The sequence below is a fragment of the Bacillus sp. EKM501B genome, assembly GCF_011800505.1.
GTDB classification, from domain to species: Bacteria; Bacillota; Bacilli; order Bacillales; family Bacillaceae_G; genus Bacillus_A; species Bacillus_A cereus.
Genome location: NZ_JAALFZ010000025.1, coordinates 1 through 57,671 on the forward strand (window position 1 = coordinate 1; position 57,671 = coordinate 57,671).

The following is a 57,671-nucleotide window of genomic DNA, read 5'->3' on the forward strand; positions in this document are numbered from 1 at the left end:
ATGACGAGACATTATCTCAAAAAGTAACTCGTCGATTACGATTAGAACAGGATTTACCAAATGCAATTGAAAATAATAAGTTGTTTTTATTGTATCAACCACAAATTGATAGTAAGGCAGGTAAGGTTATTGGTGCAGAGGCTTTAATACGTTGGCAACATCCAGAGCTTGGGCTGATTTCTCCTTTTGAGTTTATACCTATCGCAGAAGAAACGGCGCAGATTATTTCAATTGGGAAGTGGACGTCACAGAAAGCGTGTCAACAACTGAAAGAATGGCATTCTGCGGGCTTTTCAAATCTAAAGATGGGGATAAATTTATCAGCTATAGAGTTTGAACAGAAAGATTTTGTTCAAACCATTATATCTACCATAGAAGAGATAGGGGTACCTGCTAATTCGATTGATTTGGAATTAACAGAGCGAATAGCAATGGTAGATGAAAAAGAAACCTTATCGAAGTTAAAAGCATTAAAATCATATGGTGTACATTTATCAATTGATGATTTTGGTACAGGTTATTCTTCATTAGCATATCTGCCTCTGTACCCAATTGATACCTTGAAAATTCCAAGAGAATTTGTTAATAGGATCGGAACTTCTACGGATGGAAATGAAATTATACAAACCATTATTTCACTAGCACATACTTTAAACATGAAAGTGATCGCAGAAGGAGTAGAAACGAAGGAACAATTAACAGTATTACAGCGTAATGCATGTTATCTAATTCAAGGCTATTATTACAGTAAACCTGTAAATAAAGATGAATTTATCGATTTTTTAATTGTAATGCAAAATGAATAAGTGAAAAATTGATATATGTATGAAGTAAAGTGAAAAGACGTTCTATCCATTTGGAGTAGAACGTCTATTTTATGTTTATTTTCAGTAGTTATGCAGTTATGTTTATGTTTCAGCCTTTGAGAGTAAAATAAGTATCTATATTCCTTGTGTTAGGGATGATTTTAAAAATATTTTATTTATTCCATCCCTATTTGAGTTTTACTTACTGCTAACTTTTGACCATCTTTTTCAATGAAACTAACGGTGAAATTAGCTCCTGTGCCACCTTTTGCATTTTTACTCCAACTAGCAGTATACGTTTTTATATTTTTACTTGTAGAATCAGATTTGATGTCAGGCTCGCCATATTTAGCAACTAGATCCTCGTATTTATCTCCGCCTTCACCAGTTACAGGATCACCAGTTTTAATAGTATCCACATCGGCTACCGTTATCTTCTTTTTATCGTCCTTTTTCGTTTCTTGTTTTTGGTCTTGTTTTGCTTCTTTCTTAGCCTCTTGTTTTGGTTCATCTTTTTTTTCTGTAGAAGCTTTGTTTGACGAATCATCACAAGCAACTAGACTCATCGCTAAAGCACTTCCTAATGCAATGGTACTCAACTTTTTGAACATGTTTAATTCCTCCATTTTGAAAATTGTAAAATTCCACAGATGATTATACCAAATTAAGGTAAATGGTGATGTCGTATTCTGTCGAGATAAGAAAAAAACAATAACGCAAGTTCTACCGTTCACTCTAATTGGTAACGAATCGTTATTTGAAGTGTATTGGAAATGTTACTATATATCGTTTTTTCTAAATGTTACAATAGAGAAAAAGGAGGTTTTCACATGGGAGATGTAATCGGTGATGTATTAGGAGGACTCTTTATGTCCATCCCTTCAAAAAGGGAAAAAGTCATTCGTAAAAATTTTAAGCTTTTGGAAAAAGAAGTGTGGTTTAAAGAAATAGAGTATAGATATGGTAGGTTAATGGTTTTTAACCATTCTATTAGAGATTTTGTAGCAAATGAGAACCTAGAGGATATCTTAAAGGATGTTGAGAAAACTCATACATTTCTTCATGAATTAGAAAAACTACTGCAGCAAGAAAAGATTTAATTGCCGTAGCAGTGAAGGAATGTTTGATTCGTAAAGGATACTTCGAGCGTAGAAGTCTAAGGATATAGGTCTAGATGAAACCAGAAATCAATTATATGAAAAATTGCTTTATTGAGTGATATATTCAGCTCTTGGAGAATTATTTCTTGTTTAGTGGATAGAATGATTCAATTTGCATGAACAGCGTCAAATAGAGCAAATCAAAAAAGGGAAATTGTTTTGTGAAGCTTGGTACTGATCCATACAAAGAAAAGACACCAAAGGCGCCTTTCTCCGTATGGAACCATCTTAAGTTGAATGTTATGGATATGATTTCTAACCAAAATGATTGTTGCAATTTAATATATTATGAATACATGGATGAGTGCATTCTTATGACAAATAGATTATGCACTATCATACAAGTTAGTATTTTATTAGTAATCATTTTCATCTGAGTTACTATTATAACTAGAATTATAAGAAGGACTATCATATCTAGAGGAATCTTCATTTTTGTAACTAGAAGTGTTGTTATAATTGGAGTTACTATATGAACTTTCAGAACTTGAACTATTAGAAGAGCTATAATAGCTAGGGGAACTGTAGTCGTCATAATAGTCGTTAAAATCATCTTCATCATCCAAATCAGAATTTACAACTTTATTTGTATTTGCTTTCTTTCCAACTGATTGAACTCTATAAGACGCATTCCTTTTTTTATTTTGTTTTCTTTTTCCATTTCCTTTAGATTGCAACGAAGGTGTATACGTTATAGGTATTACTCTAGATAATCCCCCTACAAATAATCGAACAATACATACTAAAATCCACATGCAAATAATAAATACAAAGACATAAAGAGCAATGTTGTAAATTATATTGTTTATTGTATCTATCATCGCACCCTTTGAAATATTAAACATAAAATCAATCACCGCCATTTTTCTATAAGTTTTATATTAAAAACGTAATATTAATCTAAATAGAATTATAAAATATTTTTTCCACTTTTTATATAAAAAATATGAATTTGTTACCGCAGATTAGAATTAAGAAAAAGACAACCTGAGGTGCCTTTCAATGACTTTAGTATCATTTTTTAGTGTGAAAAGGCAAATTGTATACAGTTTGATACTCTCGCTGGATTATTTCATTTGTATATAAATTATTTTAAACTTTTTTTCATTTTTATGCATTTGAAATTTAATAGTGAGGGATACGACTACATGCCCATCAGCTTAAGAAAAATTAATGTCCCAAAAACGATAAAAAGAGCAAATTAATTTGCTCCTTTCTTACTTGAATTCCACATGAAATTTAGTATCAATGATTCCAAAAGCAACTTTACAGGGGAACGGATTTTTTCCTGTTGAAGCAGCACGCATACATGAAAGCACCCAATAATCCAATTCTAAGGGTAAACGGAATACTTGGATACTACTATCATCGTTTTTTACTGTTACGATTGGTGTATTTACCCTAGTTGTAGTGAAACCGTCCGTTGTTATTATTGCTACTGCATCATTATTATGAAAACCCGTGCTTAAAACCTCGTAAGTTATTCCACTGTTCTCATTAATAATCATAGGTATATTTAAATAGGGATAGTTATTTATATTGTTATGAATAACTGTTCTTGGTGTATTCTTTCTTATCTGATTCCCTTGCATTTTATACGCTCCTTTATAACAATCCAAACGTTTAAATCTATTCTATTTTACATCCAGTATATCCGAAAATTGTAGTGTTAACTTATTGTAGAAAGCATCCGTACATATGATAGCGCTATTTAACGGATCTATATCAATGATGGTCATATAGTTAGTAAGTAAATAGCCGCCTTCATAATATGTAATTAGTATTTCTTCTTCGGATAATAAGGAACATAAAAGCATGTTCTCAATCAGTTCTTTTTCTTTAGAGGTTAAAATGGGACGTGCTATTTTATTTTTCTCTTTAATTATTTCACGTATTCCGGCGAATTGTTCTGGCATTGCTGCGAACGGAGACCATTTGACCATTCCTCTTCCTTTTGGCATATTGGCGTTACTCATGATTTATGTCCTCCTATTAGTGTGTTTCTGTGTCTAGCTGTAGCGCTATGCGTGTAGGAAATCCCTCGTAAAATACTGTTTTTCCCAAACTTTGTGCGTATTTCATCCATTACTTTTGTCAACTTCACTTCTTGTTCTCGTTTTGTGACATCATCAAAAAGAGAAATTTGTTCTTCCCCTTCTTGAATTAGGTTTGTTAAGGATATGTTTATGCTACGAATGGGTTCACCAGTATATTGCTGATGTAAAAAGTATGTACAGATATGATAAATATCCATTGTTAAATTTGTAGGACGGCTTAAACTATGTGTTTTTCTAATGCCACCTGCATTATCCTTGCTATAACCAACAGAGAAATGAACGGTTCGAGCAAGTTTGTTTTGTTGTCTTAATCGATAGCAAACTTCTTCGGTATGTTCCAGTAGGATAATTGGAAATTCTTCTATTGTATAATCACGCATTAAAATTTGGCTTTTTCCTATAGAAGTTGTAACCGGAACATATTTCTCTGAAATTCGACTAAAATCAATCCCATTACTATGTAAGTGTAATTCTTCTCCAATCACACCGAAGCTTTGTTTTAAATATTTAAGAGGATAATTAGCTAAATCTCCAATAGAATGTATTCCTTTTTGATTTAATTTTGTTTCTGTTTTATGCGAAATACCCCAAAACTTACTAAGCGGCCGTATGCTCCATAATTTTGTAGGTATATCTTCGTATGTCCAATAAGCGACTCCGTCTTTATTTTTCTTTGCTTCAATATCTAAAGCTACCTTACTCATCAATAGGTTAGGTGCAATCCCGATTGTGCATTCAATTCGTGTGTGTTCATATATTTCACGTTTAAACTGTAATGCAAATTCATTTGGATTTCGGGCAAATAGATGGATGCTATCGGTAATATCCATAAAAAATTCATCGATGCTGTATTGATGAAAGTCTTCAATAGGAACATATTGTAGAGCTAACTTCGTTATGTAATTGGAGCACTTAATATAGGTTCCCATAATTGGATTCACAATAAGGATATCTTTTTGCCTAGGAATCTCGTATAGCCTTGTCAACTTCTTTACTCCCATTGCTTTTAAAGGTGGAGTTGCGGCTAAAATAATGGACCCATTCCTATTCACATCACTGACTACAGCTAATTTTGTATGAAGTGGGTCTAATCCCATTTTGATGCAACTAACAGAAGCATAAAAGCTACGAAGATCAACACATAAAATGATTCTATTCGGTAAAATTGAATAGTCGTACACTATAACTCCTCCTAATAATAACGAGAACATTCGTTCTTGTTATTATTATACACGAACCTATGTTCTTTGATGAAGTGGTTTTTGAAAAAATATTTAATTATATGTAGTAGAAATATGTTGAACGACAGAGAGAAGTAACAGCCTAATGTTTTTGAGGTTTCTAGGATATAAATGTTTTTATCTATATTAGAAAGTACAGGAAGAAAAGAAGTATCAAGATCAAGCAAGTCAATTTTGGAAGGACCTCGCTTTGGAACTAAAAGATCACCCCGCGGTGGTTGGTTATAATATTATAAATGAACCACATCCAGAAACAGCTAAAAATAATAGATATAATGATTTTTGGACGGAAGATTACGAGAAATGGTATGCAAAAGTGGAGGGAACGACAGCGGATTTAAACAGATTTTATCAAAAGGTAATCAATTCCATTCGTGAAGTAGACCAAGAAACACCGGTTATTTTAGATTCAGGTTTATATGCTACTCCATGGGCCTTTAAATACTTAAAGCCAGTAAAGGATAAAAAAACGCTTTACGCATTTCATATGTATGAACCATATGAATTAACGAGTCAAGGTGAAAAGAAAAATAAAGAATATCAATATCCAGGATTAGTAAAAGTAGGAGACTTAGAGAAACCTGTAATGTGGAATAAGCAGGGATTAGAGAAGTTTTTGAAGCCAATTCAATAATGGTCTAAGAAAAATCATGTACCATCTAATCGAATTATTGCAGAGGAGTTTGGAATTAACCGTACTGTTCCAGGTGCTACCCAATACATGCAAGATATTATTTCTATCTTTAACCAAAAAGGATGGCATAAATCATTCTATGCATTCCGTGAAGACACATGGACAGGGATGAATTATGAATTGGGAACAGAAAAAATAAAATGGGATGAAGAGGGTAAACCGATGCGTCAAGATAATTCAATCTGGGATGTAATAAAAAAAGATTTACAAACGCGTAAATAGTTTAGAATATTAGGCTTAAGGACTAAATGTAAGCATCTAATTCAAATAGAATTAGATGCTTTTTATTTTGAAAAAAGGTGGAATTGAATTAAAGATTCCATCTTTTCTTTTGCATAAAGAGTACCAATCAGGTTTATTTACAACGAAAAATAAGATTTTTAGAGAATAGCTTAGAAAAAAATTATAGAGGTTCAAACAAATGTGGTCACAATTGTTTAAACTTTTAAAGTAAAAAAGTTTTATGAATTTTTCGTGAGATTCCAACCCTTAAATGTTGAAATTTATTTACTTATTTCTCCATTTGGATATATTTCTCCAATTGGATGGAAGTTTAGAATACAGAATCAAAACATAATAGGCTGTTATCGATGAGTTTATCGTAAAGTTGTTATTTAATGTGTCATCAAATAACATTTATATACAATAATACATAAAGAAAAGGAGATATTTATAAAAAAATATAGAGTAATAGATACAACTTAAATAGTATGAATAGTTTAGATTGTAAAAACATGAAGAAGAAAACAAAAAATCCTTAAGAGTACTAAGGAAAAATGAGGGAGATAATATGGGGAATAATTCAAAACATAAAACTAGAAAAATACTTGCAGCTACTGCTACAGTAACTATGCTTGCGACTGGAATGATTTCTTCATCAGATGTCTTTGCGGAGCAAAAAGAGCAGCAAAAAAATTTATCGACATCACCGCAAAGTGAAAAGTCAGTTAAATCAGAAAATAGAACATTTACAGTCCCAGGAAAAGGAGATGTTGAGGTACTAAAACAACAGGAAAGAAAAAGTATGGCATTTAGTCCATATGAACCAACTGGTTTATATGCAAAGCCAAATGAACAAATAACGATTAATGTAGAAGGTAATCAAGATATTCAGGTATATATTGGAACGTATTCGTATGATGCTTCTTGGAGAGAAGATTCTAAGATAAAATCATTTACATTAAAACCTGGTGTAAACACAATCCAATCTCCAAATGGGGGGCTGATTTATTTTTATAATAAACAGCAAGGAGGTAGCATTCGAACAACAATTACAACAGGTGGAACGACTACGCCTTTCTTTGAACTAGGAAAGCATACGAAACAAGATTTAATAAACATGCTGGACCAATATCCTAATGCACATGCAGTGGAGTTAAAAGGCGAACGTGTATTAATTACGGCCAGCCCTGCACGTGTTAAGAAATATTTGTTGGGTTCTAATACAGATCCTGTACAACTCTTAAAAAAGATGGATGAAGCTACTCGAATTCAAGACAAAGTAGCTGGATTATCTGAAGAACAAGTAGATAAACATTATGTTCATTACGTAGAAGAAAATCATTCTCCTGATTATTATATGTATGCAACTTCTTATCGAACAGCATATGTAGGAGATGCAATCCAATACGTGTTAGATATTAATAAATTTATAACAGATGGCTGGGGCCCTTGGCATGAGGCAGGCCATTTGAGACAACAATCGCCCTGGAAGTTTTATAATATGACAGAAGTACAAAATAATATATACAGCCTTTCTGTAGAAAAAGCATTTAATCAACCATCCAACTTAGAGAAAAGTGGAATTTATCCAAAAGCATTTCAATATCTAGAACAAGTGAATAAAAATTATGATGAAATTAGCGATGTTTTTGTAAAGCTTGTTATGCTTTGGCAACTACAGTTAGCGTATGGAGAGGATTTCTATCCTAAATTGCATCAATTGTATAGAGACATGCCTTCAAGTGAACTTCCACAAACTGATGAAAATAAAAAACAATTATTTATGATTTCAGCATCAAAAGTAGCCAAACAAAATTTGATTCCTTTCTTTGAGAAGTGGGGATTACGTCCAAATAACGATACCATTCAAAAAGTAGCTGCATTAGGATATCCAATTTTAACAGCAGAGATTTGGAAGGGGACGGATTCTAATCCAATTAAACCAGATATGCCTAATGTAAATAATATTTTAGAAGGAAACCAGTTTGCATGGTCACTAAAAGGAATTAGTGATTTCGAGTTTGCTAAAATTAATTTCAATAAATCGACAGAAGAAATGCAAGTAGACTTAAAAGCAGGCGTACCGCATCATTATTTTAATGAAACATATGCGAGTATTAAAGTACAAAATGCATCAGGGAAAGTAGTATACAATAAAGACATTTATGGAAATAAACAACAAAATGCTGAATCGCGAAAAGTTTCAGTCAAAGTAGGAGATTATATTGAGTTAACACATCTAGAAGGTGTGCATAGAGCTACTCTCACAAATGTAGATAATAGTAAACAAGAGAGCTTTGGAAAAAAAGCCATGTACGAAGTTACAAAGGAAGGTCTGAAGAAAGTAAATCAAATTGTTAATCCGAAACCGGACACAGAAGCTCCAACACAGCCACAAGGATTATATGCAAGCAACCTTACTTCTAACAGTGTAGAGCTAAAATGGAATCCTTCTACAGATAATGTAGGTGTAAAAGAATATCAGGTATTACGCGATGGACAATTGATTCAAACGGTACAAGGAACGATGTTTACTGATCAAAACTTAACAGTTAATAAGGAATATAAATATGCAGTGAAGGCTGTAGATGCAGCTGGAAATACATCAATCCAAAGTGAAATTCTTCTTGTAAAAACCAAAGATCAAAATGTATCTTATGAAAAATGGGATCCAAAGAAGGCATATACAAAGGGCGATAAAGTAGAACATCAAGGGACAGTGTATGAAGCTGTTCAAAATCATCAAGGAAATGGTGACCCGAATTGGATATTTGCACTATCGTTATGGAAAGCAATTACAATCAATTAATATGTAAGAATCAGATGTAAAGATAGAACAACATCCAGTATTTTAAAGAATTACTGGATGTTGTTTGAATTTTGATAGATTTCTCTACTACGTTAGTATTCAATAATAAAAATTAGAAAAGGATGTATATTAGTGATTAGTCAGAAAACAAAGCAAAGATTTAATAAAGTTATTATAATTACCGCAGCATGTAGCATGTTTTCTATGTTTGGAACGTCTATTTTGCACACTAAAGCTGCAACACATTCAGCTGCTCCAGCAGTTTATGTGAGTCCCCAAAATATACCTGCCTCAGATATTATTAGTATAGACTGGTCACCAGTTCAGACACCACCTTATACGTACTGGGCTGTACACAACTGGAATGCAGGTGGTGAAGCTGGAGGATATGCTGGTTTTCAACAACAAAGTGGGTTTGATGAAAATGGAAAACGTACTTTACATTTTGCCTTATGGGATCCAATTTCCTCTAAAGAAGCAATAAAGGCCGAATACTTATCTTCGAATTCGCAAGCTGGACCCTTTGGAGGAGAAGGAACAGGAATGAAGGTTCAAACAACTTATGGTTGGAAAGACTACAATTGGTACACGATGACAATGCGTTCATGGCAAGAAAATGGTCATACTAAATTTGGACAATGGATGAAAGATGTAACAAAGAATAAATGGCATCAAATTGCAATTATGGACTTTCCGGTTGCTAATGTTGCATTTAATCATGGTTTAGGAATGTTTCAAGAAGACTGGGCTGATAGTGGACAGAATGTTCGAGAAGCGCGCTTGAAAAATGGTTATAGCCGAAAATTAGTTGATAAACAATGGAGTTCTTGGAATAATCAAAGTATTTCTGGAACGCATGATAATACTTATCAATATGATGGAGGATCTACTTCAGAATATGTATGGGTCAAAGCAGGAGGTAATACGCAGTCTACTATTGGGGCAGGAAAAATATTCACGCTAAATCAACCTACTCAACCTGAAATAGGAAAACTAGATTTTGATATCCAATCTATATATTATGAAAATGAAAAATTAAATGTATCTTGGAAACTAAAAGAAAATAGTACACCGCAATTTAAGGGGAAAATTGAAATTTATAACAATGAAAATATGACGGGCCAACCTATTAACGTAATTAATGATATTAAATCTTATCAAAATGGAATCAGTCAATCTATATCATTACCAACAAATGCTTATGCAAAAATTGTATTAACGGATATATTTGATCAAACTGTTGAGAAAAAGGTACAAATCAAAAATGAATCTCCAAACATTTTTGAAGGTAATGAATTTGCATGGTCGCTGAAAGGGATTGGAGATTTTGAATTTGCGAAAGTAAATTTAAATAAACCAACAGAAGAAATGCAAATCGATCTAAAAGCAGGTGTACCACATGACTACTTTGATAGTACATATGCAAGTATTAAAGTGCAAAACACATCAGGTAAAGTGGTCTATAACAAAGAGATTTATGGAAACAAACAGCAAAATGCAGAATCGCAGAAAGTTCCAGTCAAAGTAGGCGATTATATAGAGTTAACACATCTAGAAGGTGTACATAGAGCTACTCTTACAAATGTAGATAATAGTAAACAAGAGAGCTTTGGAAAAAAAGCCCTATACGAAGTTACAAAGGAAGGCCTGAAGAAAGTAGAAAAAATGCCAGAAACAACGGTTTTAGATGGAAATCATTTTGGGTGGTCTTTAAAAGGATATAGCGATAGAGAAATCGCAAAAGTTAATTATAATAGGACAACAGAGAAAATGCAGGTGAATTTAGAAGCAGGCGTACCACATTCTTACTTTAATAATACGTATGCAAGTATTACAGTAAAGAATTCAACCGGTAGTGTTGTGTATAATAAGGAAATAGTGGGAAACAGACAACAAACTGCTGAATTCCAAATGGTGCCCGTAAAAACGGGAGATTACATTGAGTTTACCCATATAGAAGGGGAAGCAGTAAAGGAAAAGACACGTGCTACACTTATTAACCTTGAGAATAATAAACAAGAATATATAGGCAAAAAAAGAACCTATCAAGTTACTTCAACGGGATTAAACAAAATAGATTAACATGAAGAACCTTCTAATTATTCGTTAGATGCAAATAGTCGTTCATTATGAACGGCTATTTGGCTTTTATTTAAAGAAAAGTGAAATGAAAATACTCTCTCTTTTGTCTATACTCTCGTTGCTATCAACTGCTACATTTTTTTATTACGAGAAAATAATTTAAAAAATGTGCTTGAGAATTGATACATGTTTAAGTGCTATAGATTTGAGAAAAAAGAAACAGAATAGTAAGGTATTTATTGATAAACTCTCTAGTATTACAATATTTTACATATTTGGTATGATGTATATGAGTTCTATGTATATTGAGGGAGGAATGGGAATGAAGAGGTTCATAACACGTGCAAGTGGTAATACAATCTCAAAAAAGTTAGTTTTAATGATGTTGCCGATGGTTTTAATGATATTGATGATTACACCATCGAATGATGTATCGGCAGCAAATCTATCAAAAGCAGGTTCACTAAAAGGCGTGAATTTATTTAATGGAAGTTGGACAGTTGCTATACAGGCAGCAAATTTACAATATGTTTCTGCTGAGCCTTTGGGAAATGTAACAGCAAATCGTAATGTAGTTAATGAATGGGAGAAATTTGAATTAATTCCGACTGGAGAATTATATATGTACGCTTTAAAAGCCAAAAGTAATGGGAAGTATGTTTCGTTTGAGCCAAATGGTAGAGTAGTAGCAGATCGTACATCAATTGGGACATGGGAAAAGTTTATCTTATATAATGGTGGAGACAATAGGATATATGTATTACAAGCACTCAGTAATGGTAGGTATATATCAGCAAATGGTGGTAGAGAATTAACGGCTACTAGTTATGTAGCTGGAAGCTGGGAAAGATTTGTTATTGTATACTTCTAAACTTTGAAGTGTAAAGGGCTGCAGGTAATTAGCAGTCCTTTTTACATGCTAAATAAGGACTTACTGAGGTTATAATGAAAAGAATACGTGACATTGTATGCGTTTTTTTCTCTTTGTGTAGTTTATCAACAAAAAAGAGCGCTTTTAAAGGCGTCCAATGATCAAGATTTATGTAAAAAAGGTGCACAAGATATGGTATGTATGCTTCTTAATCTTGGTGCAGATTTAATACAAAATCCTTATTTGAAAACAAGAAGCCTTAGAGTTAGGGCTCTAGGGCTTCTTGTTTTGGTATTCTCACATGGTTTTTCAAAAAGAATAGAACATATTGAAGATAACATGTGAATGTTTCATAAATGTATCAAAAAAGTGAACAAAATTGCTATTGCAGAAGAAGCAGAAATGAAGTTTCTAATACGTAAGTACGTGAAAGGTATTATTTCCAGTGGATAAAATGCGCATGGGACACCTAATCATTATTTTATCGGGGGAAAAGAATATGTTATGAACTTGGTGGAATGAAAAAATGAAAATTTTACTTTTAGAGTGAAACTAAACAAAAATGCTATTTTGTAGAGCTTTAATTCCATGAGAAAAGAGCACTTCGTAAAAGTGCTCTTTTGACCAAAATCCATTTTGTAAAAGAGAGGAATACGTAATATCATATGAATTTATTTTTAAATGTGTTTAAAATCGTATAAAAACTTCTTTTTGCAAAACAAAGCAGCCAGCCAGCTTAATTAACTAACTGCTTGTTGTACAAAAGAAAATTAGGCCCTACAAGTAAAAGATATGTAACTTTAAGTTACAACTATATTATAAGCAGAATTAAACATGTTATGCGGTAGTAAAAATAAGCTTAATCAAACTTTCATTTTGTATTAAGTTGGAGTATAAAAAGAGCACTTAGTAAAGTGCTCTCGTGACGAGTCTCATTTTATAACGACTATTTTATAAAGAAAGGAACTCAGGATATTATATGTGCGCCAGTCAATTGAGTACCTTGTACAAATAAAGAGCAGCTAACAAAAGTTAACTGCTCAAGTTGTATTATGAGTAGTATTGTTAGAATATCGAATTTTATCCGTTTAATAAAAAAAGCAGCTAGCAAAAGCTAGCTACTTAGCCCCAAGGAAGGGAGAGGAGCAATCAATTAGGTCTAAGTTTGGAATAAGGTTTTTAGATTTTAAGATCTAACCTAAGTATAGTATCGATTTTATTTGAGTTATTAGGCATATAAATGGTTCCTCTTAAATTATTGCCTTTTTAAGAGAACGGAAAGAGTTTTTCGAGTTAGCATCTTTTGCATAATAATTATTAAAGAGGGAAAACCCACTTAGAAAAACTTTTAAGCAGAAAAATAGACTAGTCTATTTTAATTTCTAATGGTCCCAGTATCTTTTATTTTGACGTGTGTCTTTACATTTATTTTAGCCTCTGCTAACGCTTGCGACCAATCTCCTTTTACTTTTTTCCACTCTTTATATTGAAATGCTCTAGCATATAGGGATAATCCGATTGGATCAATTTTATTCTGCTGTATTTCATACAACATATTTTGTAAATTATTATTAATTTCTTTTTGAATAGCACTTTTTAAATTATTTATATTTTTTTTATTATTATAGTACCCCTTAATTAACTTCGGATTAGTTTTTTCTATTAAAGCTACATTAGCATATATATCGAGATTAAATACAAACTTCCCGTTTTGAAAAGTTACATCTACCTTCCTTGTCGCGTTCTGTACGAAGATAGAAGTATTTGTTTTTTTGTTGGAATTTTTAGGAGGAAGTGCAAGGTGTAGTATCATTCGCCCGTTACTTTTTGGCTTATTTATAAGATTGAAAAATTTAACATCTTTTTTAGGGATATGAGTCAAATATTTCCCTTTTCGATTTAAAAATGCAATTCCTACTGTGTCGATTTCATCCTTTGTTTTTTTGATAATTGGAACAGTTTGCGTCATTCCTTCTTCATTTTGTTCTCTCATTAATTGTTGAATTGTAGAAGAGACTGATTGGTTATTTTGAATTGACGATTCAATTACACCATTTATATAAGATGAAAGTGATGGTTTACTAGGCTTATGAATTTTAAAAATTTCTTCTGCAGGTCCATCTACAAGTACTACTTTAGCATTAATGGTAGCGTAAGGATCACGGTAAGAAGAATCAAGCTCCTGCAACCAGTTTGCTTCTTGCGCTAATTTTTTCCCAATTAAAATGATTTGAGCTTTGGAAGCTGTCAGATATCCCGTTAACTTCGTATCTATCTTACTGAATCCATTATATACAGTTGATGCTTGTGTCCAATGCTCTATAGTACTTTTTTGCTGCTTATGATGAAAGAGTGGTATGCTTGTTCCAACTTTTATGTCTCCATTAGAGGTTCTATCCAAGCCAATTAAAAGGATTAATGAAACCTTCTCAAGAGGAACTCTCTGACTACAACCAATTATATACACACAACAAATTACAATCCATATCCATTTTCGAATCAAAGTTGTTTCCTCCTAGTAACCCAAGTAAAAAGAATACTGTAAGCGAAAAATAAGATTGGTAAAAGAATAAAGAAAATGACATTTAAGATATCCATAAGAGAATATATAAACAAATATTGATCCACATCGGGATTTAGGAAAATAAATAGCCCAACTATAAATAACATAAAAGCAAGCAGCGCCCAATTTCGGGCGTTTTTTTGAAGTGATATGGTCATAGATTCAAAACTGAAAAATAAATACGGATATAAAGTAGTGGAGAATACAATTAAATAGTAAGCGATATAAATAATTTCTAATCGTTCCATGAAAGAAAAACGAACCCCTTGTAACAAATGAAATACGGGCCAAATTACGTCTTTTATCCCCTCGGGGCTAAAGTATATATAAGAAAGAATAGTCACGTATAGATAGAAAATCATGGTTCCAGTATTAGCTATTAGTAGTCCTCTTATGGCCTTTTGTTTTTTTTGTAAGAACGGATATATATAATATGCAATTTCTAAGCCAGCATAAGGAGTAATAGTTTCTTTTGTTCCCTTTAAAATAGGGTATAATCCCTCTTTAAAAATAGGTAGTAGGTGTAAAGGGGTGTAGTTACTCTTTAGTGAAAAAAGAAGAAATAGTGGCATCCAAGTAGTGAAGAAGAAAACAAGCATAGAATAACTAGTAAGAGCCCTTAACCCACTCAGAGCTAAAATAATAAAAGGTAATAGTAATAATATGGTGATTTGATAAGCAGGAGTGGAAGGGAATATCCAAACTTTTACAATATCAGTTGCCTTTAGTAAAGTATTAAAGCCAGCAAAAAATAGATAACAGGCATATAAAAGAAAAAGAATCGTCCCTAGCCATTTACCAAAGTATGTTTTTAAGATTTGCGAGAAATTTTTGTTGGGATTTTTTTGTAACATTAATATAATAAATACACCGATTATAGAAGTAACCATCCATCCAAGAATGATTGAAATCCAACCATCTGTGCCAGCAGTAGTAGCAAGTGGGCTTGGCATAATTAACATACCAGATGCAAGTTGCAGCGAATGGATGAAAATAATAAATTCGAATAAAGTTATATTTTTGAATTTAAGATTCCCCATGTTAACCACCTTCTTTTTTCTTTCTTTGTTTCGGCTGCCCTGTACTCGAACGACTGGTAAGCATAGAAATAGGAAATCTTACAAAAGAATCTTTTAACTCTTGGAGACGAAATGGCGCAATTGGCAATCCATATGGTGAACCATATGAAGTTAGTGAAACAAAATGAGCAAATAAGAGCATTAATCCACTAACAATACCTACAATGCCATAAAAGTAAGCCAATAACATCATTGGAAAACGAATAAGGCGTATAGAACTTGATAAATCATAATTAGAAACAATAAATGAAGCAATGGCTGTAATAGATACGATAATAACCATAACGTTACTAACAAGACCAGCTTGAACAGCCGCCTGTCCAATTACAATCCCTCCAACTATTCCAATGGTTTGTCCAATTGGTTGTGGTAAGCGAATACCAGCTTCACGTAGCATTTCTAGTGTGATTTCCATTATAAAAGCTTCCAATAAGGGAGAGAAAGGGACTTTGACTCTTGACGTTGCAATAGAAGTGTATAAATCTATAGGAATGATTTCAAAGTGAAAAGAGACTATAGCTATATAAAATGCTGGTAAAAAAATAGCTATAATAAATCCTGCAAATCGTAATAAGCGAAAAAATGAAGCAATGAGCCAATGAATATTATAATCATCTGGAGTTTGAAAGAATCCAATTAAATTCATTGGAACAATCATTGCGCCAGGGGATCTATCCATTAACACCGCTACTTTTCCATCAAGTATATGGTTTGAAATAGCATCTGGGCGTTCGCTTAAATAAGCCTGTGGAAAAGGAGACCAATTTTGATCCTTTGTAAAATTAGATAGTTCACCAATGCTTAATACCGCATCCGTTTTAATTCTACAGATTCTGTTTTCTATTTCTTGAACTACATCTGCATTCGCAACGTCACCTAAATAAATTAAATAAACAACAGAAGTTGCTCGTTCTCCAATCGTCAGCTTTTTGATTTTTAACTCTGCAGAAGGAAGATATCGACGAATTAAGCCTATATTTTTTGTGGCATTCTCAATAAATCCATCATGCGATCCTTTAATAGTAACTTCTGAAATTGGTTCTTGAATTGCTCTCTCTGCCCAGCCTTTTGTATTTATTAGAAGTGAACGATTTTCTCCTTCCATAAATAGTACACATTGACCTTCAAGTAATCCTTCTTTAATTTCATTCCATGTATATACTATTTTGGTATGAGTAGCGATAATATTAGAATTAAATATTTGACTGTCTTCATTTACTTCTTGTAATAATGGTGTAACAACATTGCCTTTTAAAGCAACACCATCAGTAAGGCCTTCAAAGTAATATAGTAGAATATTCGTATTTGTTTTTAATTGCAAAGGGTGTTCAATTAAATCTGCACTAATATCAAAGATGTTATCTAATGTATTTTTAAGTTCTTTTAAGTTACTTGTTTGGATCTTTTCAATGTTTTTATCTGTTTTAGTTTCTAAGATCTCTTCATTTAAAGACAAAATTGACACCTCTTTAATATATAACGATTAGTTGTATTTATTATTTTTATAAAATGGAATTTTATTCACAAATTTAAACAAATTGGGAACGGAAATTAATAATTGAGAGCAAAAAAGTAGAGGTGATTTGTGGGGGAATCTAAGTATCAAGATAGAATTGAAATTTGAATGATTATAACAAAAAAGAACCCTTGATAGGCTCTTTTTCATAGTTGATAAATATATTGTCAACAATAGATGGCGTTTAAGGTAGTAATTTAGATGTCTTTAAGTTCATCAGCTGAATTTTGTAGGAAGAATTCTTTTTTCATATCTTAATGCTCAATTAAAAAGACATTATATTTATTTGGGTGTTCTAGTGTAATTAAAGTTTGCGCGCTAACAAATTTTGTTTAGGGACAAAATGTTTTTTCTGAATTAACAGAAAAACATATGCGCAAAATTCCTATTAGCTATTTTGGTAGGTATCAAATATTGCTTTGGCCTTATTTTCTTGAGATTACCGTACGTTTATATGTTTCTAAGGGAAAGAAATACTTTCATTTTTATGACCATCTATTGTTTGATTAAGATGGTAACACGAAATAGAAGCGTTTACAACCAGAAAATAAAGAAAAAACATTAAAATTAGACTTTTTTCGACAATTATTTTCTGTTTATATTTCATTTTATTATAGGAAAAGGCGGGGGAAAGCGGACCTTTTCCTATAATATGTTTTGTTGGAATTAGAAATAACTAAAAAAGTAATATTATCTTAAAATTAAAATGAAATTCAATGATAAGGTTATAATTGAATTTTTAAACCTCATGTGTATTGAAAATATGGTCAAATCTTAATCCACGTTGCGTTTCTTCCTTTTGTAACTAGCTTAATATGGCCAAACACTTGCAAGGAATTTAAAGCCTTACTGATTGTACTTTCTGCAATGTCTGGATAAGTGTTACGAATACTTTCCTTAGTAAAAGGTTGTTTTTGTTTAAGTATAAAATCCTGAATTCTCTCAACTTTAGTATGTTTACATATAGAATCTAGAACTGTGTTATGTAGATCTTTGTAAGCCTCTAATATAATTGTTAAAAACGTTTTTAACCAAAAGCTATTATTATGTTCCTCGCAGTACCAATTCACTGAAGATTTATAAATCGAATTGTAATAATCAGATTCGTTTTTCTTAATATATTTATCCAAACATACATATTTTACAAATGTATGTCCACTCTTAATTAACAGCAATTGCATTAACATAAATGCCAGCCTGTTATTACCTTGATTGAAAGGGACTATGCAATAAAAATTTAATATAAAACGAGCTATTAATAAAAGTGAATGTAGCCCCTTACTAGTATTTAATGAGTTGTATTGATCACATAATTGCTCCATAAACTGTGGAATGAGTTCATGCGGAAGAATGCGGTAACTATTCAAGTGCATTCCATGCTCAGGAATACCTGGAATAATAAAAGGTTTTTCACGCCATTTGGCACTGTCAGAGGTAAGGTAATGTATTAGTTGAAAATGTAATTCCTGTATAGTTGCTGGATTAATTGATAAAGTACAGGAGTTTTTATGTACAAAAGAAAGTGTTTGATAATAACAAAAAATAGCATCTTCAGAAATATTTTGAGGTACTATATCATCTAAAATAAGTTCTTTTAATCTTTTATTAGGAACTTTTATATCCTCATAAATAGTTGTGAAATTTTTTATGTAATGTAGTGGTATAGTTTTTTCTAAACTATTAAATATGTCAGGGTTTTGTTCCTGATAAGCAGCTAATTTACCTTTGAATTCGCTAATTTCACTTATTAAATTGATTAACCTCCTTTTTAATTCAATATTTTTGTACTTATCATCAAAAAAGTCTCTCATTTTTGTTCCTCCTGTAACCCCTTAACACGTTGTTGCATATATCTTTCCATTCTAAAGGTATGCCACGACATCATTGTAAAATAAAGATATTTTAGGTCTGATTTTGAATATATATATCAGAATCTATATTTTTATTTAACAATTAAAATATGGAAATTATAAAGAAGAATCGTTAGGATTCAATTTTAATAGGCATAATCCTAACATCAAATGCAAAAATGTACAATAAAAAAATATAAAATATAAAACTATGGAATCTTTTGAAAGATTATCTAAAAGAGTTTTAAGAAATTGTAGGTATAGATGTGCTTTGGTTTAGGAGTAAATAATAAAGCGGTAATAGAGTTTTCATAGGTAATTAAAAAGTAGATAGACTATTAATTTGTGACAATTACGTGCCTAATCTATCATATGCTTTTATGAGAATTCTAAAATTAAATCCTAACGAGCTGAATTTTCTACATTTAGCATAAATATTAGGGAGGCGTGCTGATGAAATGTATCATTTTATATAGAAATATGTAACGTTTAACACTCGTATTGTAAAATATTTTGACATACGTTAATTTAAATATTAGGTACAGGAACATTTAATAAAAACTCAGTACTAAAGTACCCTTTAAACGTTTCACCCTAAGAACGTTTCTCAAGCACACTGAAGTTTACCCGTTGTTTCTGTGCCTTATTAGATAAAAATAATATAATAAATTTTTAGAATATGATAATGGAAAATGGGTTTTCAAATCTTTCTCCTTAAACATTAACAATCTCTTGATGATCTGTTTAAAGTAAGGAAATGCAGGGTAGACAATGGTATTAATAAAGAAAATACAGTTAAGCTAGATACCTTAAGTTATTTTATAAGTAATTAAGCGTTAGATTGAATTAGTAAGAATATTATATGTGTTTGCTAAATGGCTTGTTTTAATTGGTCTGTTACTATTAATTTATGAATTTTAACATTTAGAAGCTAGTCAACATATAGGTTATATTAGTTATGTGGGTTTTAACCTCAAGTGTATATGTTTAAGGATAAAGGACTTGTGAGTGGTATAAAAGAAGTGAAAGTCTGGAAGAAACGGATATAATCGGTTTCTTCCAGACTTTTTTTGCTTTTTTGTAATATAAAAAATTTATTTTTCCTACATGATTTAATTATCTGTTTTAATATTTGAATTTTTTTGTGAAATTAAACGAAGTGTTTATTCTTCTTTAAATACATAATGTTACAAAATAGCGTAATTGTATTTACTTTATTTTTAAATGAGATTAAAAATAATAATAAACGTACCAATGTATAAGAGGTATTAGTATATTTATTAGTAATTTGTTCGTTTATCTCTATATTGCTATTATATTAGCGATAACAATAATATATTGGGGGGACAAGAATGAATTTGAAATTAACATCTAAATTGGAAAGATTAAGAAAAAGTAAAAAAGGAATTGGTGCTTGTGTTTTAGCTGCAGGGGTAACGGCTATTACTATGATTCCTCAAAGTGCTTATGCACATGGATTTGTTGAAAAGCCAAGTAGCCGTGCTGCTTTATGTAGTCAGAATTATGGAGCACTGAATTTAAATTGTGGAAATATAATGTACGAACCTCAAAGCCTAGAAGCACCTAAAGGATTCCCAGATGGGGGACCGATTGATGGAAAAATCGCTTCGGCAGGAGGACTGTTTGGAGGAATTCTTGACCAACAAACATCAAATCGCTGGTTCAAAAACACGATTAAGGGTGGAGCAAATACCTTTACATGGAAATATACAGCTGCACATCCTACAAGTAATTGGCATTATTACATTACAAAAAAGGGATGGAATCCTAATAAACCATTAACACGTGCTGAATTAGAACCAATTGGAACTGTGAAACATGATGGTTCTGCCGCATCAAATAATTTAACACATACAATTAATGTACCAACTGATCGCAATGGTTATCATGTTATTTTAGCTGTATGGGATGTAGCAGATACGTCAAATGCGTTTTATAATGTTATTGATGTAAATCTAGTAAATAATGAAACTCCCGATACAGTAGCTCCAAGTCAACCAACTGAATTAAATGCGTCTAAAGTTACTGCCAATAGTGTTGCACTAACATGGAAGGCTTCTACGGATAATATAGGTGTAAAGGAATATCAAGTGTTACGCAATGGGGAAGCAATTGATACGGTACCAGGTACAACATTTATTGATAAAAAATTAAAAGCAGATACGGAATATACCTATACAATAAAGGCATTAGACTCTGCTGGGAACATATCAAAAGAAAGTGAAAAACTAAAGGTTAAGACAACACATGCAATCCCAGATATAGAGGCTCCAACTCAACCAAAAGGATTACATAGTATGGGTACAACAGCGACAACTGTTGACTTGATGTGGAGTCCGTCTGAAGATAATGTAGGCGTAGACCATTATATTGTATATAGAGAAAGCGCTGGGGTTATGAATAAAATTGGGACAGCGGCTAATACATCCTTTATGGATAAAGATTTGAAGGCTAATACATCGTATAAATATGTAGTGACGGCGGTTGATTTAGCTGGAAATGAATCTAGTAGAAGTGATATTTTGAATGTAACAACAAAATCAGAGGATTCCACATATGAAAAATGGGATGCAAGAAAAGCATATACTAAGGGTGATAGAGTAGTACATGAGGGAAAAGTGTATGAAGCGGTTCAAGATCATCAAGGAAATGGTGACTCAAATTGGATTTTTGCCTTATCGCTTTGGAAGCCAATTTTGAATAAATGATAAGGTGGAAAAGGTAGTTAACAATTTTGAATTTCTCTTTAAAAAGTAAGGGCCGTTCCAAACATGAATTATCTAATGGTTTAAATGGTATATAAATAAATTTAATCATCATCCTAATGTTAACGAATTAAAATCAAAAAAGAATCCGAATGGTATTCCATCAAAAAGGAATTCCATTTGGATTCTTTATTTTTTAATTTGTAATAGCATATATTTTCACTGTGAATTTGCTAGTGGCACCAATTGGACTTGCAATATAATATTTAGTATTTGTGTAAGCTTCAGTCCTAGATCCATGTAAAATGATTTTCCAACGAGTAGAATCTATTCCTAGGGGAACATCAATCATTACATTGAAAGAGATAGTAGAAGGATAATCCTTTTCTGAAGGCTCAATAACCCATTTCTTGGTGTGGATGGTTACTAGATTATAAAACAGAGACTTTAATAATTCTAGATGAGGAAAAGGTTAAAGTTGAGGAAGTCATTAGGGACTTTGAATCTATTGGGCTAGATAATATTGTTGCTTTTGCACCTTTAAAAGTAATAAAAAAATTTGATATATTAGAAGGCTACAAGGAAAAAACATCAATTGAATTATATCGGCATATAAAAGATAGAAGTGTTAAGGTTATCGATGTACGTAGTAAAAAAGAGTGGGGGGAAGGGCACCTTCATGATGCAATACATATTACATTAGGTAATCTATTTGAGAAGATAGATTCTGTACCGAAAGATTGTCCAATAGTTTTACAATGTCGAACTGGTTTGCGTTCCGCTATAGCAGCTAGCATCTTACAAAAAGCTGGTATAAAGGAAGTAGTTAATTTAAAAGGCGGATTTCTCGAGTGGAAAAAGTTTGGATTACCATACGAGAATTAATTTTTATCTAGTAATTCATTAAATTAGATATTTATCTTATTAATAAATTGCTTATGTTATTATAATTATAATAAATATTGGTTAATAAAACCAGTCTTGTAGTATATTGTATATCGTATTAATATTTATATATTCTTGTTAAATATTATAGGATTGGGTGATGATATTGATGAAAACAATTAAATCTATAACATGTATGTCAGTTTTATTATTCATTTTTACATTATTTTTACCAAAAAATTTAGCATTTGCAGAAGAGATGGATAAGGTTTGGGATCCAGAGAAAGGGACTATTTCTGGTTATATCTGGTTTGATGAAAATGAGGATGGTTGGATTGATCCTGAGGAACAAACAATCGCACCTGAAATAGGTGAAATAAAGTTATATTTAATTAATGAAAATGAAGAAATAGTTGAAGAAAAAATAGTGTCTAGATTACAAAATGGACAAGCTCATTACTATTTTGAGGTAGAAGAAGGAAAGTATAAAATACGAGCTGAGTTTACTGAAAAGGGAAAATATCAGCTTACTAGAGATGGAAGAGATTCATTTTTCAATTCTACAACAAACGAAACAAGGTATTATGAAATTATGAAGTCATACAATATAGATAGTATTCAGCTGGGGTATAAAAAGCTTCTTAAGTCTATTTAAAGTAAGGAAAAAAGCTACAGATGATAGTAAAAAGTTTGGATTTCAATTTTAAGTGGGGCATGCGCCTCTCTTTTTTTTATAACAGATTTGTTGATTATATTATGTGATGTGATGTTATATGAGAAAAGTGGAGGCGTTTATCGTTGATGATTTTTGAACGATTAGATCGTGAACAGAGCTTTAATGTTTTATTTTGTATCTTTACTGTAATGGAATTATGTACAACTACAGCACCAGAACATTGAGTTTTCTAGTTCTTTAAAATAGAGACTTGTACTTTATTGTATCATTAGATTAATCTCACAGAATGAGAAAATGTAATATGGCCCTATTTGAAGGATTTTTTTATTATTGGTAATTTCATGTACCGTATTTAAAAATAAATCCAATTAGGAAGAAGTGAAGCAGGATGAGCTTCCTAATTTATAGGGATTTTAATTTAAATCTTTCAAATGCAACAGTTACTTATCAAAACAAGTCTGTAGAATTAACTAAAAATGAAGTTAAAATACTCTCATGCTTAATAAACAATCGTGGAAATATTGTAAAAAGAGATTCATTCTTAGAAACTTTATGGAAATCTGATTATTTTGTGGATGATAGCACCTTAACTGTTAATATAAATAGATTAAGAAAAAAGCTTGAAGAGATAGGTATAGAAAATCTAATTGCAACAAGAAGAAGCTTAGGGTATATAATGCCATGAATATAGGTAGATAAAATGGTAGTAATACTATCTAATGTACTGGTATTTATTATACTAGCAGGTATATTGCTGACTGCAAATGTTCAGTTCATTATAATATTCTTTGTCTTTTGCATTTGGTTTTTTCCATTAATTTCATATATGGTTATAGAATTTATAAAATGTAAAAATTATTATAATGAGATTAATGGCATATTAGAAAACTTGGAGAAAAAATACCTACTACCAGAGGTCGTAAAGGAAGCAAACTTTATACACGGTGAAAAGCTTAACGCTATACTGAAAGAAATTAGAGAAGAATAGTAGTAGTTAAAACAAGATGTGCTTCTGAGGTTCAACTGAGATACGTATAAAACGGTTTGTAATCTGTATTATATTTCAATTTTACAGTTCAAATCGAGGAATTCTAAAACATAAAATACAAAAGTACCATATATTATATAAGGTACTTTTGTCAGAGTGTTGGGAACCCTAAAGGGTTTCCAAACACTCTGTAAAAATACACCTAGTTAATAGGTGTATTTTTTAGACTTGAAAACCACTTATGTAGTAGAGATTTCTCTCGGGTACAGTGTATCACATTAGAAAACATGCGTATACATCATATTTGTTACGTAAAATAGATTTCTTTTGGTATACGATTCATTTAAAATTTAATTTGATCCCCTTTTGGGAACTTAGATACCTTCGCCAGGTTCTGTATTAGAAGGAGCCCCGCCATGGTCCCCATCTGCTTCTAGTTTTGGAGCTGGATAATGTCCATGCGTATCTTGTATCGGAACAGGTGTTTCTCCACAGTTTAAAGCAGGAGCACCACCAGTATGACCATGAGATTCTAGCGAAGGAGCGATTAAATCTGCATGAGTCTCTTTTTTAGGAGCCATTCCTTCCCCATGTGTATTTGTAAAGGAAGGAGCCCAAGTATCTCCTTTGTTGTATGATGAAATAGGAGGTCTTCCGTGATCATAAGCAGGAGCCCATGAATCCCCATGCGACTCTAATTTCGGAGCAAAAGTTTCTCCATGTGCAGCTTTTACAACTCCGCCATCTCCAATGTTTACACCAAAAAGACCAAAAATAAAGACAGATAATCCTACAATCGTTAATCCAAGTTTTCCTTTCAAACTATACCTCTCCTTTTTGCTTTGTTTTTTCTATTTTGTCTAAACGTGGTAGATAAAATGAAACGAATCGTAAAAAATTACCAATTTTATACGGTGTATGACTAATTCTGTGTAAGATTTTGTAAAACCTTCTTAAAACTAGAGTTTTCTAAAAAATATTTTCGACAAAAATCAACGTTCGTAGGAAGTTGTTTTTTAGAAGTGCCGATTTATTTGAAAAAGGGAGAGTGATCCACTGAAGAATCCAAGTAATTACTTAATTGAACAAAAGTGTTAAGCAAAAAAGAGCATCTAACATAAGTTAAATACTCCTTGTTTTAAGACTATTTTCAGTTATATCTCTAATGGAATAGTTATCACTAAAATTAACAATAACAGAAAATTTTTGATGTTTATTGTTTATGACATGTCCATGCAGATAAATTTCATGTGTTCTATATTCTTCTGATGGTTTAATTGTTTCGATTACAATATCGAGATTTCTTTCTTTTTTGAAGTAACCGATAGTTATTAGTTCAGCAGTCTTTTTTACTTCTGGCCATTCCTCATTGTATTCTTTTGGAATGAAATGAGCTGACGCCAAAAGTATAAATACAATAGGGATGGTAATAAAAGCTATACTTATAATTCCATAGCGTAATAAGTTTCTTCCCATTAAGTGACACCTACCAATGATGTTGTATTAAATATGGTCAATAGTCTGTATAATAAACCAACATTAACCAATTTACTATCAATTAAGGTGACAATAGTATTACAAATTTGTAAGGTTTATCAGGTATAGAAACTAATGAAAAGGATATACAGTCGTTATTTTTCAGCATATCCTCTTCGGAATTTATTAAATACTTAGTTGAATGTCGTTATCTCTATATAGATATTTTATTTGAACAAAAAAATGACCCTTCAATTGAGTAAGAGTCCTAAAAGCAAAGAAAAAGTCCTAGAGGGGACTAGGACTTTTCTACTGAACGATACGATTTATAAAAAGAATATAATTAATATATTATAAGAATGTTTCATAAATGTATCAAAAAAGTGAACATTTTGTTATTCGAATCTAAGTTGAAAACCACATATTTAAGCATGTAGTTTAATAAGAAAAGAGGAACTTAAAATCTGATGAATCTCCACCAATATCGTTTAATTGTCCAATGTAAAGGTGAAAGAATATGAACGAAAAAGCCAATTTAGTAGGAAGTAAATTTAAAAAGTCCTGTATTTTGACAGGACTTTCAAAAAGGGAACAACAGTTAACAACTGAAGATACCTTTATATTACCATTAATGGTAATGTTATTCCATGTGTTATGTGTTGAGAAATAATCTCCTATGAGATGAAAAAAGTAACCAATGAAGTTAAGTGAAGAATTGATGTAAAAAGGACATTTGGACCCGTAAGTAATGGATATGAAACATATATTTATAGTCGAGAAAATGAACAGTTCATAAGCTAGAAAGTTTAGCTTGCATATAGCATATGTTGTAAGGACAGGGTGGGGATGAAGTATGGAACGACCGAACTGGGGCATCTAGGGGTTAGTATTCGTGGGCTACGTTTCTTGGCGCGGGAGTGGGATCTATGTTTGGGAGCGCCCAAGCTGGGTGGCTGATAGGGATGGGCGCTGGGTTTCTTGGTATGGCTTTGACGAGATGTATTGGGAAATAATATAACAGGTTCACTTTCTTCAATAAATAAAGCGATAGGCACATAAGAATGTACTTACATAGGATTTCAAAAAGAGACACCAAAGGGCGTCTCTGCATACTTACATTTCCACTTTAATTATTAAAATACCCTTTTAACATACCTTTAGAAAAACGATTTGGATATAAAGCAATAAGCATCCCGTAGGGGCTTCCTTTCCAATAGCGTTGTAAGGGTGTCCGTAATTTTTGTTTTATGAGCCATCGTTGATTAAATACGTTTAATAGCTGTTTTTCATCCAGTTTTTCTTTCTCTTCAATGGTCCATCTTAATGCTTCTAGTGCTTTACATTTGGACCAAAAGCCAACTGGTGTAACTTTAAATTCCCATTCTTTAAAGCGACCTGGATATAAGTCGTTTATCATTTTAAATGGACTATTTCCCCACATTAATTGACATGGAGACGCTAATCTGTGAGTCTTTAGCCATTTTATACTGTATACATCCAGTATTTGTTCGGGCGATAATTTTTCTTTTTCTTCAATAGTCCATTTCAATGCTTCTAATGCTTTTTCTTTTGTCCAGAAGTTATTGGGCGTCATGAGAAATTCCCATTCTTTAAAACGATTAGGGTACAAATCGTTAATCATTGCAAACGGACTACTATTCCAGTACATAGCCAGAGGGGCACTTAATTTGTTTTTCTCCAACCATTTTTTGCCGTATACGCGTAGGAGCTTTTCGTTCGATAAACCTTTTTTTTCTTCAATCATCCATCTCAAAATCTTTAATGCCTTTTCTTTCGTCCAAAAATTTAAAGGAGTCATACCAAACTCCCATTCTTTAAACTCACTTGGGTATAAATCATTTATTGCTTTAAAAGGGCTATTTTCGTATCTATGTTTAAGTAATCCTCGTAATTTATACTTTACAAGTAATTGAGTGTTCCATTTTTTTCTGATATCTTCCTTATCCCATTTTAAGATATTGTGTAATAAATATGTGATTACTCTGCGGGCGAGCTTATTATCCATATCTTCTTTCCAAGTATTCGGAGGGAATCGTTTCCGTTTTCCATCCAATATTTCTTGATAAATATCTTCTATGGTAATGACTTTCATTGACAATATGTAAATCCTCCTACATTTGTATTTATATTTATACAGTATTAACATTCGAATTATTATATCTATATTATATAATTTAAATGAAATCAACATTAAAAACAATATATAATTTAGTTTTTTCTAAAAAATCTAATCATTTAACGAATTAATATTTGTTTAAATTTTCTATTTTTTGTTATATACTTAATTAGAATCATTATATCTGTATATTAGGAGTGTTTTTTTATGGAGAAGCTTAACAAAAGCGATATTATTCGCAGCGTTCCGCAAAATGGTTTCTTTGGACATCCCAAAGGACTATTTACTTTATTCTTTACAGAATTTTGGGAGCGATTTTCTTACTACGGAATGAGAGCAATATTACTTTACTATATGTACTATTCCATTTCAAAAGGTGGCTTAGGGATGGATCATGCCACAGCTGCATCCATTATGGCTATCTATGGTTCGTTAGTTTACATGTCAGGCATTATTGGTGGGTGGATTGCTGACCGCCTATTAGGTTCAAGTAGAACAATATTTTGGGGTGGCGTTTTAATAATGATCGGTCATCTCATATTAGCTCTACCAGGAACGGTTAGTACACTATTTATCTCAATGGTATTTTTAGTACTTGGAACAGGGTTATTAAAACCGAATGTATCTAGTATTGTTGGTGATTTATATAGTGAAACAGATACTCGTCGTGATTCAGGTTTCAGTATTTTCTATATGGGTATTAATTTAGGAGCACTATTATCTCCGTTTGTGATTGGAACACTTGGTCAAAAGTATAACTTCCACTTAGGTTTTGGTGTGGCAGCAATTGGTATGCTATTTGGATTAATTATGTATGTTCTTACGAAAAAGAAAAATCTAGGATTAGCAGGAACGCAAGTACCAAATCCTTTAACAGACAAGGAAAGAAAAAAGGTCCTTATACAGTTTAGTATTGGTATTATCGCAATTGCACTAGTTTGTGTGTTAACAATTCCAACAGGTATTTTAACGATTGATCGATTTACTTTACTTGTAAGTATCTTAGGTATTCTAATTCCAACAGGCTACTTTGTCTTTATGTATCGTAGTCCAAAGACGACAGAAGTTGAAAAATCTCGCTTAATTGCTTACATACCACTATTTATCGCTGCTACAATGTTCTGGGCGATTCAAGAGCAGGGAGCAATCATTTTAGCTAGTTATGCTGATCAACGTACGCAGTTAAACTTTGCAGGATTGGAGGTTCAATCTTCATGGTTCCAATCATTAAACCCTATTTATATTGTTTTACTAGCACCAGTATTTGCTTGGCTTTGGGTAAAGCTGAATTCACGCCAACCAAGTACAGCAAATAAATTTGCTATCGGTTTATTATTTGCTGGTTTATCATTCTTAGTGATGATTATTCCTGCATATATCCATGGTACCGAATCCCTTGTTAGCCCAATTTGGTTAGTCATTAGTTTCCTTCTAGTCGTAATCGGGGAACTTTGTTTATCACCTGTAGGTTTATCTATTACTACAAAACTAGCTCCAGCAGCGTTCTCTGCTCAAACAATGAGTCTATGGTTTTTAACGAGTGCATCTGCACAAGCTATCAATGCGCAGCTTGTGCGATTATATAATCCTGAAACAGAGATTATTTATTTCGGTGTAATTGGCGGAGTATCCATTGTTTTAAGTGTTATTTTATATTTCATGGCTCCAAAGATTCAGGTACTTATGAAAGGGATTAAATAATAGAACTGTGCCAAAAACTTGTTACCATGCAGGTTTTTGTGCACAGTTTTTTAGTGCTTTATCGTATGTAAAACTAGCCCCTTTTAAACGAAGAACAACAAAGGCAAATTGATCAGAAGTAAGTCATTTATCGAAATGGATGATTAGGAGAAAGCATTTACGGTAACCCCAAGTCGAGAATATTCCGATGCTAATATAGTTTATACATCTAACCCTATTTAATAGGTTAGTTTTGAAAGATGGAACTCCCGCATTCGAAAATGATGTACATAAGTTTTCCGAATGGGCAGCTTATTTTTTGTTTTAGGGTTACTTCAATATCTAAGCTAAATGCCTATGGAGCAAAACTAAAAAAAGACGCCAAATGGCGCCCCCAACTTGGGTTAATGAGGTTTTAGTTTTCCAATCTAAAGAAATATTGTATCAGCTCACAAACAGAGTATATCATAACATCCAAGAGAAATAATATGCATTATTACATATCGAAATAAATTTTGTATTCTTGCACTGACGGACTAGGAATAGCAAGATATGAAGCAAATAAGCGCTGTAAAAATATCAATTCATAGAAGCGATTAATTTCTGATATAACATGTTTTAATATCACAAAAGCCATCACGAAATGATGATTGCATGATGGCTTTTGTTGTTTTCTTATTTCTTTGTCTCATTGACCCATGTAACGATGTCCTGGATGACATACGCAGGAACATTAGAAGGGACTTCGTATTCACTAGGGTGACTGAATTCCCCGTCGCCCTCCGTGAAGATGTGATTCAATTTCGGATATTCTTTGAACTGAACATTACTGCGGCTTGAAAGCCCTTCTTGCCATCTCGTAAAATCGTCTTTTACAGTTACTTGATAATCACGTGCGCCTTGCAGAATCAGTAATGGCTCTTTTCGTGATTTCGTTTCCTCAACTGGACGCCAACGAGTCACATCATACATGAAATGTGGAGAAGGATAATTATAACCAGCTGGTGGGTGATCTGGATCAAAAGTAGGATCCTTAATATAAGCGAATTGTTTTTTTAGTTCATCAATAAAATCCTTAGGTGCCCCGAGGTACTGATACTGATCAAGGAGCATGTCAGTAAAAGGACGTGCAGGAGGTGCCATTAAAATACTTCCTCTTACAAGTGATGAAGATGCTTTGCTTAGTATACGCGGCATGGTGCCAGCTCCTTGGCTATGTCCGAGAATGAAAATGTTACCTGGGTCAATACCTTCCTGCTGCGCTGCTGATTTCGCTGCATATATGGCATCATCTGTAGTATCTTGGTCTAATGTAGCAGGTTCTGCACTCATTTTAAAACCGTGTTCTAAGGAACGTTTCTCGTAACGTAACACTGCGATACCGCTTGATGAAAGACCGGCTGCAAGGTCTCTAAAGATTTTAGCTCCCATAATTGTACTGTCACGATCTTGCGGACCCGAACCGTGAACAAGAACAACAACAGGCACTTTTTCGCCAGGTTTATGTTTTGGAACCGTTAATGTGGCTGGTAACGGGTATGTAGTATTTCCAATTACGATTTCACGTTCTTGGTAGGAATCAGGTTGGTCATAACTAGGATGCGGGATGGTATAAGATTTCTGTTGCATCGTCCTTACGCCAACTTCATCAACTTTGCCGCCAGGCGTGAATTTAAGGAGTAGTGGAATAGTAGTTCCTTCGATAGCTCCTGGAATTTCAACCGTTTGATGGACTAAGTTTCGTTCTTTAATAACAGGTGTTCCCATGTTTGTAATCCTGCTCCCGCCACTTTGTGTCCACCAGTTTTGTAATATGTTTGCCGTAAACTTGGATTGAAAAGCAGCAGACGTCAACTGAAGTGCTTCTACATATTTACCTTGCTGGAGATAGTCAAAAAATAATGACGTACGCTCCGTTAAAGAGACTTGTTTCTTTTCTGCAGTTTGTGCCCCTTGTGTATCCGCATGAATGGTTGTTGTAAGCGGAAAAGAAGAAATACCTAAAGAAAAGAGTAGGGTAAAAGAAAGTGCTGATTTTTGTAACTTCTTTTTTTTCATCCTGTTTAACCTCCAAAATGTAATGGTATGAAATGGGGATGGTAATTAGTGGAATGATTCCCTATTGGGGTTTCGGTATATGTATGGGTGAATCCTGCATACATATCATAAAAAGTCCGTATGAAAGAGTAGAAGAGTCCAGCAATGGATGTATACAAAAACCTTTGCTACATCATAGAAATCCATCGTTTTTCCAACAATGATTCCAATCTCGTTATGATGTCAGGGAAGAAAACAAGAAGAGAAGGAGGCATACGATGAAGAGATTTTTATGGTTCATTTCTACATTGTGCATGATTTTAGGATTGGTAACAGGGTGTAGTAGCAAAGATGACACTGAAATTCCCGTTACAAGAAATGTAGCGGAGAAAGACCAGCAGAAAGGAAGCGAAACAAAGAGAAACAAAGCAAAATTAGAAAGAAGAGAATAGTTATGAGGCAGCAGTGTCCGTACCTGTAAAAAAAGAAGAGTTTACGGGTAAACTGCAGTATCCAGAATTGGTCGAGCAAGCAATAAACCCAGTACCTGGGGAGAGTAAGAAACAAAATGCTAATAGAATCATCAAAGCTACGATACTGGATCATATCGATGGTGATACGTTTCGAGTGAAGTTAGCAAACGGTAAGGTAGAGGATGTGAGATTTCTATGTATTAAGATACGACTGAAGTACATCATCCAAGACTAGGGCTCCAACCATTCGGATTAGAAGGAGCGGCATTTACCGCAAAGTATGCGCCAGTGGGAAAAGAAGTAGAGTTAGAAATGGATGTAGGGGAACATGATAAGTTTAAAAGATTAGTAGCCTACGTGTGGGTCGATGGACAACTCTTAAATCAAATGCTGTGGAAAGGGAATTAGCGCGTGTTGCTTATATTTATCAGCCCAATACGAAGTATGTAGATTATTTGGAGAAGACGCAAAATTAAACACAAAAAGAAAAACGTGGCATATGGAGTGTGGAGGATTATGCTACATCAAAAGGATAACAACTGAAAAAGTAACGTTTCCTATTAAAAATAGGAAGCGTTTTTTATATTGTGGTGTACTCGAACAGGCTAGAGCGACTATAGTGATGTAATTATGTTTTCTGTGTAATACTATGATATCATGCTTTTACAGATACAAAAAAAGGAGCTGTTAGTAAAGCTAACTGCTCCAGATCAAGGAATCTCCAAGGGGAAAGGAGAAAGACTAAGGACTTTAAATGAGTTTTGGCTAATGCCTATCCCTATTATTGACGGAATAATAAGTTTTATTCAATCGTAACGAAAGTAATGTGTAAGTATGTTACAAGAATAGTCCAATACCTATCCATGCAACTCCTAATATAGACAATGATTCGATAATAATTAAACGTTTAGCCTCATCTTGTTTTGGCGTAGTTAGCTTCCTAATTAGGGAGAATAGTCCACTTATTCCACACAAAGTAAGAGCTAATAGTAGTAAAGTACTTGTCATCCTGATCACTCCTAGTATTTGGATATTCTTATTGTATACCAAGCTACAGACTGAAAAATAGTAATGTTATTGTATCTTTTCTATGAAGTATGTAAAGTGTGACGTGAATCTTCAATGGATAGAGGTCGTGTAAGGTAACTTTCAGTATTAGAAGTATGAATATTGCGTGAAAGGAATGCAGACTGTTGAAAATATAAAAAACGTATAGTACAATAAGGGTGTAAGCTAGATTATAACGAACAAGAAGTCGGGTGGTTCTGATTCTCGTTCTATTGATAGGTCGTAAGCTTCTTGAAAAGTCTTGGTTTGGTCACCAAGGCTTTTTTCGTACGCAGACAGGAATAAAAGCACTGCATGTCGCAATACTATATAGAGTAGTAATCTGGGTTTCAACGTCTTTGCACTTCAAAATGATACTGCATTGGTCGTGTGCAATGAAAGTATGGTCAGTACTTCACCTTGGAACCCAATCATAACTACAAACTGGTCTTAGTGTCGCTACTTATAGCGGCACTTTTTTATTTAAGAAGATGTCTTACATATTCAGTTATACCCTTACCTATTTCACTTTTGGTGAAAAAGTAATGTATATTTCTAAGGAAACTGAATGCTGTAACGATTGTGCCAAAAGAAAAAAGACGCTTACGTTTCTTTTCTCTCTCTGAACGTTTACGGGTGGTTCTAGTATTCTCCACGTTCTATTGTCACCTCCTCTAAAAAGAGAAGGGCAAAGACGGCACATATTCAGTGTACAGTGTTTGACAAATCTCTACAAGAACTTATTTTCTGGTATGGAACATTCGAATATGTAGGATCAATTTCGAGTAAGATGTTTGAAGAAAAGTACAAAGGTTATATGTACTGATTCTCTTTTACTAGATAAATAGTATCAGTGGATTTAAGATTTTTTCATGTTGTAATTAAGCTAAGTTAATGGAATACTATGATGAAATTTAGTGTGATAAAGGGCATAAGTGAATGGAGGGAATTGGATGGTTCATAACATAATACATAATAGATTCAAACTACGAGAAATCGAAGAAAATGATTGGAAGGATATACATATATACACATCACAGTCCATTGTGTACCGATACCAAGCATGGGGCCATAATTCGGAAACGGAAACAAAAGAATTTGTAAACCAAGTTCTTCAAGATGCAAGTAAGGTCCTGAGAAGTCGATTTTCTTTTGCATTGGTTGAATTGGAGTACGAAAGAGTGGTAGGGGCAGGTGCGATTATGATTCGAGATTTTACTAATAGGGAGGGAGAAATAGGGTATAACATAAATCCAGATTATTGGGGAAAGGGAGTTGCAACGGGAGTTGCAAGGTTGCTGATTACATTTGGATTTGAGGAATTAAATCTTCATCGTATTATCATGATGAGTGCGAATGCTGATGTACGGATTTGCACTTACATGAAGCAGAAAGTACACAGAATGTGGTTACACCGATTGGTAAAGTAGGGGGAAATGTGACTTGAAAAACAGCTATATAAAGGGATTTACAATAAATCACTTTATATAGCTGTTTACATAACATATCTAATAGGGATTTATAAAAAACAAGTGAATAAATCTCAAAACGAAAAGAATACTTATATCATTGAGATGGAAAGAGAAATTTAGTAGTTACATTTTGAAATTTGCATTTAAATAATATTTAGCAGAATGCTTAGCTAAACCGGCTATAATGAAAAGAATTAAAGGAAATGCTCTATTTCGACATCACAACAATTAAATTTTGTAAAATACACCATCTATTTAGTCTTAAGGAGTTAAAGTAAACTGTTTCGCATTAAAATGTTATATATTAGATATGTTCTATAAGCAATCGTTTATAATATTAATATGTATAGCTGAACGGACCAGAAACTAAAAGATATTTATACTGATGAAAGGTAGGGTATATGATGCCTTTATAAAAGCGTGAAAAAATAATCATTAACAACTTCGCACGAAATACCAATTTTACGAACAATAAGATGGATAAATATAAATCTAATACAGTATTTAGGGATTTCGAGCTCAATAGCATGAATCTCTATATATTGGTATGTGTCTATATAATTTATGTTTTATATGGAAATCAGTAAATACTGAACTATTCGTTAAAAATTTTTATAGTAAATTATCTTTTATTATATAGGATTTTTTCTTATATTGATCTAATTAACCCCTCATAATCATGATTAAATTAGCCAATTCATGTTAGATAACGAATTTTAAGCTGTTTTCATTTATTGATTTTTTGTATGAATTTATATATGTAAATTGTTTTATTTTACATACATTTATATGTAGTTTTTACACTAATTTTTATGGTCTTATACAAATTTATCACTTAGTTAGCTATAATTTATATTTGACTAACTACACTATACCTTTCAATTTTGAATATATTTTAGTGTTTCATAATTTAATTATGTAAATAAGTTTGTGTAAAAATTGAATTTAACGCGAACTTGTGTTCGTATCGTTTTTCTGTTATAGTATATATGAGGTGATTTTTATGGATTACAGCAAGCAACGTCAAAAATCCGTACATCGTAAAAAATTATACGAGAATCTAAATGAAATGCCCTTTTACATAGAAGAATTTGTGGAGTACAAAGAATTGCATGATGCCTCTCCCTCCACCCTACTGAATTATGTATATGATTTTAGAGTCTTCTTTAACTGGCTATTATCTGAACAAATTATTGAATTAAAGCCTATTAAAGACATATCTTTCTCTGATTTGGAGAATTTAAAGAAAAAAGATGTTGAGAACTTCATTAGATTTCTAAAACTACAACAAAACATGCAAAATTCCTCTGTTAACAGAAAAATTTCGGCCTTAAAATCTTTATTTAAGTACCTTACCTCCCTATCAGAGAATGAAGATGGAGAATGTTATTTTTATAGAAATGTAATGGCTAAAATAGAAATACATAAAGATAAAGAAACATTAAATGCTCGTGCAAAACGTATGAGATCTAAAATATTCCATAATGATGACGATCAAGAATTTTTGAATTACGTTAAATATGAACATGAAAAATCTTTAACAAAACATCAGTTGTTCTATTTCCTAAGAGATAAAGATCGTGATGTAGCTATCCTCTCCCTCTTTCTTGGTAGTGGTATTCGAGTAAGCGAATTAGCCGATCTACGTATAGAAGATATAAACTTAAAAGAAAGACTAATTGATGTAATCCGAAAAGGAAACAAAGAAGATTCTGTATGGATTACCCCAATTGCATTGAATGATCTTGAAAAGTATATAGAAATCAGAGATAACAAATATGCTCCAGGAAAAGAATTAAAAAATGTGTTTTTATCGAAGTATAAACATACTGCACAACCTCTATCAGTTAGGGCCATCCAAGATATAGTAGAAAAATATACTAAGGCCTATGGAAAAAGAATGTCTCCTCATAAATTAAGACATACATTGGCAAATAAGTTATACATGGAGGAGAAAGACTCTTTACAAGTGATGCAGCAACTTGGACATACTAGTCAAGATACAGCATTGTTATATACTCAACTTGGGGAAACAACTATTAAAGATAGTTTAGGAAGAATAGGAAAGAATAAAGAATAAAAGTTCAGTAATTTTATTTTGCTGGACTTTTATTACGACATTTAAATAAGGTGTATTATTCGATTCCACCTTTATTTTACCATGTAAAAAATACATAATAACACGATTTTTCACCACGTATGCTTAGCAGATAAATTTTAAAAATACATAGATGTTGTTAATAATAAAAAAAACCAAATTCTAATTGAGAATTTGGTTTTTTTTATTATTTTTCCATCTTTTCTTTAATAGCTAAATTGCGTAAATAATCTAAAACGGGGAGCATATCTTTTGGAGCTGTCAAATCGTTTACTGAAAAGGATACATTCTTCTCATCGTCTGTTATTCCCAACTCATAAGAAAAAGCATCCACTCCTTGGATAGTAGCCCCATTTACTTCACTAGGTTTAAGATGTAAAAGATTAGATTGTTGAATTAAATTAATTAATTCCTTAGCTTGTTCCTCTGGTAAATCCGTCGTATCCGTCTGAAAGGTTAAGTGGAGGTTAGCAAGACCCCCGGTACAACTAAATTTAATATGCATATTAGCCCCTCCCTTCATGATACAGAATCTGATTAAGAAGGTAAACCAACCGATTTAAAAGCTGATTCTACTGTTTTTGCAGCTGTTTGCGGAACTTCGCCACTATCTACAAGTTTTTGTGCTGCTTTAGTTACAATTTGAGCAAATTGATTGAAATTAGTAGTTGCAAATAAGTTGTGCATTGTATTATACCATATTAAAGCTGCTTTATCTGTTCCAATTTCCATAGATACAAGATAAAACACTTTATTTGGTATACCACTATTTATATGAACACCGTGGTTATCCTGAGATCCTTGATAATAATTTTTCATATGATCTGGTTGCATATCCTTACCCATTAGTTTATTGTCAAATGCAGTGCCAGGTGCTTTCATTGAACGAAGAGCTTGTCCTTTTAATGTTGGTCCCATTATATCAGCACCAATTAACCAATCCGCATCTTTTGCCGTTTGCTTTAAATAAGATTGCTTAATTGCAATTCCGAACACGTCCGAAATATGCTCATTCAAAGCTCCAGATTGTCCATCATATTCTAATCCATTAGTAAATTGAGTAATTCCATGTGTTAGTTCGTGCCCTATAACATCAAGTGAATTTGTAAAACTAGTAAAAATAGTTCCATCCCCATCACCAAACACCATTTCATCCCCGTCCCAAAAAGCATTTTGATAGTTATGACCAAAATGAACATTCAAAATGAGATCAAGACCATTGTCATCAATAGAATTACGGTGGAACACATTTTTGTAATAATCACGTACTATACCAGCATAATCATACGCATGGTTAACCGCGTTATCCCCAATTGATCTATCGCCTTCTTTTCTAACCTCTTTAACTCGAAGGTCTCTTCCACCATTACAATCATATACATGGCGTGCAGATTCACCTTTAGGTCCTGCTCCTGCATCAGTTAAAGCGACAACCCCATTAATATCATATTCTTTCAAGCTTCTACGTTTTCGAATTTGGCGACTTTTTGCTAAACTGATTCGTGCGGCTTCTATATCGTTTTGTGCTAAATTCTCCAGAATATAGGTTGGAACAATAAAGCATTGACATTTCTTATGCGAACAACGTTTTGTATGCATAATTTACACCCTTTCGTGATAGTAGTTTATAACATCTCTATTAATTTGTTCTTTATGTTTGAAGTTTATACAATTTATTTAATAAATTCATTAACAATTTATATACTTTGAGATTATCAAGATCTAAATTTTAAAAATACTTAAAATAAGTTAGCGTCTTCATACTTTTTCAATTCATCTATTATTATATAATTAAATTTTAATATATCTTTATTACCTTAAAGAGGAATTCAACATGTAATGGAAGTTTATAAGTTATTTGCCCCCGCCTTTATAGAAAGCTGTAACAAACCAGAAACAGATATTATTATATAGCAATTATTTAAGTTTTATAATTATATATCCTATTATAAAATTATAATGAATAAATTAAAAACGTTCTTAAAAAAAGAGTCATTTTTGGGGTAGATTTTAATTATTCAACTAACTATAAACACTCACTTTATTCCTGACTTGATGTTAATAATAAAACTAAAATCTTATAGTTTTTTTCAGCATCGCACCTAAATTTTTACCATTCACTCTATCTTCTACTTATAGCAGCAAATCTATTTTTTTCTACCACTTTTTGTACCACTACTTATTAAAAGGATATTTTACAAACATTATTTACTTTATAAAGCTTCGTTCACCGCATTGAATACATCCACTCTACCATGCCCAAACCAAAGAAGTACCTCCAAAAAGACTTGTTACGTTTTCTGATATACAAGCTCCATGCAAAACGGGGATAAATCCAGTTGCTGTTGTAATTGATATTCCTGTAATAGTCATTAGAAAATATTCATGCAGCTTACTACTAGCCGCTGATATTGAAAAGTGAAAACCATAAATTGATTATAATTTCTTAATAGAAAAAATATTTCCTCCCATTTTATTAATATAACTTTAGAATAAAAAACAAAACACAGATAATACTATATTCTGTTTAAATAAATTTTTAGGAGCTGTTAGCAATACCGTTAAAAAATTATGGAGTTTTAAAAGGTCAAGTTGTAGGATATACCCCTCCTGACAATAAGGATAGCACACCTCATTTTACAGTTAATATCTCAGATAATAATAACCGTGAATACGAAATTATTATTAATGTCAAATCAAAAGAAAGACCATCAGAGTTATTGTATTATGCAGGTAAAAATTTTCATTCTGAGCAAATTACAAACCTACCTAACTTAAATTACGGCTTCACAAACATTACTAGTAATAATAGAGAAATTGCGCTTGATTATATTCGAGGTAATTTACTTGACCGTTGTAAATTAGTTCCACTTCCAGTAACTGCACCTTGTGAGGATAACGATTTGCAAGATAAATTTTTAAATTACATGAAAACATCTGAAAATAATCCAAAAGTTGATATTTATGCATATGGTGAAGAAATCCCTCCTGGAATTCATGATGTCCACATGAACCAAGGAAATGTAGGAAGTTTTAAAAAAGATGACGGCATTTGGCAAGATGGTGAAGTACTTTTCCATTATAAAGATACTGATAAATGGGAAGCTGTCTTTTTAGCGTTCCAGTCACAGTCATGGTGTACAGATGACTCAGGCCATGCAATTAAACCTGTTGAAGATTGTAATTACAAAAGCGATTGTTAGTAATAAAGTTTAGAAATATATTCCTATATTTCATTAGCATATTTTTTAGAGTCAAATCCATCATAGTTACTTAGGACTTCAACAGACAAATATTCTTTTGGAAACCGCATGAAGTGTGAACGATAACCCGCCCGACTTCCTGAATGTTCCAAGTACCGACAGTTAAAACATTTTGCAACACTCAGTCCAAAAGCATAGTTTTCATTATCAATAATCTTCTTTCCAGTTGAAGAAAGTTTTGGACCTATTTTGCTCATTCTTTTAACATGGTCTTTTCCACTTTATTTATGAAAAAATAAAATTTTTATATAAAAGACACACAATTAAACAAACATAACTACATATGATATATTGTATCCTCTCTTTTTAGATTGAATAGTCTTTACAAAAGGGCACTTTCCTAAGTGCTCTTCTAATTACATACCAAATAACGTTTTTGTTTAAAATAATCGCTACAGAATAATTGGACACATTCCCCAATTTATTTATCCTTAAATCCATGTTAAAACCCATTGTGAGTATGACATAACTCAACCCAGTGAAGCACTGTAACATTTCATGCAAGGCTTCTTTTTTTATCAAGCCGTTAGTTAATTGCACCGACTACCTTGACGTACAAGGTATCGTTTTTGTTAAATTTCTTTAAAATTATATATATTTATAACCAATAATTAGTTATACCATTAAAATTCCCAATAGTTATTATTATGGAATCGACAATTGCAATAACTTTACTTCCAACATAGTAATACTTCTCGATTCTCACCCCCTTGGAGCGCACCTTGGGATTGATTCAATTTAAATAAAGATTTTGTTTAAAAGTTGCACCATCATTAGAAACATACAATATCATGTTCACTTTTTTTCTATATAAATCTTGATCAAAGAGCGCTTTGAAAAGTGCTTGTTTTATTTAAAAACTACACCAAAGTGAAAGAAATACGCATACAATGTCGTGTATTCTTTTTCAATGTTTGTTTAGGTGAAAGAGCACTCTCCAGGGCGCCCTTTCATTTTTAGAAAGGATTTTGTTTAAAATATAAAAATAAAAACATATTTAGTTTAACCACTCATATACTTTTATAGGTGTTGTCATTTGGTCATGGAGTGCTCATCAGGCACTCCTATTTTTATGCTTAATAAATAACTACTTTGTTAAAATGAACACTTTATATTTTATAATTAAAACTTTTTAATATAAATACAAGCTGTAATCATTTTCTTTAGAGCTAAATCAATATAAGAAGAAAGCACATGCGCCAGTAGGGACTCTCTTAATGTGAGAAGTATTTTTCAATGAGCATTGAAATTAAAATGAGTTACAAACCTATAAACCTGTCCTTCAATTCAATATATGCTTGTCTTTACCAAAAAGTGAGAACAAAAGAGAGCACTCTCCCAATAAGTGCTCTCTTTTGAAAAATATAGAGGAACATGTTGGAAACCGTTCAATATCATTATATTGATGATTCTAACCAACTATAACTAATATATCCATTAAAACCGGTTAATGTGTAATTTTTATATAACAAAGAAAAAAGCATCCGTTATGGATGCTTTCCTTATCTATACTTGCACAACTCTTTGGATATATAAAACTTAAAAAGAGTCTTATGAAACTCGTATTGTAATTTAGATATTTTATTTAGCTGATTGAGATGCCGTCTGTTATCTTTTCTCTTTTTGTATTTCCAATTATAATAAGTTAGTGCGCATTCTGCCCTATTGTAATTGCATGAAGCTAAGAAATATGAAAGGACCGCAAGACTAAAAAAAAGCGCTGCAGTCATATGATTCTTTCTTTTTTATTAGTAAAAGTCGGTTTTCCCCTCACTCCCTACTGACTCAGAGGTACGACATAAATATTCCTCATTCCCCTTAACTTTTACATATGTTTTATCAAATCTTCAGGAATTGCTTGTTAATCTAAAATGGATATTGGTTAAATCTTTTTCCATAAATCAATGCTTACTTACTTTATTTTTTGCATATAAAAGGTTAAGAAGCTGCATATATTCATCTTCTTGTCCAATATCAAATCGTTTACCCTCAATCATTTTTCCATATACTTTTTTAGTCATAATTAAAGAATGTATCGCATCTGTTAATTGATATTCCCCCCCAACACCAGGTTGAAGCTTTTTTAATAATGGAAAGATATCCGGTGTGAAAACATATCTACCAATTACTGCGAGATTAGATGGAGGATTTACTTTTGGTTTTTCAACAATATTTGTAACATCTATACAATCTTCTCTTACAATATTCCCTTCAATAATACCATACTTTTCTACACATTCATTTGGTACCCTATGAATGCCTATTACACTATTTTTCTTCTCTTTATAAATTTTAATTAACTGGCTTAAAGCGGTTTCTTTATCTGAAACTACAATATCATCTGGTAAGAGTACAGCAAAAGGTTCATTACCAATAAATGTTTCACCTAATTTTATCGCCTCACCAAGTCCTTTCGCATATGACTGTCTTATATAATGAATTTGAATCTTAGGGATAGTAAGCTCTTTTAAAAGATGAGATTTTTTCTCTTTTTCCAAAAAAGCTTCCAATTCTAATGATTGATCAAAGTAATCAACTATTAAATCCTTTCTGCTAGAAAGTACAATTAATATTTGCTCAACACCTGACTTCACAGCCTCTTCAACAATATAATGAATCGCCGGTTTATTACCTATAGGAAACATTTCTTTTGGAATTACCTTTGTAATTGGAAGGCTCCTCGTGCCGTAACCAGCTGCTGGAATAATTGCTTTTTTAATCACTAATCTCTCTCCTTCAATTGTTTATAACAATGTATTCAGTACCCTTTGTACCTGCGCATAATGAAATCAAAAGAGGCCTTTACCTTCTGCCTACTTTCATTGCTTATATGAATAGGCCCTTTTACTTGTCACCAATCAAACTTGTCCATCAATATACTGTTACAACTAGTACTAAGTTTAGAAAGGTGATTAGCATATGAAAATATGTATTATAGGCTCTGGTTATGTTGGTATTACATCAGCAACAGTATTAGCAGACTTAGGTCATGATGTTATATGCGTAGATAAAGATCAAGATAAAATTTCCTCTCTCCAAAAGGGAGAATGTCCCATTTATGAACCTGATTTAAAAGAACTTATTCACAAAAATCGAAAACGATTACAATTCAGTTGTGATATTGATAGTACTATTCGACAATCGCCTATTATTTTTATTGCCGTAGGGACTCCTTCCACATCAAGTGGAAAGACGGATTTAAATTATATCTATTCTGTTATCGATCTACTAGTTCCAGCTATAACATCGTATAAAACTATTATTACCAAAAGTACAGTTCCACCAGGTACAAATCAACAAATATGTGAAAAGCTTATTAAATCTGGGGTTTCATCATCCCTATTCAATATTGTTTCTAATCCTGAATTTCTTCGTGAAGGTTCTGCTGTTCGTGATATGCTCAACCCAGATAGAACTATTATAGGAATCCAAAATGGTGACACAAAGTCGTTAAAAATTATGCAGAATATATATAAAGGAATTAGTGCTCCTTTCGTTTGTACTGGTCTAAATGAAGCAGAGATGATTAAATATACATCCAATGCATTTTTAGCTACAAAAATATCATTTATAAATGAAATCGCACGAATTTGTGATGCATATAACATTGACATTGTTGAGGTGGCAAAAGGAATTGGCCATGACTTTCGAATTAACCCTCATTTTCTTCAGGCGGGAATGGGATATGGAGGATCATGCTTCCCAAAAGATTTACATTCACTCATCTATACAGCAAATGATAGGCACGTAGCAGTTCCTATCTTAAAAGCTGTACAATCCATTAACTCCACACAAATAGATCTCTATGTTGAAAAAATTCAAAAAGCTATAAAAAAACCCTTTTCAAAAAAAATAACGGTGTTAGGAATTTCCTTTAAGCCAAATACTGATGATATTCGTAGCTCCCTTGCCGTAATACTTCTTGAAAAATTAATTCCTCATGGCTATGATCTACATGCTTATGACCCCAAAGCTCTTCTTCCTCCACATTTAAAAAAACAAGTTACACAGCATGGTAACCTAGAATCTTCAATCACAAATTCTGATTGCATTATTATCGCAACGGAATGGGATGAATTTAAAACACTTAATTGGAAACAAGTCAAACAAGTTATGAAGGGATGCACAATCGTAGATGGACGCAATTGTATTGAAAAAGATGAAATAGAAAAATACGGATTACAATATATTGGAGTGGGTCGGTCATGAAAATACTTGTAACAGGAGCCGCTGGTTTCATTGGCTCACATTTGTGTCAAGCGTTACTTAAAAATAGTGCATATCATGTAGTTGGAATTGATCATTTCATCGGTCCTACTCCAGCTACTTTAAAGATAGATAATATACAATCTCTCAAATTGAATTCGCGTTTCCAATTCATACAAGAAGATATTTTAAATACAGATTTACCGAAACTATTACAAGATATAGATGTTGTTTATCATCTAGCTGCTATTCCTGGTGTGAGAACAAGTTGGGGAAAAGATTTCCAGCCTTATGTTTCAAATAATATAATGGTTACACAGCAGTTGCTTGAAGCCTGTAAACACATACAATTAGATAAATTTATTCACATATCAACATCTTCTGTTTATGGTGAAAAATCTGGCGCAGTTTCTGAAGATTTATTACCTACGCCCCTCTCTCCATACGGTGTTACCAAATTAAGTGGTGAACACTTATGTCATGTTTATCACAAAAATTTTCATATACCAATTGTTATTTTAAGATATTTCACAGTTTATGGGCCAAGACAGCGTCCTGATATGGCATTTCATAGATTAATTAAACAACTGCTAGTAGATAAACCTCTCACAATATTTGGTGATGGAACACAAACACGTGATTTTACCTATATTGATGACTGTATACGAGGAACAGTAGCCGCTTTAGAAACAAAAAAAAATATAGTAGGTGAAGTTATCAATATCGGTGGAAAAGAACAAGCATCCATTTTAGACATCATTTCTATGTTAGAAAAAATATCAGGGAAATCAGCAAGCAAAAAGTTCCTAAAATCAGTTCCTGGGGAACCGAAGCAAACATGGGCAGATATATCTAAGGCTAGTACATTACTGCAATATTCTCCAACAGTTTCTCTATCCGATGGGTTGAAAGCAGAATTTCATTATATAAAACAACTATACAAAGGGGATTAGTTTATGAAAATTGCATATATATGTACAGAAAAATTACCATCTCCGGCAATTAAAGGTGGAGCAATTCAAATGATGATTGATGGAGTGTCCCCCTATATAAGTCAAGATTATGAACTTACTATTTTCTCAATTTCAGATCCAAGTCTTCCAAATCAAAAAACACAAGATAATGTCAATTACGTGTATTTTCCTCAAAAAGAATATGAACAGCATGTTATAAGAACACTCCAAGCCAATACTTTTGATATTATACATGTCTTTAATCGACCTAAAAATATACCTATATATAAACAAGCTTCTCCACACAGTAAATTTGTATTAGGTCTTCATAACGACATGTTTGCTGAGCATAAACTATCCATTTATGAAGGCAATCTTATTCTTGAAATGGTTACCGCCATTGTGACCGTTAGCAACTATATTAAACAAACTGTGATTGAAAGATTTCCACAAGCTGAAGAAAAGATTTCTATTGTCTACTCTGGTGTAAATTTAAAACAATCCCCCTCCATCTGGACACCAACAGGACAAAAGATAAGAAATGCATTTCGTACAAAATACGGTATCCAAGATAAAAAGGTGATTCTATTTGTTGGCCGATTATGCAAAAATAAAGGACCTGACTTACTCATTCATGCTATGAAGAAAATTATTCAAACACATAAGGATACGGTACTTGTAATTGTTGGTGGTAAATGGTTTAGTGATAACCGAGTAAATAAATATGTTAAAAAGCTATATAAAATGGCTAAGCCAATTAAAGAACACGTAATTTTCACCAAATTTATTCCTGCAGATCAAATTCATAATATTTTTCTAATGGGGGATATATTTATATGTAGCTCACAATGGAACGAACCATTGGCACGTGTTCATTATGAAGCAATGGCTGCTGGAATCCCAATTATTACAACAAACCGTGGGGGAAATGCTGAAGTTATAACAGATGAATATAACGGCTGCCTAGTAGAACAGTATAATAATCCAATGGAGTTTGCCAGACTTGTCCACGCTTTGTTATCCCAACGAGAATTTGCACAATGGATTGCTGAAAACGGAAGAAAGGTTGTAGAAGAAAACTTTACATTTAAACATACAGCGACAAAACTTGATCAGGTATATAAACAAGTCGCAGAATCTGCAAATCAACCTTCTAAAAACTTATTACGCCCTCTCAAAATTCAAATCATTTAAACTATCGGTATTATCCATTTTCATTCAGGTCCACAAAATTTAAACATAGAGCTAAATAGAATTAAATATTTTTGATATAAATACAATTTTCTTTCCTTACAAAGTTTTTTTATAGGGTAAACTCAATGGAGTAAGAATGCAGCATTAATCTTTTCTCCGTTTCTTTAACAAGATGATTTAATATAGCAAGGAAACAACTAAATACAAAATAACTACAAATAATTGTTCTCACAAATAAGATTTTTTATCCTTGATTCGGCCAAATACAAATTTGTATACCTTATCGATTAATATGGATTGCATCTCGTTTCCTTGTGAAATTTTTGTACTATAAAATAAAAATATAGGCTAATGCCTACCTAGGGTCAACCTCTTCCTATATTTAGAAGTTCACATTTTTACCTATTATATGTAGAGAGCAAAAAACGCTTGGGGAAACCAAGCGTTTTTAAGTATCAATTATTTTATGCGTCTTCTTCTTCGCCCTCGTCTTCTTCGTCCTCTTCGTCTTCTTCTTCGTCCTCTTCTTCGTCCTCTTCTTCGTCTTCTTCTTCGTCCTCTTCTTCGTCTTCTTCTTCGTCTTCTTCTTCGTCCTCTTCTTCGTCCTCTTCTTCGTCCTCTTCTTCGTCCTCTTCTTCGTCTTCTTCGTCCTCTTCTTCTTCGTCCTCTTCTTCGTCTGTAAAAGTAACTTCTGTTTCATCAAAATATTGAATTTCAACCTCTACACCATTATGCGTGCCTGATTGTATTACTTCAGCTAGAGCTTTTAGAACTTCTTGTAAATCATCACCAGGATTAACACTAAAGCCATTCTCAACATCTAGTTTTATTTTTGCCCTTTTCACATCAGCCATTTACCTAACTCCTTCCATATAGATTTATATATACTATGTTGAAAGAGTATAAAAAGATTAATATATTTGCGGAAGTTTCATTAATCGTTCTCATTAGCGTTATTTACCAATTTTGATACCCATGGACCTTTTAATGGATGATCCGGAGTAATAATAGTGACTTTTATTTTTGGCTTTTCTATTTGCGTTAAAACGATCTCATTTAATTCCTCACTTTGTTCTTCCAGTTCCATTACATCTTGAATCTCTTTATCCTGTACTTCATCAATCATTGTAGTTTTTGGTGGTGACTTGTCTTCTAAATCTAGCAATCCGATTTTGGGTAACTCCTCTAATTCCACTTCCTTAATAATCGCTAAATTCTCTAGTACCGAAGATTCATTTAGTACAATATTTTTTTGCTGCTCATACTCTGACAATTCCCATCCCATTGGCCCTGGTGGAGAAAACACAAATTTCTCTAAATCTAAAATAGGGATTACTATCTCTTCATGTTCTGAACTCATTTTATTTCCCCCCACTATTGCTCTTGATTTCATGATATATATCAGAAAAATTTTGTAAAAATTCTTCCTTAGAATCTTCAAGTGCAATAATATTTTGCAATGCCCAAATATACTTTTCGTCAGACCACGAACGCTTTTGTCCTAAATAGTATTTATGTGCAATTGAACAGAATAAGTGCGGAAACGATAAATCAGTCCAAAGAACACGAAATTGTTTTTCTGAAAAGGAATTTTCCGAATTATATGCACTCAACATATGAATAGCTAAATTAGTATCCCAAACTGACATTTTTTTCATTACTTTATTTAAAATAATACGTAGGTCCCTAACTGGTAAATCACTTGTAATAGAATGTAGCTCTTTCATAAACATAGCATCATCTATTTCTGTAAACCTCGCTAAGGTAAAATCTTGCTGACAAAAACTATTAGATGCAATAACTTCTTTTGTCCATTGGTCATAATATGGATCATTTAGTTCTTGTAATGCTTTCTTTCCACGTGCTAACATCTTATCAACATACTCTAAAAACATACTTGAAAATACATCATCTGGAAAGGAAAGTGCAATTCTTTTGTTTCCTTCTAACTCTTGTAATTTCCATCTGTATAATTTATGCCATTTTCCTAATCGACTCCGAATTTTACTTTCTTTCATCGGAATATATCCTTCCGATGCTTGATGGAATTTACCTGCATATATTAGTACCTTCTCTAATTGTTCTTTATTATAATAAATGACTTCTTTCCCTTGATGCTTATCATATAGTACATACGCATACTCATTAGATCCAATACAAAAGCCCCCTCTTTTTGTTTTATGAATTTTTGTAATTGGCAATCCATTTTGAAGGAGATGTAAATGGGCTCCAGCAATAAATAGCATCCTTTTGGGGTGCATTTGTGCTTGTTTTAATATTTTTAACCCTTCTTCTGTTTCAACTTCCCACATTGTTCTCCCACTTCTGCTTGATTGTAAAAAAATATTACTTATTTCAAATGGATAAAAGCTAAGGACCTTTTTTAAATGTTCACTCTCTAATCCAGTTGTTTCTTCCACCTTTCATCATCCCCTTTTTAAAATTTATAAGATTTCCCCATACACTTTCATTAAATCCATAGCAACTCGGTTCCAATTAAATTCTTTTTCAACCTTACTACGTCCATATTTCCCTAACTGTTTTCTTTTATTTTCGTTATTTAAAAGATTAATTATCTTTTCTGCATATGCATCAGGGTTTTCAAAGTCATTGACAATATATCCATTTTTTCCTTCTTCAATTACTTCAGGATTACCACCTCGATTACTCGTAATTATTGGTAAACCTGCTGCCATTGCTTCGTAATGCACCCTAGCAAGGGGCTCTTGCCACTGTGAAGAGCAAACAAAAATATCTGACATAGCATAAAGTGTTGAAATATCCTTTGGCTTAACAAATTTAATAAAGACTACATGTTCTGGAAACATCGCGCCTAAGGTATATAAGTGTTTTACATAATTATTTACATTGTTATCTCCAAACCATTTTGAACCAATAAAAACCATTACAATGTCTGGATTCTCCTCAATTATTTTAGGAAGAGCTTGTAGCAAAATATGAGGACCTTTTACTTTACTCAAGCGTCCAACAAATAAAACTATTTTTTTATTTTGTAAATTCAACTGTTCTTGCACATAACTTTTAACTTTTGTTCCATTCACAGTCCACGAAGGATAGTACTCATTTACATCTACACCAGAATATACTGTTCTCGTCTTTGCTTTTGCAGCTTGAAAGCGCGAGGTAATTGTTTTTCCTATATAATCACTAACTGTTACAATTTTTGAAACAGCTGCAATACATGCTTCTCCCTCTTCATCACTTATCTTTTCATATGCAAACATTTCATTATGCACACTTAACACGAATTTCGTCTGTGGTGCTGCCTCACGTAAAATTGTAATCCAATTTGGACGATTGCATAAATGAACTACATCATATTTTTCCTGTTTCAAATGTTTAATAACATAAGGGAGATATTCCTCTTCTGGAAACCGTATATACCTTACGCCTTTGTTTTTTTCTTCTGGTTTCAAATTTGGATCTGTTATAGAAATAACTGTCACATTTTTTCCATTTGAAGCAATAATGGAAGCAACAGAATCTATATAAATTTGAATAGCTCCACCTCGTACAGCTGGTACAGGTAGCTTTTCAGTCGAAATTATTGCTATTTTCATTAAAACGCCTCCCTGTTTCATAAAAATACAACCTTCTTCATATGTTACGAAAAAAACTTTGTGTTTGTGATTTATCGACCATTTTTTCATCCTTTATTATGAAAATTAGTCAATAGTACTTTTTCTTCTTAAAGGCAAATGGCTAGAACAAAAATGGTCATGTACCATACAGTAATAAGAGAGTATAAAAGGATGGTGATATATGTGGAGAATAACAATGAAGAAGCGGTGTATACATTATCGCCCGAAGAGGAACAAAAACTAGTAGAATTGGCAGCGACAATGATTCAACATTGGGATATTCAAGCAACTACAATCGAATTAATACAAGGAGGACAACTGGCCTTAGTATGGAAAATTCAAACTGCAGATGGACCATTTTGCTTAAAGAGAATTCATCGCCCCGAAAAAAAAGCTCTATTTTCCATTCACGCTCAAGATTATCTAGCCAACAAAGGCATGCGTGTTCCGAGTATAATCCCAAGCAAATTGAATCAGTTGTATACAAAGCACGGTCCATTTTTATTTGTTGTTTATGATTGGATTGAGGGAAGACCATTTGAGCTTACAATGCAAGAAGATCTTGAAATGATTATGAAAGGGTTAGCAGAGTTCCATGTAGCCTCTATTGGCTATAAGCCCCCACCAGGCATACCTATATTTACAAAACTAGGACGTTGGCCCAATCATTACATTAAAAGATTTCAACAGATGGAGATTTGGAAAACTTTATCCGCAACTATGCCAGATGATCCATTTTCACAGGTATATTTGGCTGAAATTGATGCGTTTATTTTAGAAGCAAAACAAACACACCAAAGACTATTGGAATCTGAATATACTAAATGGACCGATGAATTACAAACATCCCCAAATTTATGTCATCAAGATTATGGAACAGGAAATTCCTTATTAGACCCAAGTAATCAAATTTGGGTAATTGATTTAGATACGGTTTCTTACGATTTACCTATTCGAGACTTGCGTAAAATGATTATTCCTCTATTAGATACAACTGGTGTTTGGAATGAAAACCAATTTAAAATTATGATTAACGCATATGAGTCAGTTTCTCCTTTAACAGCTGAGCAGAAGAAAATTATGTTTATTGATATGTTATTTCCATACGAATTGTATGATGTAATTCGCGAAAGATATGTTAGAAAATCGCCTTTACTTGCTGATGAACTTTTTGGAGCTCTAGAATATGAAAGGATTAAGTCAAAAGCTTTAAATATATTAATAGAGGAATTTTAATACGCAATACTAAGATTTCTAGTGTGAAAATTACCATTATTATTATTAAAGATAATAGTTTTATTTTATAGTGACATAGAACTTATATAGATGATTCTCGTGCAAAAAGAGAATCAAGCGCATAGATTCCTAACGGAATTGTATCTTATACTGCAAGTCCAAATAATTAATGGATAAATTCTTTCTGATTTTGGACAGACTGATCCCATAATTCACCTGTTCTTTTTAACTATATGTATAGCTTATACTCCAGAAAGAATGGATGTAGATGTTTCAAAATATTTTAATCCTAGCATAAAGTGCTGATCTTGCTCTACTATTTTATTCAAGTGCTTTTGTTTTCTAAGTCGCATACCACTAGGTATGCTTTTTTCTTTTTTCAACCGTTCAATTGCTATACATCAATATGTATTATTAACAACTGTTGTAATACAAAGTTTTAAAACATAAAAAGACTGCTAGGCTTTCTTGAAAAAGCGCTTTGCAGCCTGCCGGTCTCTTATTTTACTTAAATAAATCATTATCAGGAGAATCTGCAGGTTTGCAGGTTCTTTTTTGTAAAATGAAAAAGTAGGGGATTTGCTATATTGTTATTTAGCTCTTAATACCTTGGGGAAATGTAAATACATTCAAAGGATCATACTTTTTATTTATCTTCCTTAAACGTCCAGCATTCCCCCCATAATAAGCAAACATATATTCTTTTAATTCACTATAAGGAAAATTTATAAAGGAACCTTCGGTTATAGTTTGTATATAGTTAAATCTTTTTTCCACCCATTGAACTCTATAAGGGGCCACGTCACACGTCCATCAAGCTAAGGTTTTGAAGTACACTTAAACGAAAATTTTCTTTCTCTACAGGTATTTACTTTGAAAAGTCACCTAGATTCACTGGTATTTCCTGTGGAAAACAAAAATAGAGTAGCCGAAGCTACTCTATTTTTGCCTTCCCGGTAATCATGTTTCAATATACTAGTACGACTTGACGTCAATTGCACTATCTGCGATTTCGAATGAATAACATTACTTAATTCAAATATTGTTATATTATTTATTAATTAAATGAATTCAATTTCCAATGTTGTTCCTAAAGAAACTAGAAACGTGGGAATAAATTTTTTTAGTTTATCATTGTAAAGCAGTAGTAAAAAGCCCAATGGAACATTGAAAATAATAAGTTGAAATTCAATTAATGACCATACAACGACATGAATTTCTAAATTATTAAGATAAAAAAATATAAACAATTAACGGTTTACATATACTTTCGTTTAAACAATGATTTATTCTCAAAAACATTGTATTATTATTGCTTAATTAGTTTAGAGTTTTATGTCCCGTTATTGAGACATGAAAGTACCTACAAAATTTATGATAATGGCTATTTATCAACGATTGTTCATAAGATTTTAGTTTAGACTTTCATGTCTTTCTACAAGAAATGTACAAAGACATGAAAATGGATACTTTTTAGACAAGAAAGTGGATACTTCTATTCCTATCATTGTTTTAGGACAAGAAGGTGGTTGCTTTTTTATAACGGAGTTGCTTCTGTTATATATAACTACGTGTATCATTATCATGATTTTCAATATTTGTATAACAAATCTAATATGTATAAGAAAAGAGGATATATGCTCATATATTGAACATAATACCCTCCTCTTAGTTTAGTCTATTTAAACGGAATTCTGAAACTCTATTTTTATTTTAGAAAGGACAGCATAATTATCTGTGTGCTTTTTTCATTTACTATTTTAATAACTATGTTGTTAAACTTCCTCTAACAGCAACCACTTTCACCATTAATATCAAATTAACTTCAGTGCTTTCAGTAAGGCGTGTTCTCTTGACTTGACATCTTCTTTTGAAAAATGTGCATCTGGAAACATAGAAGACAAATGATGGTACCCAGGGTAAACATGTAATTCCACTAAAACACCATCAAAAATCAGTTGTTTCGCAAATATTAAGGCTTCGTCTATAAATAAATCAATGGTACCTATATTCATATAAGTCGGTGGTAACCCAGCCAATGACTTTGCACGTGCAGGTACGTAATATTCACTTACTTCCTCCAAACCTAGTTCATGCCCTAATACGGATTTCCAGCCAAAATAATTACTTTGTTTTGTCCAAATAAATTCCCCTGCATAGGGATGCTCTGGTGCAATACTCGTACGGTCATCTAGCATTGGCCTTATTAGTCTAAGATGATGGATTTCGAATTCCTTCTGATCACGAATGTATAGGGCTAATCCAGCTGCCAATCCGCCGCCAGCGCTGCTACCCGCAAGAGCAACTTTCTGCGTATCTATTCCTAATTCCTCCGCATGTTCAATACACCATTTTAGCCCTGAATAGCAATCCTCGAGTTGACTTGGCTGAATATGCTCAGGTGCCAGGCGATAATACACAGATACACAACAAAAACCATGTTGTACAGCTAATGATGCATTGCTTGAACGATCAACGGCTGGGCTTCCTAAAACCATTCCACCACCATGGATCGAATAAAATAAGGGCATTCTATAATACTTTGATTGGGTTGGTTTAATGATTTCTATTCGAATATCCGGACCACCAAAATAACTTGGCACAACCTTTTCTTCAAATGTGACAGGGAACATCTGTGTTATATCTATTTGTGGCATCATTTGTGATTGATTCTTACGTGATTCCATTAGCGTAGATTGGGTAAGTGCGTTTGTTGGTATTAAATCAACTGCCCTGATAATTTCTGGATCAATCAAATGTCTACTTCTGCTTTTTTGCTCCGCCATAGTAAAAATCCCCTCACTTTCTTGTTATAAACATAATTTAGTATTAAAATTTCATTTTGTTTTAATCATGAAACAGGATCTATCCAAACCGTTATAAAATCTTTCTAAGAAATAAAAGTCGGCCACCACATGTATTGTTATATCGTTTTTTTATGTTGCTGACATGCTGTCTATTCATATTTTAAAGTGCCAAATAATCTTCTTAAATGGAAACAATGATTTAGAATCATTGTTTCCTATTTTTTTATATAAATAAACAATTTGGTTCTGTTGCAAAGTTTGTTAAATATTATCTGATTTTGATTAAAAGCACTTTGCAGTCTTCAGGTCTCTTGTTTTGCTTAGGTAAAAATCGATTGTATTTTCTTTAAAATCAACAGCACAATACAGATACTTCCATTGACTTTTAACTTTGATATAGGTTTCATCGACTCTACAGGAGTCATTTATTTTTTTAGGTGATATCGGATTCGTTTGTCGAATTTAGAACTGTACTGATGAATCCAACGGATAATCGTTATATAAGAAATAGATAAGCCCCGTTCCTCCATTATTTCCAATGAATCACGAAAACTGAGGTTTTACCGTAGGTACCATCTTACCGTTAACAAAATAAGACTGAGAATGCTTTCATTTGAATACATTTTCCTTTTCCATACCAATCACGCACTCTTTCTAAAGTAATAGTATCAGTATGTCCAAGATTTATAGATTCATTGCAATGGTCCTTAAATTTTTGCACCAGAATCAATATAACTGCCCTCAAGATGAAGACTTACTTTTCGTAACAAATTATAAAAGGAAATATACGCAGTTAACTGTTAGAGCTATAAAGAAGTTAAGTGATAAATATTTAAGTGCATTTGATGAGAAGCATAGCCCTCATAAACTGCGCCATACCTATGCTATAAATCACTATAAAGAAAATAAGGATCTGGCATTGTTACATAATTAACTTGGTCATACTTCTGTAGAGGTGACCAGTATCTATACGAACATCAATAATGAGAAGAAACGTGAGGCGATTGAACGTTTAGAAAGAAGGCAATTCGAACAGTATCAACTCATACATTTTTATTAATCAAACTTGCATATTTTACGTAATACAAAATGTATGTTACAATATCCTCTTCATCCTTAATTAACCAGGGCTTTCGTCCGTTTAGGAAACCATCGTAATAAAAACTACTTTCTACAACTAACAAAATATTTTTACTAATTCTTCTGCGCAAATTTTAATGTATCAATGCTGGATATCACGAAAAACCTCCTCCAATTTTTCATCTGCACGGTCTGAGAAAAACATATCTAAGTTAGCTTGAGTAATGGCTGCCATTTCTCCGGCGTATGCAAACATTTTGTCTTCATAGATTTTAATTGCATCATCCAAATTAGAATGATTAATGATGGACAGCGCTAGTTCTGCGCCATCCAGCATGGCCAAATTTGCTCCAGCACCAGCAAAAGGAGACATTAAATGAGCGGCATCACCGATAAGCGTAACTCCAAATCTATTTTCCCATCGGTGATGCACAGGGAGCATATAGATTCTTCTAGGAATTATTTCTCCATTAGCACATAAAATATATTTTTTTAAATCGTCTGACCAATCATCGAAATATTCCAATAATTCTTTTTTAGCCTTCTCTGGTTCATGAAAGGGAATGCCACATTCATCTAAAAAACTGTAATTCGTTCGGAACCCTAAATAGATGCGAATTCTACCGTCACCGTTTACTTGAGCCACAAGTGTTTTATTGTCCCCCATTGCAAACATGGAGCCACTGCCATTAAATTTTAATATGTCTGGATGCTGGTCAGCGACATTCATTATACTTAATTCAATCATGCTAATACCAGAGTATTTGGCACTGGCCTTGCTTACCAGAGGTCTAATTCGCGAGAAAGCACCATCAGCTGCAATGACAAGATCCACAGTAACTTTTTCTCCATGTTCGAATTGAAGTTCATATTGATGATTTGCCACAGGGACAGCCTGAATTAACTTATAGCCCCATTGAACGGAATTGGGGTGTAGAGAATTTAATAGCAAATTTCTTAGATCAATTCGGTCAATCTCGGGCCTGGAATTTTCCTCTTTATCCTGGAAATCATTCTTATAGCGAAGATGACCATTCTTATTCATAATCCTTAATTCCTGCCCTTCATAACGGCAAACTTTTTCAAACTCTTTCATCAGTCCAGCCACTCGTAGAGCTTTTTGCCCTGTATGAGTTTCCAAGTCAAGCGTTCCTCCTTGAGACCGTTCAGTTGACGAAGATTCACGTTCGTAAATCAAAGGTTCAAACCCTGCTTGCTGCAAAATACGTGCAAGAGTTAATCCACCTGGACCAGCTCCAATAATGGCGATTCTTTTTTTTGAGTTGTACATAATAGTAGCCCCCTTTTGTATTTAATAATAAGCAATGTTCATTTTAGTAGCAATACATGCTTTGTTTGTGAATTAATGTAAACTCGATATACTTATACTTTCCTATTTAGATATGGCAAAGGCTCAAAAAATACCCCCTCATACCTAAATTTTTTATTTAAGGGATTACTTATGCTAATTATCAAAAATACGATTTACCCTAGAAATTTTTGCATCACATTATACCACTTATTTATTTTCCCTTAGTAATACTTCTCCAGATTCTGGTCCTTAAGTTTTTGTATCAGAATCGTCTGTCATGAGACAGTATCTTTGATAAACAATAATTTTTTTATGCAATATTGCATAAAAAAACACCTGTCACTTTTGCTATAATTTCAAGAGTAAACTGTTGCATCCAACATTTTATAATCTTCTATATTTATTAATATAGAAACCCTAATTAAAAGCAAAAAGGGAAGAATATTGGTGGTTCTTCCCTTTTTGCTTATTTTTTTAACAGTCTAATGCTTTATTCTATAGTCTAAACTATTTTTATTAATGAAACTTATTAAAATTCAAACATATAAAACTTGAGTTAGCAAACTAAAGATAAATACTTCATTATTTTTTCTGCTATATTGAAAAGTTCCTACTCTAAATACAATAAGAAAAGCAAGTACCCCAAAACGAAAAAATGGACTAAAATTTCATATACACCTATGAAAAGACCAAATTTTCTTTTTGGGGGCGCTTCAAAATGTTAGCTAGATGGGTCTGTTGCGTAACCTCTACTATCAAATTTGCGTACGCTTTATATAACTACCAAAGATCCCTATCGTATATCCTAATAAACCGACAACTAAGATATCTCCACCATTTGTAAAAAAAGAATTGGATAAAAGGATGGATGTTTTTTCATTAACAAATAAATGCTTTATAAATGGTGTGATTGCCAATAGACGTACTAAAGCATAAAACAGGATAACTTGCCAACTTGTAATGGAAGCATCCTTAAATATTATTTTTTGACGTTCATCGCCCTTTGATAATCCTTCACCTTCACCTGCTAAGTTGCGTGTAAACAAGCTGAATATTACGACTATAATAATTATTAAAATAATTCCCATTCTAATCTTTCCTTTACAAATAAATTTATTGTTTATGTCTCTAAATTAAGAATTACGCCTCATAACAAATATGTGGCTAATTTGGTAAATTACAGGATATAAAAAGACTAAAAATATTAACGGTTTGTTATGCATATGGTTAAAGTTCCATGTTCCTTCTGATATAAATAAGATATCTACAGTTAATACATACATTATAAAACAACAAATTGATAAGCTTTTCTGTCTGATATGTAAAAACATTTCATCAATAAAATGATCATTCTCTTTTTTATCTTTTAAAAT

42 protein-coding genes and 12 pseudogenes (1 of these 54 running past the window's edge) are annotated in these 57,671 nt (G+C 32.5%); 24 read left to right on the plus strand and 30 right to left on the minus strand.

Translation table 11 applies throughout. The features are described 5' to 3' along the window. Positions 1-806 (plus strand): putative bifunctional diguanylate cyclase/phosphodiesterase (locus HFD78_RS26030; protein WP_139848555.1); only part of this gene is annotated, 806 nt, incomplete at its 5' end. A 176-nt stretch (positions 807-982) separates the two neighbouring features. Here the strand turns inward: HFD78_RS26030 and HFD78_RS26035 are convergent. After that, entirely contained in the window at positions 983-1,417 is a 435-nt protein-coding gene (locus tag HFD78_RS26035; protein WP_000473786.1) for a hypothetical protein, read from the minus strand. Positions 1,418-1,636: 219 nt separating this feature from the next. On the opposite strand from HFD78_RS26035, the gene HFD78_RS26040 reads away from it, so the two are divergent. Then, on the plus strand, positions 1,637-1,906 hold the full coding sequence (locus HFD78_RS26040) for a hypothetical protein (protein ID WP_000503058.1): 270 nt from the start codon (positions 1,637-1,639) through the stop codon (positions 1,904-1,906). A 416-nt stretch (positions 1,907-2,322) separates the two neighbouring features. On the opposite strand, the gene HFD78_RS26045 is transcribed toward HFD78_RS26040, so the two are convergent. The 4 genes from HFD78_RS26045 to HFD78_RS26060 form a co-directional block, all read right to left on the minus strand. After that, positions 2,323-2,811 carry a hypothetical protein gene (locus HFD78_RS26045; RefSeq protein WP_097814511.1) on the minus strand — a complete coding sequence of 163 codons (489 nt, stop codon included), beginning with the start codon at positions 2,809-2,811 and terminating at the stop codon, positions 2,323-2,325. Between the two features lie 372 nt (positions 2,812-3,183). Then, entirely contained in the window at positions 3,184-3,558 is a 375-nt protein-coding gene (locus HFD78_RS26050) for a hypothetical protein (protein ID WP_001161901.1), read from the minus strand. 42 nt (positions 3,559-3,600) lie between these two features. Next, the gene (locus HFD78_RS26055) at positions 3,601-3,942 is read right to left on the minus strand and encodes a YolD-like family protein (RefSeq protein ID WP_000063578.1); all 342 of its coding nucleotides are present in this window, start codon (positions 3,940-3,942) and stop codon (positions 3,601-3,603) included. Continuing rightward, entirely contained in the window at positions 3,939-5,204 is a 1,266-nt protein-coding gene (locus tag HFD78_RS26060; protein WP_098920051.1) for a Y-family DNA polymerase, read from the minus strand. The genes HFD78_RS26055 and HFD78_RS26060 overlap by 4 nt, the downstream gene beginning before the upstream one ends. A 190-nt stretch (positions 5,205-5,394) precedes the next feature. Between HFD78_RS26060 and HFD78_RS26065 the strand changes: the two are divergent. The 4 genes and pseudogenes from HFD78_RS26065 to HFD78_RS26080 form a co-directional block, all read left to right on the plus strand. Beyond that, positions 5,395-6,180: pseudogene (locus HFD78_RS26065) on the plus strand (glycoside hydrolase family 5 protein); the annotation flags it as partial. Positions 6,181-6,748: 568 nt separating this feature from the next. Next, positions 6,749-8,989 carry a M60 family metallopeptidase gene (locus HFD78_RS26070; protein ID WP_000527914.1) on the plus strand — a complete coding sequence of 747 codons (2,241 nt, stop codon included), beginning with the start codon at positions 6,749-6,751 and terminating at the stop codon, positions 8,987-8,989. 132 nt (positions 8,990-9,121) lie between these two features. Beyond that, positions 9,122-11,068 (plus strand): annotated as a pseudogene (locus HFD78_RS26075) (DUF3472 domain-containing protein); the annotation flags it as partial. A gap of 325 nt (positions 11,069-11,393) precedes the next feature. Continuing rightward, complete coding sequence (locus HFD78_RS26080) at positions 11,394-11,942, plus strand: fascin domain-containing protein (RefSeq protein WP_000819432.1); 549 nt, start codon at positions 11,394-11,396, stop codon at positions 11,940-11,942. Positions 11,943-13,317: 1,375 nt separating this feature from the next. Here the strand turns inward: HFD78_RS26080 and HFD78_RS26085 are convergent. The 4 genes from HFD78_RS26085 to HFD78_RS26100 all read right to left on the minus strand — a co-directional run bounded on the left by HFD78_RS26085 (position 13,318) and on the right by HFD78_RS26100 (position 18,911). Continuing rightward, positions 13,318-14,445, minus strand: a complete 1,128-nt coding sequence (locus tag HFD78_RS26085; protein ID WP_000619987.1) for a Ger(x)C family spore germination protein — start codon at positions 14,443-14,445, stop codon at positions 13,318-13,320. Next, positions 14,442-15,545 (minus strand): GerAB/ArcD/ProY family transporter, encoded by a 1,104-nt coding sequence (locus HFD78_RS26090; RefSeq protein WP_000527364.1) that lies wholly within the window; start codon positions 15,543-15,545, stop codon positions 14,442-14,444. Before HFD78_RS26090 ends, HFD78_RS26085 begins: the two co-directional genes overlap by 4 nt. 1 nt (position 15,546) lies before the next feature. Next, the gene (locus HFD78_RS26095; RefSeq protein ID WP_000055695.1) at positions 15,547-17,040 is read right to left on the minus strand and encodes a spore germination protein; all 1,494 of its coding nucleotides are present in this window, start codon (positions 17,038-17,040) and stop codon (positions 15,547-15,549) included. An 827-nt stretch (positions 17,041-17,867) separates the two neighbouring features. Next, a complete protein-coding gene (locus HFD78_RS26100) occupies positions 17,868-18,911 on the minus strand; it encodes a Fic family protein (RefSeq protein WP_001204221.1) in 1,044 nt (347 codons plus the stop codon). Positions 18,912-20,302: 1,391 nt separating this feature from the next. Here HFD78_RS26100 and HFD78_RS26105 point away from each other — a divergent pair. Next, positions 20,303-21,679, plus strand: coding sequence for a lytic polysaccharide monooxygenase (locus HFD78_RS26105; protein ID WP_001049841.1), 1,377 nt, complete (start codon positions 20,303-20,305; stop codon positions 21,677-21,679). A 193-nt stretch (positions 21,680-21,872) separates the two neighbouring features. Here the strand turns inward: HFD78_RS26105 and HFD78_RS26110 are convergent. Beyond that, positions 21,873-22,085 (minus strand): annotated as a pseudogene (locus HFD78_RS26110) (phosphatidylinositol-specific phospholipase C); the annotation flags it as partial. On the opposite strand from HFD78_RS26110, the pseudogene HFD78_RS26115 reads away from it, so the two are divergent. The 4 genes and pseudogenes from HFD78_RS26115 to HFD78_RS26130 all read left to right on the plus strand — a co-directional run. Continuing rightward, positions 22,085-22,561, plus strand: a pseudogene (locus tag HFD78_RS26115) (rhodanese-like domain-containing protein); the annotation flags it as partial. The pseudogenes HFD78_RS26110 and HFD78_RS26115 overlap by 1 nt on opposite strands. Positions 22,562-22,730: 169 nt before the next feature. Further along, the gene (locus HFD78_RS26120; protein ID WP_000849082.1) at positions 22,731-23,216 is read left to right on the plus strand and encodes an SdrD B-like domain-containing protein; all 486 of its coding nucleotides are present in this window, start codon (positions 22,731-22,733) and stop codon (positions 23,214-23,216) included. A gap of 418 nt (positions 23,217-23,634) precedes the next feature. Continuing rightward, positions 23,635-23,922, plus strand: a pseudogene (locus tag HFD78_RS26125) (winged helix-turn-helix domain-containing protein); the annotation flags it as partial. A 15-nt stretch (positions 23,923-23,937) separates the two neighbouring features. Next, positions 23,938-24,222, plus strand: a pseudogene (locus tag HFD78_RS26130) (sensor histidine kinase); the annotation flags it as partial. A gap of 377 nt (positions 24,223-24,599) precedes the next feature. On the opposite strand, the gene HFD78_RS26135 reads toward HFD78_RS26130, so the two are convergent. Both HFD78_RS26135 and HFD78_RS26140 read right to left on the minus strand, forming a co-directional pair. Continuing rightward, positions 24,600-25,046, minus strand: coding sequence for a hypothetical protein (locus HFD78_RS26135; protein ID WP_000676733.1), 447 nt, complete (start codon positions 25,044-25,046; stop codon positions 24,600-24,602). Positions 25,047-25,347: 301 nt separating this feature from the next. After that, positions 25,348-25,701 carry a hypothetical protein gene (locus tag HFD78_RS26140; protein ID WP_000533250.1) on the minus strand — a complete coding sequence of 118 codons (354 nt, stop codon included), beginning with the start codon at positions 25,699-25,701 and terminating at the stop codon, positions 25,348-25,350. Positions 25,702-26,218: 517 nt separating this feature from the next. Here HFD78_RS26140 and HFD78_RS26145 point away from each other — a divergent pair. Further along, positions 26,219-26,371, plus strand: a complete 153-nt coding sequence (locus tag HFD78_RS26145; RefSeq protein ID WP_157405095.1) for a hypothetical protein — start codon at positions 26,219-26,221, stop codon at positions 26,369-26,371. A gap of 456 nt (positions 26,372-26,827) precedes the next feature. Here the strand turns inward: HFD78_RS26145 and HFD78_RS26150 are convergent, their stop codons facing one another. Continuing rightward, positions 26,828-27,868: a DUF4046 domain-containing protein gene (locus tag HFD78_RS26150; protein WP_050428216.1), complete on the minus strand. Its 1,041-nt coding sequence runs from the start codon at positions 27,866-27,868 to the stop codon at positions 26,828-26,830. Between the two features lie 177 nt (positions 27,869-28,045). Here HFD78_RS26150 and HFD78_RS26155 point away from each other — a divergent pair, with 177 nt between their 5' ends. Then, positions 28,046-29,539: a peptide MFS transporter gene (locus HFD78_RS26155; RefSeq protein ID WP_000413411.1), complete on the plus strand. Its 1,494-nt coding sequence runs from the start codon at positions 28,046-28,048 to the stop codon at positions 29,537-29,539. Positions 29,540-30,193: 654 nt separating this feature from the next. On the opposite strand, the gene HFD78_RS26160 is transcribed toward HFD78_RS26155, so the two are convergent. Then, entirely contained in the window at positions 30,194-31,576 is a 1,383-nt protein-coding gene (locus HFD78_RS26160; protein WP_000727499.1) for an alpha/beta hydrolase family protein, read from the minus strand. Between the two features lie 257 nt (positions 31,577-31,833). On the opposite strand from HFD78_RS26160, the gene HFD78_RS26165 reads away from it, so the two are divergent. The 3 genes and pseudogenes from HFD78_RS26165 to HFD78_RS29695 form a co-directional block, all read left to right on the plus strand. Beyond that, positions 31,834-32,007 (plus strand): hypothetical protein, encoded by a 174-nt coding sequence (locus HFD78_RS26165; protein WP_167754543.1) that lies wholly within the window; start codon positions 31,834-31,836, stop codon positions 32,005-32,007. A gap of 13 nt (positions 32,008-32,020) precedes the next feature. Beyond that, entirely contained in the window at positions 32,021-32,263 is a 243-nt protein-coding gene (locus HFD78_RS29690; protein WP_000115905.1) for a hypothetical protein, read from the plus strand. 29 nt (positions 32,264-32,292) lie between these two features. Next, a pseudogene (locus HFD78_RS29695) lies at positions 32,293-32,436 on the plus strand (thermonuclease family protein); the annotation flags it as partial. Between the two features lie 429 nt (positions 32,437-32,865). Here HFD78_RS29695 and HFD78_RS26175 read toward each other — a convergent pair. Continuing rightward, positions 32,866-33,036 (minus strand): hypothetical protein, encoded by a 171-nt coding sequence (locus HFD78_RS26175; protein ID WP_000204757.1) that lies wholly within the window; start codon positions 33,034-33,036, stop codon positions 32,866-32,868. 992 nt (positions 33,037-34,028) lie between these two features. Here HFD78_RS26175 and HFD78_RS26180 point away from each other — a divergent pair. Together HFD78_RS26180 and xerS are read left to right on the plus strand one after the other, a co-directional pair. Continuing rightward, positions 34,029-34,505 carry a GNAT family N-acetyltransferase gene (locus tag HFD78_RS26180; protein ID WP_000233521.1) on the plus strand — a complete coding sequence of 159 codons (477 nt, stop codon included), beginning with the start codon at positions 34,029-34,031 and terminating at the stop codon, positions 34,503-34,505. A 1,045-nt stretch (positions 34,506-35,550) separates the two neighbouring features. Next, positions 35,551-36,627, plus strand: a complete 1,077-nt coding sequence (gene xerS, locus HFD78_RS26185; protein WP_000386606.1) for a tyrosine recombinase XerS — start codon at positions 35,551-35,553, stop codon at positions 36,625-36,627. Positions 36,628-36,832: 205 nt separating this feature from the next. Here the strand turns inward: xerS and HFD78_RS26190 are convergent, their stop codons facing one another. After that, positions 36,833-37,150 (minus strand): protealysin inhibitor emfourin, encoded by a 318-nt coding sequence (locus tag HFD78_RS26190; protein WP_098219043.1) that lies wholly within the window; start codon positions 37,148-37,150, stop codon positions 36,833-36,835. A gap of 32 nt (positions 37,151-37,182) precedes the next feature. Next, entirely contained in the window at positions 37,183-38,244 is a 1,062-nt protein-coding gene (locus HFD78_RS26195) for a M4 family metallopeptidase (protein WP_000556976.1), read from the minus strand. A 956-nt stretch (positions 38,245-39,200) separates the two neighbouring features. Here HFD78_RS26195 and HFD78_RS26200 point away from each other — a divergent pair. Next, positions 39,201-39,848: a YukJ family protein gene (locus tag HFD78_RS26200; RefSeq protein ID WP_033668192.1), complete on the plus strand. Its 648-nt coding sequence runs from the start codon at positions 39,201-39,203 to the stop codon at positions 39,846-39,848. A 23-nt stretch (positions 39,849-39,871) separates the two neighbouring features. On the opposite strand, the pseudogene HFD78_RS29700 reads toward HFD78_RS26200, so the two are convergent. Together HFD78_RS29700 and galU are read right to left on the minus strand one after the other, a co-directional pair. Then, a pseudogene (locus HFD78_RS29700) lies at positions 39,872-40,126 on the minus strand (hypothetical protein); the annotation flags it as partial. Positions 40,127-41,809: 1,683 nt separating this feature from the next. Further along, positions 41,810-42,631: a UTP--glucose-1-phosphate uridylyltransferase GalU gene (gene galU / locus HFD78_RS26205; protein WP_000591179.1), complete on the minus strand. Its 822-nt coding sequence runs from the start codon at positions 42,629-42,631 to the stop codon at positions 41,810-41,812. A 196-nt stretch (positions 42,632-42,827) separates the two neighbouring features. On the opposite strand from galU, the gene HFD78_RS26210 reads away from it, so the two are divergent. Genes HFD78_RS26210 through HFD78_RS26220 form a run of 3 tightly spaced genes read left to right on the plus strand, consistent with a single transcriptional unit; the run spans position 42,828 to position 46,261 of the window. Next, the gene (locus HFD78_RS26210) at positions 42,828-44,117 is read left to right on the plus strand and encodes a UDP-glucose dehydrogenase family protein (RefSeq protein WP_098219050.1); all 1,290 of its coding nucleotides are present in this window, start codon (positions 42,828-42,830) and stop codon (positions 44,115-44,117) included. Then, complete coding sequence (locus tag HFD78_RS26215) at positions 44,114-45,067, plus strand: NAD-dependent epimerase/dehydratase family protein (protein ID WP_000699348.1); 954 nt, start codon at positions 44,114-44,116, stop codon at positions 45,065-45,067. The genes HFD78_RS26210 and HFD78_RS26215 overlap by 4 nt, the downstream gene beginning before the upstream one ends. A 3-nt stretch (positions 45,068-45,070) precedes the next feature. After that, positions 45,071-46,261 carry a glycosyltransferase family 4 protein gene (locus HFD78_RS26220; RefSeq protein ID WP_000686381.1) on the plus strand — a complete coding sequence of 397 codons (1,191 nt, stop codon included), beginning with the start codon at positions 45,071-45,073 and terminating at the stop codon, positions 46,259-46,261. 464 nt (positions 46,262-46,725) lie between these two features. Here the strand turns inward: HFD78_RS26220 and HFD78_RS26225 are convergent, their stop codons facing one another. The 4 genes from HFD78_RS26225 to HFD78_RS26240 all read right to left on the minus strand — a co-directional run bounded on the left by HFD78_RS26225 (position 46,726) and on the right by HFD78_RS26240 (position 49,842). Next, positions 46,726-47,115, minus strand: coding sequence for a hypothetical protein (locus HFD78_RS26225; RefSeq protein ID WP_191968129.1), 390 nt, complete (start codon positions 47,113-47,115; stop codon positions 46,726-46,728). Between the two features lie 80 nt (positions 47,116-47,195). Beyond that, positions 47,196-47,621, minus strand: a complete 426-nt coding sequence (locus HFD78_RS26230) for a hypothetical protein (protein ID WP_000093546.1) — start codon at positions 47,619-47,621, stop codon at positions 47,196-47,198. A 1-nt stretch (position 47,622) separates the two neighbouring features. Further along, the gene (gene cotS / locus HFD78_RS26235; RefSeq protein WP_000393189.1) at positions 47,623-48,681 is read right to left on the minus strand and encodes a spore coat putative kinase CotS; all 1,059 of its coding nucleotides are present in this window, start codon (positions 48,679-48,681) and stop codon (positions 47,623-47,625) included. A gap of 24 nt (positions 48,682-48,705) precedes the next feature. Further along, positions 48,706-49,842 carry a glycosyltransferase family 4 protein gene (locus HFD78_RS26240; RefSeq protein WP_000684273.1) on the minus strand — a complete coding sequence of 379 codons (1,137 nt, stop codon included), beginning with the start codon at positions 49,840-49,842 and terminating at the stop codon, positions 48,706-48,708. A gap of 153 nt (positions 49,843-49,995) precedes the next feature. Between HFD78_RS26240 and HFD78_RS26245 the strand changes: the two genes are divergently transcribed. Beyond that, on the plus strand, positions 49,996-51,099 hold the full coding sequence (locus HFD78_RS26245) for a CotS family spore coat protein (protein WP_033668124.1): 1,104 nt from the start codon (positions 49,996-49,998) through the stop codon (positions 51,097-51,099). A 166-nt stretch (positions 51,100-51,265) separates the two neighbouring features. Here HFD78_RS26245 and HFD78_RS29705 read toward each other — a convergent pair. From HFD78_RS29705 to HFD78_RS26260, 4 genes and pseudogenes are all read right to left on the minus strand, one after another. After that, a pseudogene (locus tag HFD78_RS29705) lies at positions 51,266-51,623 on the minus strand (DDE-type integrase/transposase/recombinase); the annotation flags it as partial. 70 nt (positions 51,624-51,693) lie between these two features. Continuing rightward, positions 51,694-51,882: pseudogene (locus tag HFD78_RS29865) on the minus strand (BBE domain-containing protein); the annotation flags it as partial. A gap of 1,031 nt (positions 51,883-52,913) precedes the next feature. Next, positions 52,914-53,885 (minus strand): alpha/beta hydrolase fold domain-containing protein, encoded by a 972-nt coding sequence (locus tag HFD78_RS26255; RefSeq protein ID WP_000840476.1) that lies wholly within the window; start codon positions 53,883-53,885, stop codon positions 52,914-52,916. A 306-nt stretch (positions 53,886-54,191) separates the two neighbouring features. Then, positions 54,192-54,542, minus strand: a pseudogene (locus HFD78_RS26260) (IS6 family transposase); the annotation flags it as partial. 88 nt (positions 54,543-54,630) lie between these two features. Between HFD78_RS26260 and HFD78_RS26265 the strand changes: the two are divergent. After that, positions 54,631-54,966, plus strand: a pseudogene (locus HFD78_RS26265) (tyrosine-type recombinase/integrase); the annotation flags it as partial. 162 nt (positions 54,967-55,128) lie between these two features. On the opposite strand, the gene HFD78_RS26270 reads toward HFD78_RS26265, so the two are convergent. The 3 genes from HFD78_RS26270 to HFD78_RS26280 all read right to left on the minus strand — a co-directional run. Next, on the minus strand, positions 55,129-56,277 hold the full coding sequence (locus HFD78_RS26270) for an FAD-dependent oxidoreductase (RefSeq protein ID WP_097814361.1): 1,149 nt from the start codon (positions 56,275-56,277) through the stop codon (positions 55,129-55,131). 776 nt (positions 56,278-57,053) lie between these two features. Further along, complete coding sequence (locus HFD78_RS26275) at positions 57,054-57,386, minus strand: hypothetical protein (protein ID WP_000511392.1); 333 nt, start codon at positions 57,384-57,386, stop codon at positions 57,054-57,056. Between the two features lie 45 nt (positions 57,387-57,431). Next, a protein-coding gene (locus HFD78_RS26280) for a hypothetical protein (RefSeq protein WP_000788360.1) crosses the window boundary here: on the minus strand, positions 57,432-57,671 show its 3' portion. The gene runs 147 nt beyond the window's last position; the window shows 240 of its 387 coding nt (coding positions 148-387); the start codon falls outside the window, past its right edge — the gene reads right to left on this strand; the stop codon is at positions 57,432-57,434.

What these genes read in the sequence shown, in the direction of transcription:
- HFD78_RS26190 (WP_098219043.1), bottom strand. Translation starts at nt 37,150, where the DNA reads ATGCATATTAAATTTAGTTGTACCGGGGGTCTTGCTAACCTCCACTTA.
- HFD78_RS26215 (WP_000699348.1), top strand. Translation starts at nt 44,114, where the DNA reads ATGAAAATACTTGTAACAGGAGCCGCTGGTTTCATTGGCTCACATTTG.
- HFD78_RS26140 (WP_000533250.1), bottom strand. Translation starts at nt 25,701, where the DNA reads ATGGGAAGAAACTTATTACGCTATGGAATTATAAGTATAGCTTTTATT.
- HFD78_RS26070 (WP_000527914.1), top strand. Translation starts at nt 6,749, where the DNA reads ATGGGGAATAATTCAAAACATAAAACTAGAAAAATACTTGCAGCTACT.
- HFD78_RS26195 (WP_000556976.1), bottom strand. Translation starts at nt 38,244, where the DNA reads ATGCATACAAAACGTTGTTCGCATAAGAAATGTCAATGCTTTATTGTT.
- HFD78_RS26090 (WP_000527364.1), bottom strand. Translation starts at nt 15,545, where the DNA reads ATGGGGAATCTTAAATTCAAAAATATAACTTTATTCGAATTTATTATT.
- HFD78_RS26240 (WP_000684273.1), bottom strand. Translation starts at nt 49,842, where the DNA reads ATGAAAATAGCAATAATTTCGACTGAAAAGCTACCTGTACCAGCTGTA.
- HFD78_RS26275 (WP_000511392.1), bottom strand. Translation starts at nt 57,386, where the DNA reads ATGGGAATTATTTTAATAATTATTATAGTCGTAATATTCAGCTTGTTT.
- HFD78_RS26100 (WP_001204221.1), bottom strand. Translation starts at nt 18,911, where the DNA reads ATGAGAGACTTTTTTGATGATAAGTACAAAAATATTGAATTAAAAAGG.
- HFD78_RS26225 (WP_191968129.1), bottom strand. Translation starts at nt 47,115, where the DNA reads ATGGCTGATGTGAAAAGGGCAAAAATAAAACTAGATGTTGAGAATGGC.
- HFD78_RS26035 (WP_000473786.1), bottom strand. Translation starts at nt 1,417, where the DNA reads ATGTTCAAAAAGTTGAGTACCATTGCATTAGGAAGTGCTTTAGCGATG.
- HFD78_RS26220 (WP_000686381.1), top strand. Translation starts at nt 45,071, where the DNA reads ATGAAAATTGCATATATATGTACAGAAAAATTACCATCTCCGGCAATT.
- HFD78_RS26230 (WP_000093546.1), bottom strand. Translation starts at nt 47,621, where the DNA reads ATGAGTTCAGAACATGAAGAGATAGTAATCCCTATTTTAGATTTAGAG.
- HFD78_RS26055 (WP_000063578.1), bottom strand. Translation starts at nt 3,942, where the DNA reads ATGAGTAACGCCAATATGCCAAAAGGAAGAGGAATGGTCAAATGGTCT.
- HFD78_RS26165 (WP_167754543.1), top strand. Translation starts at nt 31,834, where the DNA reads ATGAAGAGATTTTTATGGTTCATTTCTACATTGTGCATGATTTTAGGA.
- HFD78_RS26155 (WP_000413411.1), top strand. Translation starts at nt 28,046, where the DNA reads ATGGAGAAGCTTAACAAAAGCGATATTATTCGCAGCGTTCCGCAAAAT.
- HFD78_RS26120 (WP_000849082.1), top strand. Translation starts at nt 22,731, where the DNA reads ATGAAAACAATTAAATCTATAACATGTATGTCAGTTTTATTATTCATT.
- HFD78_RS26050 (WP_001161901.1), bottom strand. Translation starts at nt 3,558, where the DNA reads ATGCAAGGGAATCAGATAAGAAAGAATACACCAAGAACAGTTATTCAT.
- HFD78_RS26180 (WP_000233521.1), top strand. Translation starts at nt 34,029, where the DNA reads ATGGTTCATAACATAATACATAATAGATTCAAACTACGAGAAATCGAA.
- HFD78_RS26245 (WP_033668124.1), top strand. Translation starts at nt 49,996, where the DNA reads ATGGTCATGTACCATACAGTAATAAGAGAGTATAAAAGGATGGTGATA.
- HFD78_RS26105 (WP_001049841.1), top strand. Translation starts at nt 20,303, where the DNA reads ATGAATTTGAAATTAACATCTAAATTGGAAAGATTAAGAAAAAGTAAA.
- HFD78_RS26175 (WP_000204757.1), bottom strand. Translation starts at nt 33,036, where the DNA reads ATGACAAGTACTTTACTACTATTAGCTCTTACTTTGTGTGGAATAAGT.
- HFD78_RS26080 (WP_000819432.1), top strand. Translation starts at nt 11,394, where the DNA reads ATGAAGAGGTTCATAACACGTGCAAGTGGTAATACAATCTCAAAAAAG.
- HFD78_RS26150 (WP_050428216.1), bottom strand. Translation starts at nt 27,868, where the DNA reads ATGTTAATACTGTATAAATATAAATACAAATGTAGGAGGATTTACATA.
- HFD78_RS26160 (WP_000727499.1), bottom strand. Translation starts at nt 31,576, where the DNA reads ATGAAAAAAAAGAAGTTACAAAAATCAGCACTTTCTTTTACCCTACTC.
- HFD78_RS26255 (WP_000840476.1), bottom strand. Translation starts at nt 53,885, where the DNA reads ATGGCGGAGCAAAAAAGCAGAAGTAGACATTTGATTGATCCAGAAATT.
- HFD78_RS26145 (WP_157405095.1), top strand. Translation starts at nt 26,219, where the DNA reads ATGAACGAAAAAGCCAATTTAGTAGGAAGTAAATTTAAAAAGTCCTGT.
- HFD78_RS26210 (WP_098219050.1), top strand. Translation starts at nt 42,828, where the DNA reads ATGAAAATATGTATTATAGGCTCTGGTTATGTTGGTATTACATCAGCA.
- HFD78_RS26270 (WP_097814361.1), bottom strand. Translation starts at nt 56,277, where the DNA reads ATGTACAACTCAAAAAAAAGAATCGCCATTATTGGAGCTGGTCCAGGT.
- xerS (WP_000386606.1), top strand. Translation starts at nt 35,551, where the DNA reads ATGGATTACAGCAAGCAACGTCAAAAATCCGTACATCGTAAAAAATTA.
- HFD78_RS26040 (WP_000503058.1), top strand. Translation starts at nt 1,637, where the DNA reads ATGGGAGATGTAATCGGTGATGTATTAGGAGGACTCTTTATGTCCATC.
- HFD78_RS26045 (WP_097814511.1), bottom strand. Translation starts at nt 2,811, where the DNA reads ATGTTTAATATTTCAAAGGGTGCGATGATAGATACAATAAACAATATA.